The 57110-nt window shown below is 72.0% G+C and carries 48 protein-coding genes and 1 pseudogene (1 of these 49 running past the window's edge); 18 read left to right on the forward strand and 31 right to left on the reverse strand.

The features are described 5' to 3' along the window. The 8 genes and pseudogenes from ACFTXQ_RS19615 to rimP all read right to left on the reverse strand — a co-directional run. Positions 1–1168, reverse strand: a pseudogene (locus ACFTXQ_RS19615) (serine protease); the annotation flags it as partial. A 229-nt stretch (positions 1169–1397) separates the two neighbouring features. Beyond that, complete coding sequence (truB, locus tag ACFTXQ_RS19620; protein ID WP_382642357.1) at positions 1398–2306, reverse strand: tRNA pseudouridine(55) synthase TruB; 909 nt, start codon at positions 2304–2306, stop codon at positions 1398–1400. Further along, positions 2303–2755: a 30S ribosome-binding factor RbfA gene (gene rbfA, locus ACFTXQ_RS19625; protein ID WP_382642359.1), complete on the reverse strand. Its 453-nt coding sequence runs from the start codon at positions 2753–2755 to the stop codon at positions 2303–2305. Before rbfA ends, truB begins: the two co-directional genes overlap by 4 nt. 36 nt (positions 2756–2791) lie before the next feature. Next, the gene (locus ACFTXQ_RS19630; RefSeq protein WP_030030358.1) at positions 2792–3085 is read right to left on the reverse strand and encodes a DUF503 domain-containing protein; all 294 of its coding nucleotides are present in this window, start codon (positions 3083–3085) and stop codon (positions 2792–2794) included. A gap of 153 nt (positions 3086–3238) precedes the next feature. Then, positions 3239–6349, reverse strand: a complete 3111-nt coding sequence (infB, locus tag ACFTXQ_RS19635) for a translation initiation factor IF-2 (protein WP_382642361.1) — start codon at positions 6347–6349, stop codon at positions 3239–3241. A 147-nt stretch (positions 6350–6496) separates the two neighbouring features. Then, positions 6497–6784, reverse strand: a complete 288-nt coding sequence (locus ACFTXQ_RS19640) for a YlxR family protein (RefSeq protein WP_382642363.1) — start codon at positions 6782–6784, stop codon at positions 6497–6499. A 134-nt stretch (positions 6785–6918) separates the two neighbouring features. Then, entirely contained in the window at positions 6919–7917 is a 999-nt protein-coding gene (nusA, locus tag ACFTXQ_RS19645) for a transcription termination factor NusA (RefSeq protein ID WP_382642365.1), read from the reverse strand. A gap of 2 nt (positions 7918–7919) precedes the next feature. After that, positions 7920–8417: a ribosome maturation factor RimP gene (rimP, locus tag ACFTXQ_RS19650; protein WP_382642367.1), complete on the reverse strand. Its 498-nt coding sequence runs from the start codon at positions 8415–8417 to the stop codon at positions 7920–7922. A gap of 113 nt (positions 8418–8530) precedes the next feature. Between rimP and ACFTXQ_RS19655 the strand changes: the two genes are divergently transcribed. Genes ACFTXQ_RS19655 through ACFTXQ_RS19670 form a run of 4 tightly spaced genes read left to right on the forward strand, consistent with a single transcriptional unit; the run spans position 8531 to position 11468 of the window. Beyond that, the gene (locus ACFTXQ_RS19655) at positions 8531–9127 is read left to right on the forward strand and encodes a hypothetical protein (RefSeq protein ID WP_382642369.1); all 597 of its coding nucleotides are present in this window, start codon (positions 8531–8533) and stop codon (positions 9125–9127) included. Continuing rightward, the gene (locus ACFTXQ_RS19660) at positions 9124–9564 is read left to right on the forward strand and encodes a ferritin-like domain-containing protein (RefSeq protein WP_382642371.1); all 441 of its coding nucleotides are present in this window, start codon (positions 9124–9126) and stop codon (positions 9562–9564) included. The genes ACFTXQ_RS19655 and ACFTXQ_RS19660 overlap by 4 nt, the downstream gene beginning before the upstream one ends. Positions 9565–9596: 32 nt before the next feature. Further along, a complete protein-coding gene (locus ACFTXQ_RS19665) occupies positions 9597–10499 on the forward strand; it encodes an aminoglycoside phosphotransferase family protein (protein WP_382642373.1) in 903 nt (300 codons plus the stop codon). Positions 10500–10541: 42 nt separating this feature from the next. Continuing rightward, complete coding sequence (locus ACFTXQ_RS19670; RefSeq protein ID WP_382642375.1) at positions 10542–11468, forward strand: slipin family protein; 927 nt, start codon at positions 10542–10544, stop codon at positions 11466–11468. A 119-nt stretch (positions 11469–11587) separates the two neighbouring features. Here ACFTXQ_RS19670 and ACFTXQ_RS19675 read toward each other — a convergent pair whose 3' ends face one another. From ACFTXQ_RS19675 to ACFTXQ_RS19725, 11 genes are all read right to left on the reverse strand, one after another. After that, positions 11588–13288: a proline--tRNA ligase gene (locus ACFTXQ_RS19675; RefSeq protein ID WP_382642377.1), complete on the reverse strand. Its 1701-nt coding sequence runs from the start codon at positions 13286–13288 to the stop codon at positions 11588–11590. A gap of 42 nt (positions 13289–13330) precedes the next feature. Beyond that, positions 13331–13873 (reverse strand): GNAT family N-acetyltransferase, encoded by a 543-nt coding sequence (locus ACFTXQ_RS19680; RefSeq protein ID WP_382642379.1) that lies wholly within the window; start codon positions 13871–13873, stop codon positions 13331–13333. A 50-nt stretch (positions 13874–13923) separates the two neighbouring features. Then, positions 13924–14769 carry a GNAT family N-acetyltransferase gene (locus tag ACFTXQ_RS19685; RefSeq protein WP_382642381.1) on the reverse strand — a complete coding sequence of 282 codons (846 nt, stop codon included), beginning with the start codon at positions 14767–14769 and terminating at the stop codon, positions 13924–13926. Positions 14770–14907: 138 nt separating this feature from the next. Next, positions 14908–16065: a flavodoxin-dependent (E)-4-hydroxy-3-methylbut-2-enyl-diphosphate synthase gene (gene ispG / locus ACFTXQ_RS19690; RefSeq protein WP_382642383.1), complete on the reverse strand. Its 1158-nt coding sequence runs from the start codon at positions 16063–16065 to the stop codon at positions 14908–14910. Positions 16066–16240: 175 nt separating this feature from the next. Then, a complete protein-coding gene (locus ACFTXQ_RS19695; protein ID WP_382642385.1) occupies positions 16241–17542 on the reverse strand; it encodes a M50 family metallopeptidase in 1302 nt (433 codons plus the stop codon). Then, a complete protein-coding gene (dxr, locus tag ACFTXQ_RS19700) occupies positions 17539–18792 on the reverse strand; it encodes a 1-deoxy-D-xylulose-5-phosphate reductoisomerase (RefSeq protein ID WP_382642387.1) in 1254 nt (417 codons plus the stop codon). The genes ACFTXQ_RS19695 and dxr overlap by 4 nt, the downstream gene beginning before the upstream one ends. 21 nt (positions 18793–18813) lie before the next feature. After that, positions 18814–20187 (reverse strand): hypothetical protein, encoded by a 1374-nt coding sequence (locus ACFTXQ_RS19705; RefSeq protein ID WP_382642389.1) that lies wholly within the window; start codon positions 20185–20187, stop codon positions 18814–18816. A 38-nt stretch (positions 20188–20225) separates the two neighbouring features. Next, positions 20226–22169: an acyl-CoA dehydrogenase family protein gene (locus ACFTXQ_RS19710; protein ID WP_382642391.1), complete on the reverse strand. Its 1944-nt coding sequence runs from the start codon at positions 22167–22169 to the stop codon at positions 20226–20228. Positions 22170–22322: 153 nt separating this feature from the next. Next, a complete protein-coding gene (locus ACFTXQ_RS19715; protein ID WP_382642393.1) occupies positions 22323–23768 on the reverse strand; it encodes an aldehyde dehydrogenase family protein in 1446 nt (481 codons plus the stop codon). Positions 23769–24415: 647 nt separating this feature from the next. After that, positions 24416–25996, reverse strand: coding sequence for a PucR family transcriptional regulator (locus ACFTXQ_RS19720; RefSeq protein WP_382642395.1), 1581 nt, complete (start codon positions 25994–25996; stop codon positions 24416–24418). A gap of 160 nt (positions 25997–26156) precedes the next feature. After that, positions 26157–28493 (reverse strand): ATP/GTP-binding protein, encoded by a 2337-nt coding sequence (locus ACFTXQ_RS19725; protein WP_382642397.1) that lies wholly within the window; start codon positions 28491–28493, stop codon positions 26157–26159. Between the two features lie 237 nt (positions 28494–28730). On the opposite strand from ACFTXQ_RS19725, the gene gabT reads away from it, so the two are divergent. After that, on the forward strand, positions 28731–30077 hold the full coding sequence (gene gabT, locus ACFTXQ_RS19730) for a 4-aminobutyrate--2-oxoglutarate transaminase (protein WP_382642399.1): 1347 nt from the start codon (positions 28731–28733) through the stop codon (positions 30075–30077). A 142-nt stretch (positions 30078–30219) separates the two neighbouring features. After that, on the forward strand, positions 30220–31032 hold the full coding sequence (locus ACFTXQ_RS19735; RefSeq protein WP_382642401.1) for a phosphatase PAP2 family protein: 813 nt from the start codon (positions 30220–30222) through the stop codon (positions 31030–31032). Here the strand turns inward: ACFTXQ_RS19735 and ACFTXQ_RS19740 are convergent. The 8 genes from ACFTXQ_RS19740 to ACFTXQ_RS19775 all read right to left on the reverse strand — a co-directional run bounded on the left by ACFTXQ_RS19740 (position 30998) and on the right by ACFTXQ_RS19775 (position 40747). Continuing rightward, entirely contained in the window at positions 30998–32803 is a 1806-nt protein-coding gene (locus ACFTXQ_RS19740) for a chitinase (RefSeq protein ID WP_382642403.1), read from the reverse strand. The two genes, ACFTXQ_RS19735 and ACFTXQ_RS19740, sit on opposite strands and share 35 nt — an antisense overlap. A 70-nt stretch (positions 32804–32873) precedes the next feature. Then, entirely contained in the window at positions 32874–33338 is a 465-nt protein-coding gene (locus ACFTXQ_RS19745) for a hypothetical protein (RefSeq protein ID WP_382642405.1), read from the reverse strand. A 152-nt stretch (positions 33339–33490) separates the two neighbouring features. Further along, positions 33491–34909, reverse strand: a complete 1419-nt coding sequence (locus ACFTXQ_RS19750) for an NAD(P)/FAD-dependent oxidoreductase (RefSeq protein ID WP_382642407.1) — start codon at positions 34907–34909, stop codon at positions 33491–33493. Between the two features lie 23 nt (positions 34910–34932). Beyond that, positions 34933–35739, reverse strand: coding sequence for an ABC transporter permease (locus ACFTXQ_RS19755; RefSeq protein WP_382642409.1), 807 nt, complete (start codon positions 35737–35739; stop codon positions 34933–34935). Then, positions 35739–36668 (reverse strand): ABC transporter permease, encoded by a 930-nt coding sequence (locus tag ACFTXQ_RS19760; protein ID WP_382642411.1) that lies wholly within the window; start codon positions 36666–36668, stop codon positions 35739–35741. Before ACFTXQ_RS19760 ends, ACFTXQ_RS19755 begins: the two co-directional genes overlap by 1 nt. Continuing rightward, entirely contained in the window at positions 36665–37813 is a 1149-nt protein-coding gene (locus tag ACFTXQ_RS19765) for an ABC transporter ATP-binding protein (protein WP_382642413.1), read from the reverse strand. The genes ACFTXQ_RS19760 and ACFTXQ_RS19765 overlap by 4 nt, the downstream gene beginning before the upstream one ends. 121 nt (positions 37814–37934) lie before the next feature. After that, complete coding sequence (locus ACFTXQ_RS19770; protein ID WP_382642415.1) at positions 37935–39185, reverse strand: PotD/PotF family extracellular solute-binding protein; 1251 nt, start codon at positions 39183–39185, stop codon at positions 37935–37937. 47 nt (positions 39186–39232) lie between these two features. Further along, a complete protein-coding gene (locus ACFTXQ_RS19775; RefSeq protein WP_382642504.1) occupies positions 39233–40747 on the reverse strand; it encodes a gamma-aminobutyraldehyde dehydrogenase in 1515 nt (504 codons plus the stop codon). Positions 40748–40941: 194 nt separating this feature from the next. Here ACFTXQ_RS19775 and ACFTXQ_RS19780 point away from each other — a divergent pair, with 194 nt between their 5' ends. Both ACFTXQ_RS19780 and ACFTXQ_RS19785 read left to right on the forward strand, forming a co-directional pair. After that, a complete protein-coding gene (locus tag ACFTXQ_RS19780) occupies positions 40942–41505 on the forward strand; it encodes an NADAR family protein (RefSeq protein WP_382642416.1) in 564 nt (187 codons plus the stop codon). Positions 41506–42066: 561 nt separating this feature from the next. Continuing rightward, positions 42067–43671 carry a TROVE domain-containing protein gene (locus ACFTXQ_RS19785; RefSeq protein WP_382642418.1) on the forward strand — a complete coding sequence of 535 codons (1605 nt, stop codon included), beginning with the start codon at positions 42067–42069 and terminating at the stop codon, positions 43669–43671. Positions 43672–43674: 3 nt separating this feature from the next. Here the strand turns inward: ACFTXQ_RS19785 and ACFTXQ_RS19790 are convergent, their stop codons facing one another. After that, positions 43675–44370, reverse strand: coding sequence for a DUF4190 domain-containing protein (locus tag ACFTXQ_RS19790; RefSeq protein ID WP_382642420.1), 696 nt, complete (start codon positions 44368–44370; stop codon positions 43675–43677). A 110-nt stretch (positions 44371–44480) separates the two neighbouring features. On the opposite strand from ACFTXQ_RS19790, the gene ACFTXQ_RS19795 reads away from it, so the two are divergent. The 5 genes from ACFTXQ_RS19795 (at position 44481) to ACFTXQ_RS19815 (ending at position 49400) form a co-directional block, all read left to right on the forward strand. Beyond that, entirely contained in the window at positions 44481–45506 is a 1026-nt protein-coding gene (locus tag ACFTXQ_RS19795) for an adenosine deaminase (RefSeq protein WP_382642422.1), read from the forward strand. Between the two features lie 36 nt (positions 45507–45542). Next, positions 45543–46232: a glycerophosphodiester phosphodiesterase gene (locus ACFTXQ_RS19800; RefSeq protein WP_382642424.1), complete on the forward strand. Its 690-nt coding sequence runs from the start codon at positions 45543–45545 to the stop codon at positions 46230–46232. 86 nt (positions 46233–46318) lie between these two features. Further along, positions 46319–47395, forward strand: a complete 1077-nt coding sequence (locus ACFTXQ_RS19805) for a sensor histidine kinase (RefSeq protein ID WP_382642506.1) — start codon at positions 46319–46321, stop codon at positions 47393–47395. Continuing rightward, positions 47392–48066, forward strand: a complete 675-nt coding sequence (locus ACFTXQ_RS19810; protein WP_382642426.1) for a response regulator — start codon at positions 47392–47394, stop codon at positions 48064–48066. Before ACFTXQ_RS19805 ends, ACFTXQ_RS19810 begins: the two co-directional genes overlap by 4 nt. 146 nt (positions 48067–48212) lie before the next feature. Beyond that, positions 48213–49400, forward strand: coding sequence for a serine hydrolase domain-containing protein (locus ACFTXQ_RS19815; protein ID WP_382642428.1), 1188 nt, complete (start codon positions 48213–48215; stop codon positions 49398–49400). Between the two features lie 6 nt (positions 49401–49406). Here ACFTXQ_RS19815 and ACFTXQ_RS19820 read toward each other — a convergent pair whose 3' ends face one another. The 3 genes from ACFTXQ_RS19820 to ACFTXQ_RS19830 form a co-directional block, all read right to left on the reverse strand. After that, complete coding sequence (locus ACFTXQ_RS19820) at positions 49407–49871, reverse strand: hypothetical protein (protein ID WP_382642430.1); 465 nt, start codon at positions 49869–49871, stop codon at positions 49407–49409. Between the two features lie 77 nt (positions 49872–49948). Further along, entirely contained in the window at positions 49949–51127 is a 1179-nt protein-coding gene (locus tag ACFTXQ_RS19825; protein ID WP_382642432.1) for a PotD/PotF family extracellular solute-binding protein, read from the reverse strand. Positions 51128–51219: 92 nt separating this feature from the next. Beyond that, on the reverse strand, positions 51220–52659 hold the full coding sequence (locus ACFTXQ_RS19830) for a gamma-aminobutyraldehyde dehydrogenase (protein WP_382642434.1): 1440 nt from the start codon (positions 52657–52659) through the stop codon (positions 51220–51222). A 170-nt stretch (positions 52660–52829) separates the two neighbouring features. Between ACFTXQ_RS19830 and ACFTXQ_RS19835 the strand changes: the two genes are divergently transcribed. The 5 genes from ACFTXQ_RS19835 to ACFTXQ_RS19855 form a co-directional block, all read left to right on the forward strand. Then, positions 52830–53333, forward strand: coding sequence for an Lrp/AsnC family transcriptional regulator (locus ACFTXQ_RS19835; RefSeq protein WP_382642435.1), 504 nt, complete (start codon positions 52830–52832; stop codon positions 53331–53333). 3 nt (positions 53334–53336) lie between these two features. Beyond that, positions 53337–54698 carry an aspartate aminotransferase family protein gene (locus tag ACFTXQ_RS19840; protein ID WP_382642436.1) on the forward strand — a complete coding sequence of 454 codons (1362 nt, stop codon included), beginning with the start codon at positions 53337–53339 and terminating at the stop codon, positions 54696–54698. A gap of 198 nt (positions 54699–54896) precedes the next feature. Beyond that, complete coding sequence (locus ACFTXQ_RS19845) at positions 54897–55673, forward strand: ABC transporter ATP-binding protein (RefSeq protein ID WP_382642438.1); 777 nt, start codon at positions 54897–54899, stop codon at positions 55671–55673. After that, positions 55655–56725 carry a hypothetical protein gene (locus ACFTXQ_RS19850; RefSeq protein ID WP_382642440.1) on the forward strand — a complete coding sequence of 357 codons (1071 nt, stop codon included), beginning with the start codon at positions 55655–55657 and terminating at the stop codon, positions 56723–56725. Before ACFTXQ_RS19845 ends, ACFTXQ_RS19850 begins: the two co-directional genes overlap by 19 nt. 26 nt (positions 56726–56751) lie before the next feature. Next, on the forward strand, positions 56752–57110 hold the beginning of the coding sequence (locus ACFTXQ_RS19855) for an LOG family protein (protein WP_382642442.1). 739 nt of this gene lie beyond the right edge of the window; the window shows 359 of its 1098 coding nt (coding positions 1–359); its start codon is at positions 56752–56754; its stop codon lies beyond the right edge, outside the window.

Here is a 57110-nt window from a genome sequence, read left to right on the forward strand (position 1 = left end):
CCGCCGGGGGCTGGGGGTCGCCATCCTGGGTCGGCGGCCAGGCCGGGCCGGCTCCGCCGGGGGCGGGGGTGTGCCGGGGCACCTCCTCGGGCGCCGAACGTGGCGAGGGGTCGGAGGGCGGGACGGGGGTTGCGTTCGGCGCCCTGCGGGGGCGCCCCGGCACACCCCCGCCCCCGTCGAAGCCTGCGGGCGTGGCCGCGGCCGACGGGTCCGGGGTCGCCAGGATCCGGGCCGCAGACGTCAGCGTGCGTGATACCGCGGCGGCCAGGGAGGTGTCCTCGGCCCGGAGGTCCGCGCCGCGCAGCCAGAGGGTGGGGGCCGGGAGGGGGCCGCGGGAGCGGCGGGCCGTCAGGGCGGCGAGGGCCGTGGTGCGGCCGGTGCCCGGGTTTCCTGCCACGCCGAGGACGAGGCGGTCCCCCGCCGTGAAGGCATCCAGTTCGGCGGCGACGGCCGGGCGGTCCACGGGGTCGGGCCCTGCCGGGGCGAAGGCCGCGCCGATGGTGGTCCCCGTCAGCTCCAGGGCGCCCGCGAGGTTGAGGTCCGCGCCGTAGGCCGGCACGGTCGCGGCGTTGCGCTCCAGCAGCGCGGAGAGGGGGCCGCCCGGGTCGGCCACGGCCGCCGCCCGCAGGGCCACGGCGAAGCCTCCGGAGCGGTGTCCCGCCTGCAGAGCGGTGCCCAGGACCGCGAGCACCGCTCCGGTCTCGGCGTCGAGGACCGGGCCCCCGCAGGCCTCACCGCCCAGCCGCAGCGCGTCGCGCCCGTCCGTCCCGATCGCCAGCTCCAGCGCCGTGCCCGCGGGCACCACGTGGACGCGGCCCGACGCCGGGTAGCCGACCTCCGCGCAGCCGAGCACCCGCGCCTGCCGCCACCCCCGGGCGGGCAGCCGTACGTACGTCCCCGGAGCGATCGCCTCGCGCGCCGCCACCGGGAGCGGCCGCGCCCCGAGCCCGTCGGTCCGTACGAGCGCCAGCGCCAGCCCGGGCAGCGCGGTCACGTCCCGCGCCTCCGCCAGCCAGGTCCGCGCGTCCGGCCCGGGCCCGTGCAGCACCACCCGGGTCAGCCCGTCCACGGCCTCGTGACCGGTGACCACCGTGCCGCGGTCGTCCGCGACGAAGCCGCTGCCGCGCGGCCGCCCGGCAAGATCGCAGATCCTGACCAGCTCCGACATGGCCGCACCACTCCCCCGCAACGCCCCGTGCTCACGACGGTAGGCAGGTGAAGATCAGCACGAAAAGCACGCAGGACGAACGCGCCCCCTTGCGCTCCCTCCATTCACTCCGAGCGCCTGCTCGGACGGGTGAATATCGGGGTCCGGGTGGATAGAGACCTACCCGAGGGGGGTCGTGGAGCGGTGAGCAGCAATCGATGTGCGCTCACCGCTCCACGTCAACGGGGCACTACGCGAAGACCGCCAGGGACTTCGCCTTGCCGCCCTTGTTCTCCACGAGCCCGAGCAGCGTTCCGTCCGGCCCGAACACCGCGACGGTCCGCCCGGCCTCGTACTCCTCCGGCATGGCGATCCGCACGCCGTTGGCGAGCAGCGAGGCCCGCCGGGCGTCCAGGTCCCAGCGCGGGAAGGCCGCGGCCGCCGCCTCGCCGATCGGCATGACGGTCAGCTCCTCCTGGAGCTGGTCCAGCGTGCGGGCCCGGTCGAGCTTGTACGGGCCCACCCGCGTGCGCCGCAGCGCGGTGAGGTGCCCGCCGACGCCGAGGTCGGCGCCCAGGTCGCGGGCGAGGGCGCGGATGTACGTACCGCTGGAGCAGACGACGGAGACGACGAGGTCGACGACCTTGGTGCCGTCCTCGGCCTCCGCCTCCCGCATGTCGTACACCTGGAAGGAGGAGACGGTCACCGGCCGGGCCGGGATCTCGAAGTCCTCGCCGTCCCGCGCGCGCTTGTAGGAGCGCACGCCCTTGATCTTGATGGCGCTGACCTTGGACGGGACCTGCATGATCTCGCCGCTCAGCTTGGCGATGCCCGCGTCCACGGCCTCCCGGGTGACCCCGGTGGCGTCCGTGGAGGAGGTGATCTCGCCTTCGGCGTCGTCCGTCAGGCTGTTCTGGCCCAGGCGGATGGTGCCGAGGTACTCCTTCTCCGTGAGCGCGAGGTGGCCGAGGAGCTTGGTGGCCTTCTCGACGCCCAGGACCAGCACGCCCGTCGCCATCGGGTCGAGCGTGCCGGCGTGGCCGACGCGCCGGGTCTTGGCGATCCCGCGCATCTTGGCGACCACGTCGTGCGAAGTGAAACCGGACGGCTTGTCGACGATGACCAGGCCGTCCGGAGTCTTCCCTGCGTTGCTGCTCATTCCGCGGCTGCGTCCTCGTCGTCCTCGTCGCCCGGCTTCTTGTACGGGTCGGCGTCGCCGGCGTAGGTGGCGCCGGAGGAGACCTCGCGCACCTGGGCGTCGGAGGCGCGCGCCTTGTCGAGGAGGTCCTCGATGGTCTTGGCGTTCTCCGGGAGGGCGTCCGCGACGAAGGTCAGGGTGGGCGTGAACTTGGTGCCCGCCGCCCGGCCGACCGCGGAGCGCAGGACGCCCTTGGCGCTCTCCAGGCCCGCCGCCGCGCTGGCCCGGTCCTCGTCGTCGCCGTAGACCGTGTAGAAGACCGTGGCCTCCCGCAGGTCGCCGGTGACCCGGGTGTCCGTGATGGTCACGTGCGTACCGAGGCGGGGGTCCTTGACACCACGCTGCAGCTTCTCGGCCACCACCTCCCGGATGAGGTCCGCCAGCTTCTTCGCCCGCGCATTGTCGGCCACTGGTCCGTCTCCTTCTTTTTTCTTGCAGACAAGCAATCAGTCTTCATCACCGTGGAAGCGCCGTCGTACGGACAGCAGCTCCACTTCCGGACGCGCCGCGACCAGCCGCTCGCAGCGGTCCAGTACGTCCGAGAGGAACCCCGCGTCCCCGCTCACCAGGGCGACCCCTATACGGGCCCTGCGGTGCAGGTCCTGGTCGCCCACTTCGGCCGCGCTCACGGAGAACTTGCGTTGGAGCTCGGCGACGATGGGCCGGACGACGGAGCGTTTCTCCTTCAGCGAGTGGACGTCGCCGAGGAGCAGGTCGAAGGACAGAGTCCCCACGTACATGCAGTTCCGGATATCCCGCCGGTGCGGGTTAGGTGGCCTGCCGGCCGTCGCTCGGCAGGGTCACCAGAACCGTACACGCAACGGCCGGGGCCGATCGACGGATATTCCGCCGACCGGCCCCGGGGTTACGACACGGTGCGAACCGCCCCGCGCTTACGCGCGCGGCTTCTCGCGCATCTCGTACGTCGCGATGACGTCGTCGATCTTGATGTCGTTGAAGGAACCGAGGTTGATACCACCCTCGAAGCCCTCGCGGATCTCGGTGACGTCGTCCTTGAAGCGGCGCAGACCGGAGATGGTGAGGTTCTCCGCGATGACCTTGCCATCGCGCAGCAGGCGCGCCTTGGTGTTGCGCTTGACCTCGCCGGAGCGGATGAGGACACCCGCGATGTTGCCCAGCTTGGACGAGCGGAAGATCTCGCGGACCTCCGCCGTACCGAGCTCGACCTCTTCGTACTCCGGCTTGAGGAGACCCTTCAGGGCCGCCTCGATCTCCTCGATGGCCTGGTAGATCACCGAGTAGTAGCGGACGTCGACGCCCTCGCGGTCCGCCATCTGCGCGGCACGGCCGGCCGCACGGACGTTGTAACCGATGACGATGGCGTCGGAGCCCATCGCCAGGGCGATGTCGGACTCGGTGACCGCACCCACACCGCGGTGCAGGACGCGGATGTCGACCTCTTCACCGACGTCGAGCTGGAGCAGCGAGGACTCGAGGGCCTCGACCGCACCGGACGCGTCGCCCTTGATGATGAGGTTGAGTTCCTGGACCAGACCGGCCTTGAGGACCGAGTCCAGGTCTTCCAGGGACACCCGGCGGACGCGCTTGGCGAAGTTGGCGTTGCGCTCGCGCGCAGCACGCTTCTCGGCGATCTGACGGGCCGTACGGTCCTCGTCGACGACGAGGAAGTTGTCGCCGGCGCCGGGGACGTTGGTGAGACCCAGGACCAGGACGGGGGTCGACGGACCCGCTTCCTCGACGTTGTTGCCCTTGTCGTCGAGCATGGCGCGCACGCGGCCGTAGGCGTCGCCCACGACCATGGTGTCGCCGACGCGGAGGGTACCGCGCTGGACGAGGACGGTGGCGACGGCACCGCGGCCGCGGTCGAGGTGGGACTCGATCGCAATACCCTGAGCGTCCTGCTCCGGGTTGGCGCGGAGGTCGAGCGAGGCGTCGGCGGTGAGGACGACGGCCTCCAGCAGGGAGTCGATGTGCAGACCCTGCTTGGCGGAGATGTCGACGAACATCGTGTCGCCGCCGTACTCCTCGGCGACCAGACCGAACTCGGTGAGCTGACCGCGCACCTTCGTCGGGTCGGCACCCTCGACGTCGATCTTGTTGACCGCGACGACGATCGGGACGCCGGCGGCCTTGGCGTGGTTGAGCGCCTCGATCGTCTGCGGCATGACGCCGTCGTTGGCCGCGACCACGAGGATCGCGATGTCGGTCGACTTGGCACCACGGGCACGCATGGCGGTGAACGCCTCGTGACCCGGGGTGTCGATGAAGGTGATGCGACGGTCTTCGTCGTTGACCTGGGTGGAGACCTGGTAGGCACCGATGTGCTGGGTGATGCCACCGGCCTCGCCCGCGACGACGTTCGTCTTGCGGATCGCGTCGAGCAGTCGGGTCTTACCGTGGTCGACGTGACCCATGACGGTCACGACCGGCGGACGCGGCATGAGGAATTCCTCGCCGCCCTCGTCCTCGCCGAACTCGATGTCGAAGCCCTCGAGGAGCTCGCGGTCCTCCTCCTCCGGGCTGACGATCTGAACTTCGTAGTTCATCTCGCCCGCGAGGAGCTGGAGGGTCTCGTCGGAGACGGACTGCGTGGCAGTGACCATCTCGCCGAGGTTCATCATCACGGCGACGAGCGACGCCGGGTTGGCGTTGATCTTCTCCGCGAAGTCGGTGAGGGAGGCACCGCGCGACAGGCGAACGGTCTCGCCGTTGCCGCGGGGCAGCATCACGCCGCCGACGGACGGGGCCTGCATGGCCTCGTACTCCTGGCGCCGCTGACGCTTGGACTTGCGACCGCGACGGGCCGGACCGCCGGGACGGCCGAAGGCACCCTGCGTGCCACCACGGGCACCGGGACCACCGGGACGCCCGCCGAAGCCGGGACGACCGCCGCCACCGGCGCCGGCCGGGCCGCCGCCGAAGCCGCCGCCACCCGGACGCGGGCCGCCGAAGCCGCCGCCGCCCGCGGGACGCGAGCCCGGACCGGCCGGACGGCCGGCGAAGCCGCCGCCGCCGGGACGACCGGCGCCACCGGGACGCGGGCCACCGGCACCGGGACCACGGCCACCGGGGCCGCCACCGGGACGGGGACCGGGACCACCGGCAGCGGGACGCTGCGGCATCATGCCCGGGTTCGGACGGTTACCACCGGGAGCACCGCCCGGACGCGGGGCGCCGCCCTGCGGACGGGGCATGCCGCCCGGGGTCGGACGGGCGCCGCCGGGACCCTGCGGACGCGGAGCGCCACCGGGACCACCCTGCGGGCGGGGAGCACCCTGGCCGCCGCCGGCGCCGGGGGCACCGGGACGCGGGGCGCCGGCCGGACGGGGCGCCTGCGGGCGCGCCATGCCGGTGGAGCCACCAGAGGTGAACGGGTTGTTGCCCGGACGGGGACCCGCCGGACGGGCGCCCTGCGGGCGCGGCGCCGAGGCACCGGGACGCGGGGCGGAGGCACCGGGGGTGCCGGCCGGGCGCGGGGCGCCGGGACGGGCGCCGGCCTGCGGCTGACCACCCTGGGCGGCCGGACGCTGCTGCGCCGGACGCGGACCGGGGGCCGCGGGACGCTCGGTGCGCGCCGGGGCGGCCGGGGCCGCCGGAGGCGCGGAGAACTCGGTCGCCACGGGCGCCGCCGGAGCGGGCTTCGGGGCGGCCGGAGCCTTCGGGCCGGGACGCGGGCCGGGGGCGGCCGGGGTCACCGGGGCAGCTGCGGCCGGGGCCTCGGCAGCGGCCGGCTTGGGGGCCGGGGCGCCGGGCTTCGGGGCAGCGGGACGTGCCGCAGCGGCCGGGGAGGGCGCCGCGGGCTTGGCGGGCGCGGCCTTGCGGGGCGCGCCGGGCTTTGCAGCGGTCTTGCCGGCGTTGCCGCCGGGCCCCTGCAGTGCGTCAGTCAACTTGCGTACAACCGGCGCCTCGATCGTCGAGGACGCCGAACGGACGAACTCACCGAGTTCCTGGAGCTTGGCCATGACGACCTTGCTCTCAACTCCGAACTCCTTGGCGAGTTCGTATACCCGGACCTTAGCCACTTCGCTCCTTTTAGGTCCGGGTTACGCCGGACCGTCGCTACTTCATGGGCGTACTCATCGCGTACTCATCGAGTGCTCATCGCAATCTCGACCTACTTCCAACTCGCGAGGTACCTGACCGCACGGGGATCCGTGCCGTACTTCTTCTTACGGTGTCGCCCCGGCCTCACCGGCCAGGGCTTTGCGCAGTTCCGTCGTGTCGAGCGCTCCGGCGGACCGAAGGGCCCGGGGGAACGCCCGGCGGCGGACCGCCTGGTCGAGGCAGACCACGGCAGGGTGCACGTAGGCACCCCGGCCGGGCAGCGTACCGCGATGATCGGGGACGCATTCGTCCTCGATCGCCACGATGCGCAGCAGATCGCTCTTGGCCGCTCGCTCCCGACAGCCCACACAGGTGCGTTCGGGGCATGCGCGGGCTTGCGTCCGGCCAGACACGCCTAAGTCTACCTCCCCGTACCGACCTCACCCCTTCAGGTGATAAATCGAACGGATGTTGTCGATCGCGTACCCCCAGCGGGGGTACGCGGTGATCCCTGTCTACCGCTGGGGTAGCCCCCCGCGGTACCGGTTTATTCCCCGCCCTGCTCCGCCGGCTGCTCGGTGTCGGGGCGGATGTCGATGCGCCAGCCGGTGAGCCGCGCGGCGAGGCGGGCGTTCTGGCCCTCCTTGCCGATGGCCAGCGACAGCTGGTAGTCGGGCACGGTGACCCGGGCGGAACGGGTGTCCCAGTCGACGACCTCGACCTTGCTCACCCGGGCGGGTGACAGCGCGTTCGCGACCATCTCCGCCGGGTCGTCCGACCAGTCGACGATGTCGATCTTCTCGCCGTGCAGCTCGGCCATCACGTTGCGCACGCGGCTGCCCATCGGGCCGATGCAGGCGCCCTTCGGGTTCAGGCCGGAGCGGGTGGACCGTACGGCGATCTTGGTGCGGTGACCGGCCTCGCGGGCGATCGCCGAGATCTCGACGCTGCCGTCGGCGATCTCCGGGACCTCCAGCGAGAAGAGCTTCTTCACCAGGTTGGGGTGGGTGCGCGAGAGGGTCACGGACGGACCGCGGACGCCCTTCGCCACGCGCACGACGTACGCCTTCAGGCGCAGCCCGTGCGCGTACTCCTCGCCGGGGACCTGCTCCTGCACCGGCAGGATGGCCTCCAGCTTGCCGATGTCGACGAGGACGTTCTTGGGGTCCTTGCCCTGCTGCACGACGCCGGTGATGACGTCGCCCTCACGGCCGGCGAACTCGCCGAAGGTCAGGTCGTCCTCGGCGTCGCGCAGACGCTGGAGGATCACCTGCTTGGCGGTCGTCGCGGCGATCCGGCCGAAGTCCGACGGGGTGTCGTCGAACTCCTTGGGTTCCTGGCCCTCTTCGAGGTCCCTCGGGTCTTCCGTCGCCCACACGACCACGTGACCGTTGGTGCGGTCCAGCACGACGCGGGCGCGGCGGAAGCTCCCCTCGGTCCGGTGGTACGCGATGAGGAGGGCCGACTCGATCGCCTCGACGAGCAGGTCGAAGGAGATCTCCTTCTCCCGGACCAGACCCCGCAGGGCACTCATGTCGATGTCCACGACTACGCCTCCTCTTCCTTCTTGTCCTTGCGGCTGAACTCGATCTCGACACGCGCCTTGGCGATGTCGGTGAAAGCAATGCGGCGGGCGGTCGCCTTGCGGCCCTTCACGCCCGGAACTTCGAGGTCCAGTCCCTCGTCGTCCACGTCGAGGATGCGGGCGATGAGTTCCCCGCCCTCCGCGAGCTGGAACTTCACGAGACGACCGGTCGCCCGTACGTAGTGACGGTGCTCGGTCAGCGGGCGGTCGGCGCCCGGCGAGCTCACCTCGAGGACGTACTCGTCCTCGCCCATCACGTCGGACTCGTCGAGCCGGTCGGAGACCTCGCGACTCAGCTCGGCACACGCGTCCAGCTCCACGCCTTCGTCGGAGTCCACGATGATGCGCAGCATCCGGCGCTTGCCCGCGCGGGACATCTCGATCTCTTCGAGGTCCAGGCCCTTGGCGGCGACGAGCGGCTCCAGCAGTCCGCGCAGCCTGTCGCTCTGGGTGGTGCTCATCCGGGTGACTCCTCGGCCGCGTGTGCTGTTGTGGTTTCGTCGTGTGTCAGGTCAAAGGGTATCCGGTCGCGGAGGGTGTTGCCGTCAAGCCTGTGGACAGGGCCCCGGGTACCGTGATCACACCCTGCCCCGCCATCACCCCCGAGGACGTCGCCGTGCCCTGGACCCTGCCACCCCGGCCGTCGAGAAGGAGCCTGCTCGCCGGTGCCGCCGGCGCGGCCGGTGCCGCGCTGCTCGCCGGGTGCTCCGATGGCCCCTCGCCCGACGGTGACGCCGGGATTCCACTCGAACGGCGGATGCGGGAGGCGGCCGTTCGTGACACCGGGCGACTGCTGGAACGTTACGACGCCACGGCCGCCGCCCACCCGGCGCTGGCGGCGCGCCTGGCCCCGCTGCGCGCCGCCGTCGCCGCGCACGCGGCGGCCCTGTCCCCCGCCCCCGCGGGCTCGCGGTCCGCCTCCCGGTCCGCGCCCCCGTCGCCGTCCGCGGCGGCCGGCGCGGCCGCTCCCGCGCCGAGCGGGGAGCCGGTGCCGGCCAAGGCGGAGGAGGCCCTGACCGCCCTGGCCGACGCCGAACGCAGCCTGTCGGAGGCCCGGACCATCGACCTGGCCGGGGCTCCGGGGGAGCTGGCCCGGATGCTGGCCTCCGTGGCCGCCTGCGGCGCCGTACACGCCTACCTGCTGACCTCGAACACGGGAGCCAAGCCGTGACCCCCGAACCCTCCCCCGCCGGCCGGCCCCTGGAGGCCGCGCAGGCCGCCCTGGCCGCCGAGCACGCGGCCGCGTACGGCTACGGGGTGATCGGCGCCCGGACCGCCGGGGCCCGTGCGACGGAGGCCCGCGAGGCCTACGCCGGCCACCTCGCGCGGCGTGACGCCCTCGCCCGCACCGTGCGGGAGCTGGGCGGCGCGCCCCGGCCCGCGGAGGCGGCCTACGCCCTGCCGTTCCAGGTGCGCACCCCCGCCGACGCGGAGCGGCTGGCCGCCGAGATCGAGGACCGGGTGGCCGGCGCGTACTCCGATCTGGTGCGGGCGGCGGAGGGGCCGCTGCGCCGCATGGCGGCCGACGCGCTGAGCGCCGCGGCCGTGCGCGCGGCACGCTGGCGTGGTGTCGGCGTAGCCTTCCCTGGGCTCACGGAACGCGCATAACGAGCCGCACCACTGAAAGGGACCACGCACGCATGGCTTTCGAACCGCCGCAGCGGCTTGTACGGGCGCTCGGCGAGATGCCGGAATCGGACCGGGAGGCGGACTGGCTGCGGCAGCTGCCGAAGCTCGCCGAAGCGGCGCTGGCCCGGCGCGGGGTGGAGGCCCAGCGGGTGCAGGCCCCGGGCGGGCGCAGCAGTCTGGTCGTGCTCGTCCGGTACGCCGACGGGACCCCGGCGGCCCTGAAGCTGGCACCCCCGCAGGCCCGGCCCGACCGGGAGCTGGCCGCGCTGGCGCACTGGGGCGGATTCGGAGCCGTACGGGTCCTCGACACCCGGCACCACGAGGAGGACGGGGCGCTGCTGCTGGAGCGGCTGCACCCCGAGGTCTCGCTGCGGTCGCTGCCGGAGGCGAAGGCGCTGCTGGAGGCGAGCGGCACGCTGCGCAGGCTGTGGGTGGCGCCGCCGGCCGGGCACGACTGGGAGACGGTGGCCGAGCGCACGGGCCGGCAGTCGGCGGGGCTGCGGGCCGCCCCGGCGGAGGTGCGGGCCCTGGCCGACACGGCGCTGGCGCTGCGCGAGGAGCTGCTCGCGGCCCCGCCGGAGGAGGTCCTGCTGCACGGGAACTTCCGGCAGGGCAAGGTCCTCGCCGGTGAGCGGGCGCCGTGGCTGACGGTGGGGCCCGAGCCGCTGACGGGCGAGCGGGCGTACGACCTGGCGCGGCTGGTCCGGGACCGGCTGGAGGACCAGGTGGCCTCCTCGGCGGGGGCGGCGGGCGCCCGGCGCCGGGTCAACAAGCTGGCCGACGCCCTGGACGTGGACCGGGAGCGGCTGCGGGGCTGGACGGTGTTCCGGGCGGTGGAGTCGGGCAACCGTGCGCTGGCGGCCGGACGGCTGCGGGACGCGGAGCAGCTGCTGGAGTTCGCGGCCTGGCTGTAGGGCATACCGTAGGTAGGAAGGTATGTCCGGCAGGGGGCCGTCATGGTCGAAGAACTGCTGACCGCGGGAATCGCCGCCGGTGTGGGAATCCTGGCCTACGTGGGCGCCGCCGCACGGGTGGTGAAGCAGTACGAGCGGGGCCTGGTCTTCCGCTTCGGTCGGCTGCGCGATGACATCCGGGCCCCCGGCTTCACCGTGATCGTCCCGGGCGTGGACCGCCTGCGGAAGGTCAACATGCAGATCGTGACGCTGCCGGTGCCGGCCCAGGAGGGCATCACCCGGGACAACGTCACGGTGCGGGTGGACGCGGTCGTGTACTTCAAGGTGGTCGACCCGGCGAACGCGATCGTGGCAGTGGAGGACTACCGCTTCGCCGTCTCGCAGATGGCGCAGACCTCGCTGCGGTCGATCATCGGCAAGTCGGACCTGGACGACCTGCTGTCCAACCGGGAGATGCTCAACCAGGGCCTGGAGCTGATGATCGACAGCCCGGCGGTGGGGTGGGGCGTGCAGATCGACCGGGTGGAGATCAAGGACGTGTCGCTGCCGGAGACGATGAAGCGGTCGATGGCGCGGCAGGCGGAGGCCGATCGCGAGCGGCGGGCGCGGGTGATCAACGCGGATGCGGAGCTGCAGGCCTCGCACAAGCTCGCCGAGGCGGCGGCGGTGATGTCGGACCAGCCGGCGGCGCTTCAGCTGCGCCTGCTGCAGACGGTGGTGGCGGTGGCGGCCGAGAAGAACTCGACGCTGGTCCTGCCCTTCCCGGTGGAGCTGCTCCGCTTCCTGGAACGCGCCGCGCCGCCTCCGGCGGGCGAGCCCGGCGCCGATGCGGCGCCGCCGCGGCCCGTCCCACCGGGGGACGCCCCGCCGCCCGGCATCACCGGCGCAGCCGCCGACGGCTCGGGGCCGGCCCCGGGTGTGACGCTGGATGGTTCGCCGCCGCCGTCGCCGGACGAGCGGGCGGGGTAGCCGCTGCGCGGAGCAGTCCCCTACCCGCCCTTCCACCGTTCCCCGGGCTCTGCCCGGACCCGCGCCTCAAACGCCGGCGAGGGGCGCGGGCGCGCAGCGCCCGTAGAAGCCCCGCAGGGTTACGAGGCCAGGCGGGACAGGGCCTCCTGGAGGGGGAGTTCCTCGCGGGTGCCCGTGCGGCGGTTCTGGAGTTCGACCACGCCATCGGCGGAGCGGCGGCCCGCGACCAGGATCCACGGCACACCGATCAGCTCCGCGTCCGTGAGCTTCACGCCCGGGGAGAGGCCGGGCCGGTCGTCCAGCAGGACCCGGAGACCCGAGCCGGCGAGCGCAGCGGCCGCCTCCTCCGCCAGCGCGAGCGGCACGGCCTTGCCCGCCGCCACCACGTGGACGTCGGCCGGGGCAACCTCCGCCGGCCAGCACAGCCCCCGCCCGTCCGCCGTCTGCTCGGCCAGCGCGGCCACCGCCCGCGACACCCCGATGCCGTACGAGCCCATCGTGACCCGTACCGGCTTGCCCTGCGGGCCCAGCACGTCCAGCCCGAACGCGTCCGCGTACTTGCGACCCAGCTGGAAGATGTGGCCGATCTCGATGGCCCGGCCCAGCTTGAGGCCGGTACCGCAGCGCGGGCAGGGGTCGCCCGGCTCGACGACGACCACGTCCAGGTACCGGTCCACCTCGAAGTCCCGCCCGCAGACCACGTTCCGCGCATGCGTGTCGGCCTTGTTGGCCCCCGTCACCCACGCCGTGCCGGGCGCGACCCGCGGGTCGGCCAGGTAGCGGACCTTCTCCAGGCCCTGCGGGCCCACGTAACCCCGTACGAGGTCGGGCCGGTCCACGAAGTCCTCGGCCGTCACGAGTTCCACCACCGCCGGGGCCAGGTGCTCGCCGAGCTTGCCGAGGTCCACCTCCCGGTCCCCCGGCACGCCGACGGCCACGATCTCGCCGTCGACCTTCACCAGGAGGTTCTTCAGGGTCGCCGAGGCGGGGACCCCCAGGTGCGCGGCGAGGGTCTCGATCGTCGGGGTGTCGGGGGTGTCCACCTCCTCCAGTGCCGGGTGCGCGCCGCCGTCCACCGGCGTCAGGGCGAAGGTGACGGCCTCCGTGTTCGCCGCGTAGTCGCAGGACGGGCAGTCCACGAAGGTGTCCTCGCCCGCCTCCGCCGGCGCCAGGAACTCCTCGGACGCCGAGCCGCCCATCGCCCCCGACACCGCCGACACGATCCGGTGGTCCAGGCCGAGGCGCTCGAAGATGCGGATGTAGGCCTCGCGGTGGAGCCGGTACGACTCGGCCAGGCCCTCGTCGGACACGTCGAAGGAGTAGGAGTCCTTCATCTGGAACTCGCGCCCGCGCAGCACCCCGGAGCGGGGCCGCGCCTCGTCGCGGTACTTGGTCTGGATCTGGTAGAGCATGACCGGCAGGTCCTTGTACGAGGTGCACTGGTCCTTCACCACCAGGGTGAAGATCTCCTCGTGGGTGGGGCCGAGCAGGTAGTCCGCGCCCTTGCGGTCCCTGAGCCGGAACAGCAGGTCCCCGTACTCCGACCACCGCCCGCTGACCTCGTACGGCTCCTTGGGCAGCAGCGCGGGCAGCAGCACCTCCTGGGCGCCGATCGCGTCCATCTCCTCGCGGACGATGCGCGAGACGTTGTCCAGGACCCGCTTGCCGAGCGGCAGCCACGTCCACACACCGGCGGAGCTGCGCCGGACGTAGCCGGCGCGGACCAGGAGCCGGTGGCTGAGGGTTTCGGCGTCGGCCGGGTCCTCGCGGAGGGTCTTGGCCATGAGGCGGGACATGCGCTGCACGTGTTGCGTAGACATGCAGCGAGGCTACCGGGGGCCGTACGGGGGCCGGAAACGGTTTCAGGGCCGCAGGAGCGGCAGCGGGGCGCCCATGACGGCGTACGGGAGGCTCGCGCTCGGGAAGTGGACCTGGCGGGCGAGGTCCGTGTAGCCGAGGGCGCGGTAGAGGCCGCGTGCGGGGCTCTCGGTGTCGATGGCGGAGAGGATGGAGCGCGGCTCGGCGGCGCTGTCGGTGATGCCGGTGATCAGCGCGCGGCCGACGCCGTGGCCCTGGAAGCCGGGGTGGACGTGCAGCTCGGTGATGACGAAGGAGCCGTCGAGCCAGTGCTCGTGCCCGGTGGCCCGCAGGTAGGGCTCGACGATCGTGGACCACCAGTGGGTCCGGTCGTTGGGCATCCCGTAGACGAAGCCGGTGAGGGCGCCGTCCTCGGCGAAGGCCCCGAGGGCGCGGGCGCCGCGGCAGGTCATGTGGCGCTGGACGATGTAGCGCCGGATGCCGACCTCCTCCTCGCTGAGGCCGAAGGCGACGGCCTGCACGCGCAGGGCCTCGTCCACGCGGGCGGCGAGGTCGAGGGGGCCGATGCGGAGTCCGGTAGGCAGCATGCGGCGACCTTACTGCGGGGTACGGGTCCGCCGGTATGGCATCGGCCGGTTCAGAACAGGACGCTCATGAACGCGCCGACCTCGCGGAAGCCCACCCGCTTGTAGGAGGCCCGGGCGGCGGTGTTGAAGTCGTTCACGTAGAGGCTGACGACGGGGGCGACGTCCCGCAGGGCGTATGCGACGACGGCGGCCATCCCGGTCTCGGAGTGTCCGCGGCCGCGGAACTCGGGGGCCACCCACACGCCCTGGATCTGGCAGGCGCGGGCGGTGGCGGCGCCGATCTCCGCCTTGAAGACGACGTGGCCGTCCTCGACGCGGGCGAAGGAGCGGCCGCTGCCGACGAGCTCGGCGACGCGGGCCTGGTAGAGGAGTCCGCCGTCGCCGGCCATCGGCGAGATGCCGACCTCCTCGGTGAACATGGCCACGCAGGCGGGCATGATCAGGTCCATCTCGTCCTTGCGGATCCGGCGGACCAGGGGGTCGGGCTCGACCGTGGTGGAGGGGCTCTCGATGACCATGAGCGGCTGGTGGGAGCGGACCTCGCGGGCCGGGCCCCAGCTGGGCTCCAGGAGCTGCCACAGCAGCCGGGTGGCCTCGGCGGGGCCGACGATGGAGGAGCAGCGGCGGCCGGTGCGGCGGGCCCGGTCGGCGAAGGCGCGGACGGCGTCGGGGCCGGCGCAGACGGGCACCAGGTTGGCGCCGGCGTAGCAGAGGGAGCGGAGCTCGCCGTCGGCGTACCAGCCCCACATTTCGCCGCCCAGGCGCCAGGGATCGAGTCCGGCGACCTGGACCCGGGAGGTGACGAAGGCGTTCTCGACCGGCTCGCGTCCGAGGACTTCGAGCGCGGCGTCGAGATCACTGGGCTCAAGGACCCGGGTGGTGGTCTGCGTCAACACTGGGGCCTCACCATGCAAGTCTGCTGATCTCCGCACTGTACCCGGCGCGGCTCGCGGATGCCGCGTCGCAGAGGTCACGAAAAAGCCCCGGCCCCGCCCCCGAACTGCGGGAACGGGGCCGGGGCGGGCCTCGGTGGGTCAGACGCCGATGGCCACGCTGGGCTCGCCGGAGGGGACGCCGTCCTTCTCCATCTGTTCGGCGATCTTCAGGGCCTCTTCGATGAGGGTCTCCACGATCTTGGACTCGGGGACGGTCTTGATGACCTCGCCCTTGACGAAGATCTGGCCCTTGCCGTTGCCGGAGGCGACGCCGAGGTCGGCCTCGCGGGCCTCGCCGGGGCCGTTGACGACGCAGCCCATGACCGCGACGCGCAGCGGCACCTCCATGCCCTCCAGGCCCGCCGTGACCTCCTCGGCCAGCTTGTACACGTCGACCTGCGCGCGTCCGCAGGACGGGCAGGAGACGATCTCCAGGCGGCGCGGCTTGAGGTTCAGCGACTCCAGGATCTGGTTGCCGACCTTGACCTCCTCGACCGGCGGGGCCGAGAGGGAGACGCGGATGGTGTCGCCGATGCCCTCGGAGAGCAGCGCGCCGAAGGCCACGGCGGACTTGATGGTGCCCTGGAAGGCGGGGCCGGCCTCGGTGACGCCCAGGTGGAGCGGGTAGTCGCAGGCGGCGGCCAGCTGGCGGTAGGCGTTGACCATGACGACCGGGTCGTTGTGCTTGACCGAGATCTTGATGTCGCCGAAGCCGTGCTCCTCGAAGAGGGAGGCCTCCCACAGCGCGGACTCGACCAGCGCCTCGGGGGTGGCCTTGCCGTACTTCTTCAGCAGCCGGGCGTCGAGGGAGCCGGCGTTGACGCCGATGCGGATCGGGGTGCCCGTGTCGCCCGCGGCCTTCGCGATCTCCTTGACCTTGTCGTCGAACTGCTTGATGTTGCCCGGGTTCACGCGGACGGCGGCGCAGCCGGCGTCGATCGCGGCGAACACGTACTTGGGCTGGAAGTGGATGTCGGCGATGACCGGGATCTGCGACTTCTTCGCGATGACGGCGAGGGCGTCGGCATCGTCCTGCGTCGGGCAGGCCACGCGGACGATGTTGCAGCCGGAGGCGGTCAGCTCGGCGATCTGCTGGAGGGTGGCGCCGATGTCGGAGGTGCGGGTCGTGGTCATCGACTGCACCGAGATGGGTGCGTCGCCGCCGACGGCGACCGATCCGACGTGGATCTTGCGGCTGACCCTGCGGTCGGCAAGCTTCGTCGGCACGGCCGGCATTCCGAGAGAGATGGCAGTCATCTGCTGTGCAACCCCAAGGTGTGGATCGAGGTCCCGAGATCGGCGGGCTCCGGCCTTCGAGGTTACGCCAATCACCGAGCGCTCCACGCATCCGAGGGGGGTGCGCCACCCGAACGTAGGGAGCCGGGCACGATGCGTGCCCGGCTCCGGTGTTCGTGGACGGCCCCGCGGGGCGCTAGGTGATCTTGATGGGGTTCACCACGTCGGCCACCATCACCAGCAGGGTGAAGCAGATGAAGATGCCGGCCACGACGTAGGCGACGGGCATCAGCTTCGCGACGTCGAAGGGGCCGGGGTCGGGGCGCCGGAAGATCTTCGCCACGGTGCGCCTGACCGACTCCCACAGGGCGCCGGCGATGTGCCCGCCGTCGAGCGGGAGCAGCGGCAGCATGTTGAAGAGGAACAGCGAGAGGTTGAAGCCGGCCAGCAGGTTGAGGAAGACGACCAGCTGGTACTGGGCGGGGATGTCGAGGTTGAAGATCTCGCTGCTGACGCGGGCGGCGCCGACGACGCCCATCGGGCTGTCCTGCTTGCGCTCGGCGCCGTTGAAGGCCGCGTTCCACAGGTCGGGGACCTTGGACGGCAGGTCGACGAGCGACTGGACTCCGGCCTGCATCATCTCGCCCATGCGGTCGACGGACTGGCCGAAGGACTGCGGGACGTAGCCGGAGGCGGGGGCGAAGCCGAGGAAGCCGGCGGTGACGTACTGGTCCTTGACGTACCTGCCACTGCCGTCGGTCTTGGCGACCTTGTTCTCGATGAGGTCGGCGTGCAGGTCGAGCCGCCGTCCGGCCCGCTCGACGGTGATCGTGGCGGGGCCGACGGTGGCCCGGATGTCCTTCTGGAGCGCCGACCAGTCCTTCACGGGGCGCCCGTTGAAGGCGACGATCCTGTCCTTCTGCTCCAGGCCGGCCGCCTTGGCGGGGGCGGCCGGGTCGCCGGGGGTGCACTTGTCGCGCTTCTCGCTCTGCTGGATCACGCAGTCCGAGACCGAGCCGACGACGGTCGTCTGGGTGTTGAGCCCGAAGGTCATCAGGGTGGTGAGGAAGATCGCCACCGCCAGGACCAGGTTCATGAACGGGCCTGCGAACATCACGATGACGCGCTTCCACGGCTTGCGCGTGTAGAAGAGCCGGCTCTCGTCGCCGGGCTGGAGCTCCTCGTACGCCGCCGAGCGGGCGTCCTCGATCATCGACCGGAACGGGGAGGTCGAGCGGGCGGTGACCTTGCCGTCCTCGCCGGGCGGGAACATCCCGATCATGCGGATGTAGCCGCCCATCGGGATGGCCTTGATCCCGTACTCGGTCTCGCCCTTGTTCCGCGACCAGATGGTCGGGCCGAAGCCGACCATGTACTGCGGCACCCGGATGCCGAAGAGCTTGGCCGTGGAGAGGTGTCCGAGCTCGTGCCAGGCGATGGAGACCAGCAGGCCGACCGCGAAGAGCACGACCCCGAGCACCGTCATCAGAACCGTCATGCGCCCGCCTCCACGGCGGCCTTCGCCGCCATCTCCCGCGCCCGGGCCCTGGCCCAGGCCTCCGCTTCGAGGACGTCCCGGAGGGTCAGGGAAGTTCCCGACGCCGGCGTCCCGTGCTCATCGACCACGGCAGAGACCGTATCCATGATTGCTGTGAACGGCAGCCGACCGGCCAGGAAAGCCTCCACGCACTCCTCGTTGGCCGCGTTGAACACGGCCGGTGCGGTGCCGCCGAGGGTGCCCACGCGCCGGGCCAGGCCCACCGCCGGGAAGGCCTCGGTGTCCAGCGGGAAGAACTCCCACGTGGACGCCTTGGTCCAGTCGAAGGCGGGGGCCGCGTCCGGGACCCGCTGGGGCCAGCCGAGGCCGATCGCGATGGGGCCGCGCATGTCCGGCGGAGTGGCCTGGGCGAGGGTGGAGCCGTCCGTGAACTCCACCATCGAGTGCACGTAGGACTGCGGGTGGACGACGACCTCGATCTGCTCGAAGGGGATGTCGTAGAGCAGGTGCGCCTCGATGACCTCCAGCCCCTTGTTGACCAGGGTGGCGCTGTTGACCGTGATCACCGGGCCCATGGCCCAGGTGGGGTGGGCGAGGGCGTCCTCGACGGTGACGCCGGCCAGCTCAGCGCGGGTGCGGCCGCGGAAGGGGCCGCCGGACGCGGTGACGACGAGCTTGCGGACGTCGGCGCGGGTGCCGGCGGCGAGCGCCTGGAACAGCGCGGCGTGCTCGGAGTCGACCGGGATGATCTGGCCGGGCTGTGCGAGGGCCTTGACCAGGGGGCCGCCGACGATCAGCGACTCCTTGTTGGCCAGGGCCAGGGTCCGGCCCGCCCGCAGTGCGGCGAGGGTGGGCGCGAGGCCGATGGAACCGGTGATGCCGTTGAGGACGGTGTGGCACTCGGAGGCGGCGAGCTCGGCCGCCGCGTCGGGCCCGGCCAGGATCTCGGGCAGCGGCTCTCCGGGCCCGTACCGGTCGCTCAGCGCGTCCTTCAGGGCCGGTACGGCGTCCTCGCGGGCGACGGCCACCCGCCCGACCCGCAGCAGCCGGGCCTGCTCGGCCAGCAGGTCGACCCGGCCGCCGGCGGCCGACAGCGCGGTCACCTGGAACCGGTCGGGGTTGCGCAGGGCGAGGTCGATGGCCTGGGTGCCGATGGACCCGGTGGAGCCGAGGATGACGATGTCCCGGGGGCCGGCCGCGGCGTCGAAGAGGAGGTGCGGATCGGCGAGGGGGGCTGGGCGGTCGCTCATGCACCCCATTGTTGCCGCAAGTCAGGAGCGGCCGGACACGGAGCCCCCTTCCGTGACCCGCAGGAGGAGGTGCGGGAGCGTTCCGGCGAAGTCCGGGAGCGTGCGGGCCACCTGCCACCAGGCGTCCGGGTCGGATCCGAGGGCCAGGGCGAACAGCCGGTCCGCCTCGGCCCGCGCGGCGAGGACGGGCTCGGTCCAGTCGTGGCGGTCGGGGTGGTTCACGTCGCCGAGCCAGTGGTCCTCGTCCAGGGCCCAGCAGGCGGGCGCCTTGTGCCGGATCACGTCCTCGCCGGTGAGCAGCCCGCGGGCCAGGCAGTCCCGCACCCACCGGATGTCCTCCTGGACGGACGGCATGGGCACCGCGAGGCTGGCCAGGGCCAGTTCGCGGTCCACGCCGGGGACGGGCTCGGCGGCCTTCGGGGCCAGGGAGCGCAGTACGCCGTCGAGCCCGGGAACCTGTGGCGCCGGCGCGTCGGCGGGCTCCTCCTCCGGGAGGGTGCCGCGCACGATCCGGGCCACGAGGACGGGCAGGGTGCCGCGGAAGGCGGGGGCGCGGCGGTGCAGCTCGGCCCAGAGCCGCGGGTCGTCCCGCAGGGGGCGCAGCGCCCGGGCGACGGAGGTCCGCATCCCGGTCCGTTCCGGCAGGGACCAGCGCAGGCCCCTGGCGTCGGGGATGTCCGCGAGCAGCAGGGTGCGGTGGGCGGGGGCGACGTGGGCGACGAGCTCGTCGCAGGTGAGGAGCCCCATCCGGACGGCCCGGACGGCGGGCCGGTACCAGCGGTGGCCCTGCGTGTCCTGCGTGCCGGCGTCGAGCAGGGCCCGGCAGACCTCGCGGGGCAGGCCGCCGGCCAGCAGTAGGGCCTCGACCGCGGTGGGCGGCAGGGGGTCCCGGGCGTGCTCGTGCAGCAGCGTCCCGTGGTCGAGCGGGTCGTGGGGCATCCGCAGCAGGGTGATCGGGGTCCGGGGCCGGCGGCCGTGCCGGCGCAGCAGCGCGATCAGCTCGCCGGTGGTGAACGGCCCGGGGCCGGTCTGCCGCAGCAGCTCGGGCGACGGCCCGGGGCGGGCCGCGTACCGCGCGGCGCCGGGCAGCCCGGGCAGGGGCCGGCCGACGACGTGCGGGTTGCGGGCGACGTACTGCCGGTCCTCCTCGCTGCCGTGGCGCAGCAGCAGGGTGACGGTGGAGGCCGCCAGCCACTCGTCGCGGCACAGGTACTTGCGGGTCGGCGCGTCGAGCCGGCCGATCAGGTCGGTGACGACATGGTCCGGTGCGTGGCGCAGCAGGTGTGCCACGCACCAGGCCGTCCGTCGGCTGGCGCGGTCTTCCTCGGCCGTCGGCATCGCTCTCTCCGCCTTGCCCGTGCTCGTACGCGTACGGGTGTCCGTACGCGTACTCATCCTCGTACGTCTGTCCGACGTCCGGCGATGATCGCAGGTCAGCGGAGCGGGCGGTGCACGTTTTTCCGGCTGGAGGGGCCGGGTGCGGCCTCCGCGATCCACGGGCCGTCGCCGGAGGGGTCGATGACGCCCTCCTCCAGCCAGGTGTAGGTGCCGCTCAGTACGCCCGCGACGACCTTGCGGTCGAGGTCGTCGGTGTTGGTCCAGAGCCGTCCGAAGAGTTCCTCGACGCGGATCCGGGACTGCCGGCAGAAGGCGTCGGCCAGCTGGTACGCCTCGCGGCCGTGCTCGCCGGAGGCGCGCAGGTGCTCGGCGCGGACGCAGGCCGCGCTCATCGCGAAGAGCTCGGCGCCGATGTCGACGATCCGGCCCAGGAAGCCCTGCTTGGTCTCCATGCGGCCCTGCCAGCGGGACATGGCGTAGAAGGTGGAGCGGGCCAGTTTGCGGGCGCAGCGTTCGACGTAGCGCAGGTGGGTGGCCAGGTCGGGGTGGCCGCCGGGGTGGAAGGCCCGGTAGGTGCCGGGGAGCTGGCCGGCGCCGGTGGCGAGCTGGGGCAGCCAGCGGGCGTAGAACCCGGCTGCGCGGGCGCCCGCCCTGGCCTTGTCGCCGAGGGCCTTGTCCGGGTCGATGAGGTCGCCCGCGACCGACAGGTGGGCGTCGACGGCCTCGCGGGCGATCAGCAGGTGCATGATCTCCGTCGAGCCCTCGAAGATCCGGTTGATGCGCAGGTCGCGGAGCATCTGCTCGGCGGGCACGGCGCGCTCGCCGCGGGCGGCGAGGGACTCGGCGGTCTCGAAGCCCCGGCCGCCGCGGATCTGGACGAGCTCGTCGGCCATCAGGCAGGCCATCTCCGAGCCGTACAGCTTGGCGAGGGCCGCCTCGATGCGGATGTCGTTGCGGTCCTCGTCGGCCATCTGGGAGGCGAGGTCCACGACCGCCTCCAGGGCGAAGGTGGTGGCGGCGATGAAGGAGATCTTGGCGCCGACGGCCTCGTGCCTGGCGACCGGGCGGCCCCACTGCTCGCGTACGCCGGACCACTCGCGGGCGATCTTCAGGCACCATTTGCCGGCCCCGACGCACATCGCGGGCAGCGAGAGCCTGCCGGTGTTGAGGGTGGTCAGGGCGATCTTGAGCCCGGCTCCCTCGGCGCCGATGCGCTGGGCGGCGGGGACCCGTACCTGGTGGAAACGGGTGACGCCGTTCTCCAGGCCGCGCAGGCCCATGAAGGCGTTGCGGTTCTCGACGGTGATGCCGGGCGAGTCGGCCTCGACGACGAAGGCGGTGATGCCGCCGCGGTGGCCCTCGCTCTTCGGTACGCGCGCCATCACCACGAGCAGGTCCGCGACCACCCCGTTGGTGGTCCACAGCTTCACGCCGTCGAGGACGTAGCCGTCCGTGCCGTCCGGGACCGCCGTGGTGGCCAGGCGCGCCGGGTCGGAGCCCACGTCGGGCTCGGTGAGCAGGAAGGCGCTGATGGCGGTGGTGGCGCAGCGCGGCAGGTAGGTGTCCTTCTGCTCCTGCGTGCCGAAGATCTTCAGCGGCTGGGGGACGCCGATCGACTGGTGGGCGGAGAGCAGGGCGCCGATGGCCGGACTGACGGAGCCGACGAGCGCGAGGGCCTTGTTGTAGTAGACCTGGGTGAGGCCGAGGCCGCCGTACTTGGGGTCGATCTTCATCCCGAGGGCGCCGAGCTCTTTCAGCCCGCGCACGGTCTCGTCGGGGATCCGCGCCTCGCGTTCGATGCGGGCCCCGTCGATCTCGGTCTCGCAGAAGGTCCGCAGCCGGGCGAGGAAGGCCTCGCCGCGCCGGACGTCCTCGTCCGCGGGCAGCGGATGGGGATGGATCAGGTCGAGCCGCAGCCTGCCGAGGAAGAGCTCCTTGGCGAAGCTGGGCTTGCGCCAGTCCTGCTCCCGGGCCGCTTCCGCGACCTGCCGTGCCTCGCGCTCGGTCACCTTGGGCTGTGCGGGCTGTGTTGCGGACATGAGGGGACTCACCTCGCCGCCGAGTCGGTGGTTCACCGGATTACCAGCCGGTGCTACCTGTGAGTCGTACCCAATGTGGGCGGAATGGAAAAGGGGGACGGCCGGAGCCCCCGCACAGTAGGCTCCGGCCGTCGGCTTTTTGGCCGTACGAGATCAGATGTCGAGGCCGGTCAGGACCAGGACTCGCTCGTACGTGTAGTCGTCCATCGCGTAGCGGACGCCCTCGCGGCCCACACCGGACTGCTTGACGCCGCCGTACGGCATCTGGTCGGCGCGGTAGGACGGCGCGTCGCCGACGATCACACCGCCGACCTCGAGCTCGCGGTGCGCGCGGAACGCGGTCTGGATGTCGCGGGTGAAGACGCCGGTCTGCAGGCCGAACTTCGAGTCGTTGACGGCGGCGAAGGCCTCGTCGGTGTTCTCGACCTTCGTGAGGGTGAGGACCGGCCCGAAGACCTCCTCGGTGGCGAGCTTGACGCCCGCCGGGACCTCCGCGAGCACGGTGGGCTCGAAGGAGGCACCCTCGCGCTTGCCGCCGGTGAGCAGCTTGGCTCCGGCGGACACGGCCTCGTCGACCCAGGACTCGACACGCTTGGCGGCGTCCTCGGAGACGAGGGGGCCGACGTCGGTGGCGGAGTCGGACGGGTCACCGGTGACCTGCGCCTGGACCTTGGCGACGACCTTCTCGACGAGGGCGTCGTAGACGGACGCGTCGGCGATCACGCGCTGCACCGAGATGCAGGACTGGCCGGCCTGGTAGTTCGAGAAGGTCGCGATACGGGTCGCGGCCCAGTCGAGGTCGGCCTCGGAGGCCCAGTCGGCGAGGACCACGGCCGCGGCGTTGCCGCCGAGCTCCAGGGTGCAGTGCTTGTGGGGCACCGACTGCTGGATGGCGTAGCCGACGGTGTCGGAGCCGGTGAAGGAGATGACGGGGAGGCGCTCGTCCTTGACCAGGGCCGGCATCTTGTCGTTGGCGACGGGCAGCACGGACCACGAACCGGCCGGGAGGTCGGTCTCGGCGAGCAGCTCGCCCAGGATCAGACCGGACAGCGGGGTGGCCGGGGCCGGCTTCAGGATGATCGGCGCGCCGACGGCGATGGCCGGGGCCACCTTGTGGGCGCACAGGTTCAGCGGGAAGTTGAACGGCGCGATACCGAGGACCGGGCCCTTGACGAAGCGGCGGGTCAGCGCGAGACGGCCGACGCCGCCGGCGTCGGTGTCGAGGCGCTGGGCCTCTCCGCCGTTGAAGCGGCGGGCCTCTTCCGCGGCGAAGCGGAACACGGACACCGCACGGCCGACCTCACCGCGGGCCCACTTGATGGGCTTGCCGTTCTCGGCGGAGATCAGCTGGGCGATCTCCTCGGTGCGCTCGACGAGCCGCTTGGACACGTGGTCCAGGGCGGCGGCCCGCACGTGGGCAGGGGTCGCGGAAAACTCCGCCGTCACGGCGTACGCCGCGGCCACGGCCTCTTCGACCTGGGCGTCGGTGGGCACGCTGACGGTGCCGACCAGCCGGCCGTCCCACGGGGAGTGGACGTCGAAGCTGTCATCGCCGGTGGCCTGGCGGCCGGCGAGCCAGAAGGCGTGGGTGGAAGTCATGCGAATCCCGGCCCTTCGAGTGTGTGCGGTGGGTCGTTGTCTCCTCCACGGTAGGACTCCGGCGGGGATTCGGTGTTTATCCGGCGTGTAGTACCTGCCGATGGGGCTGCGCCGCTTTGTCAGTGTCCGTGCGGGCCCCGCCCATGCCGGGCCCCTGCGGGGGGCTGTGCGGGCGTGCCCTTGCCCGGCTCCACCGCTGGGGCTCCACCGCTGGGGCTCCGCCCCAGTCCCCGCTCCTCAAACGCCGGAGTGGCTGGTTTTCCCCCGGCGGGGCCGGATGTGCCCGCGGCCCCGCCGGGACGCAACGTTGCGCTACCCGCACGTGCAGGCTGACGCCGGCCAAATCCAGCCTCGCCGGCGATTGAGGCGCCGCCGGAGGCACATCCAGCACCTCCAGCCCGCCTGGACTCGCGGTTGCGCTACGCGCACGTGCAGGCCGAGGCCGGCCAAATCCAGCCTCGCCGGCGATTGAGGCGCCGCCGGAGGCAAGTCCGGCCCCGCCGCCGCTTCCAGCCGTGTCACCCGCACGCACAGGCTGACGCCAGCCAAAATCAGCCCCGCCGGCGTTTGAGGCGCCGCCGGAGGCGCATCCAGCCTCGCCGGCGATTGAGGCGCGGGGGGCACACCCAGCCCGGAGGGGCCGGGGGTTACGACGGAGGGGGGGAGGCCTTGAGGGCGAGCCACAGTTCCATGCGGACGTCCGGGTCGTCCAGGGAGCGGCCGAGGATCTCCTCGACCCGCTTCATGCGGTAGCGGAGGGTGTGCCGGTGCACGCCGAGGTCGGCCGCCGCCGCGTCCCACTGGCCGTGCCGGGAGAGCCACGCCTGGAGCGAGGCCACCAGATCCCCCCGCCCGGTCGCATCGTGCTCCCGCAGCGCGCGAAGGGTCCCGTCCGCGAAGGCCCGTACGGCGTCATCGGCCAGCAGCGGCAGCACCGACCCCGCCGCCATGTCCTCGTGCTCCACGAGCGAGCGCCCCCGCCGCCGGGCCACGGCCAGCGCCTGGTCGGCCTGTTTGAGGGCCGCCGCCACCGTGCCCGGACCCGCCGGGGCGGACAGGCCGACCACCAGTTCGTCCGGCTCCGGACCGGCCGCGTCCCGCCCCCGCCGCGCCTCGATCGCCTCCGCATGGTCCACGCACGCCTGTACGGCCGCCCCCGCATCGGCGGCCAGCACCACCAGCCGCCCCGGCTCGGGCACGACCAGCAGCGTCTCGCCCGTACGGGCCGCCGCCGACTCCACCGCGTCGGCCAGCAGCGCCAGCCCCTCCGGCTGGGCCGTCCCCGGCAGCGCCGGCTCGGCCACGATCAGCCGGAAGGGGGCCTCCAGCAGCGCCCCGTACAGGTCTCCGGCCACGGACCGCGCATGCTCCGCCTCCCCCGCCAGCAGCATCCGCAGCACGGCCGCCCCCAGCCGGGACTCCGCGTCGTGCAGCGAGCGCGACCGCTCGGTGGTCAGCGTCAGGAGGGCGACCGCGGAGTGGACGGCGTACCGCTCGGCCGTCCCCAGCGGAGCCCCGGTGCCCACCGCGAGCGCGCCCCGCGCCCGCCGCCCCGTGCCCAGGGACTGCAACTCGACCCGGTCCTCCGAGCCGCCGACCACGGCACTCGCCGGCGCGGGCCGCTCCCGCAGCCGCTCCACGTCGGGGGTGAGCCGGGCGGCCCGCCGTGCGGCCCAGTCGGGGGCGGCCGCGACGACCGCGCCCGAGGTGTCGTACAGCGCGGCCCAGCCGTGCACGTGCGCCGCCAGCTTCGCGAGCAGCTCGGCGGGCCCGTCGGCGGAGAGCGCGGCACGCGTCAGCTCGCGCTGCGCCTCGAACCCGGCGGTCACGGCCCGGTACTGGTCGGCCGCCAGCGCGGCGGAGACCGCCTTGCTGATCGCGAGGAACGGGGTCCGCCGCGGAACCTCCAGCAGCGGCATGTCCTCGGTCCGCGCCGCCTCGACGAGGGCTTCGGGGACCGCGTCGTAGTTGACGCCGACCGCGAAGCCGATGCCGACGACCCCGGCCGCCGCGAGCCGCCGTACGTAGCGGCCCATCTCCTGCGGATCCTCCGCGTCCAGCTTCATCGCGGTGATCAGGAGGAGCTCCCCGCCCTCCATGTAGGGGACGGGGTCGGCGAGCTCGCTGACGTGGGCCCAGCGCACGGGGGTGTCGAGGCGGCTCTCCCCCGCCCGGACGCTGAGCTTGAGCGCCGAGTGCTGGACGAGCGAGGCGAGGGTGAGCGGCATCGGTTACCAGGGGCCTTAGCGGAGGGGGCGGGGAGAGGAGGGGCGCGGCGGAAAAGCGCCGCGAGAGAAGAGCAGCAGAGGAGCCGCCGACGCTTTTCGCCGTGTCGTATGAACGGCTCCCCTCGATTCTGCCACCCCGTACGGGTCCGCTCAGCCCGAGTCAGGCCGTCGCCGACCCGGCCAGCCGGACCAGCAGCGGAGCCGCCCGCTCCCCGCGGACCGAGGTCAGCGAGAGCACCGCGTGCCCCGGAGGTACGGCGTGCGCCAGGTCGGAGGCGGACCAGCGCTCGCGCTCCACCTGGCGCACGGTGACCGCGTCCGTGGTGACGGCCTTGCCGGTGACGAGCTTGCGGAAGGCGTGGATGGCCCGGGTCAGCGGCTGGTCGGCGAAGACGGTGCGGTGGGTGACGTCGCGGGTCTCCACCCACTCGGTGCCCCAGGTCTCGGCGAACCGCTTGCCGTCCCAGGTGGTGACCCCGGAGAAGGCCATCCGGCAGCCGACCGCGCCGAGCAGCGGGGTGCGCAGCGGCTCCGGTACGTCGTCCAGGGTGCGCAGCGCGAGCAGGACCCCGGCGTTGGCGGAGCGCAGCCGCTGGACGCCGCGGACGGTCTCCGGGGTGAGGGTGTGGGACGCGTCGTCGAAGGCGAGGAATGCGAAGAGGGAGCGGTCGGTGCGGGCGGCCGCGGCGGCGTTGAACTGGGCGAGCAGCAGCCGGGCCAGCATGCGGGAGGCGTCGGCGTGACCGCGCTCGGGCAGGTCGATGCGGACGCGGAGCGGGTGCTCCAGGGCGCGCAGCGAGAAGGGCCGGCCCTGGCCGGTGGTGTCGAAGAACCCGGCGAAGGCGGGCCGGTCCAGCAGCGCCACCCGGTCGGCGAGGGCGGGTCCGGGGTCGCCGTGGGCCCCGTACTGCCGTTCCCGGGCGTCCAGCTCGCGGAGCATGGCGTGCTGGCCGGCGTCGGCCAGGGCCCGGCGCAGGTCGCCGAGCACCTCCGGGACCTGGTCGAGCAGTTCGCGGAGCTCGGGTACGGCGGGGAAGCGGTCGTACGCCGTGCGGAACGGCCCGAGCAGCTGGGCGAGCGCGGTCGCGGCCCGCCGCACCTCGATGCCGGGCACGTCCCCGACGAAGGCCTCGGCGAGGAGGGTGGCGGCCTCGTCGGGGTCGGTGGCGCCGCCGTAGAGGTCGAGGTCGTACACGGAGGCGGGGTCGCCGACCCGGACCACGACGTCGAACGCGGCGTCGGGCCCGAGCTGCGCCCCGGCCGCGCCGACGGCGACGACGGCGGCCTGCCCGGCGAGCGCCTGCAGTGCGAGCGACTCGACGACGGGCCGCACGAGGCGGCCGGTCTTCCCGCTGCCGGAGGGCCCGACGGCGAGCAGGGAGGTCCCGAGCACGTCGGGGTCGAGCGCGAGGGAGGTGCCGCGGCGGGCGTACGGGTTGCGCGGGCCGTCCTCGACGGTGCCGAGCAGCACCTGCCGGGCGAGCAGATCGTGCCGGGCGGCCCGCACGGGCAGATCCCGCGCCCCGGAGGGGTGCACGCAGGCCCCGCCCCCCTTCTCCCGCACGGCCTCGGCAAAGGCCCGCATCCGCGAGGGATCCACGGTCACGGACTCCCAGGCCCGCCGAATCCGCGCATAGTCCACATCGTTCATCCGCCCTGCCCCGGCTTCCCCCTCCAGCCGGTCGGCCACCTCCCCGAGCCCGGCCCCTCGCACCTGCGGCCACCGGACCGGGTCGGCGTTGGCAGTCGCCTCCACTGGTACCCGGGCGGCCTCGGAGAGCCCGCCGGGAACGGGCCTACGACCCAGCCTGGTGAAGAACACAAGGACCGGCACCAGAACCACCGCGTACACGAGGAGGGTGACCAGCAGTTGCGCTCCCGCGCCCATCTCCCCGAGGGGCAGATGGCCGCCGACGAGGTTCAGGACCGGTACGGTCCTGGTCCAGATCAGCATCACCACGAACAGCGCCCCGGCCGTCGCGCCAAGCACCCGGGCCCGCGAGCCGCGCGCCGCGACAAGCCGTTCGAAGGCCAGACCCCAGGAGCCGAGGCGGCTGAACCAGACCACAAGCGCCCCGGTGACGAGCAGCATGTACGCCTGCAGGGCGGCGGTGCCCGGACCGCCCTCGGGCGTGCCGTCCAACTTCCACCAGTCGCGGGGAGTGAGGAGCTTCACCGGAAGGTCGGTGTACGGGACGTAGTTGTCGGTGATCAGCGACCACACCAGCACGCACGCGAGGAAGGAGATGACCGCGCCACTGAGCAGCGACCGGTCGGTGGTGGGGTCCGCCTCGCTTCCCTTGCGAGGCACATGGCCGAAGCGCCAGACACCGGGTTCCGCCTGCGGCCGCGGCATCCGGAGCCAATCGGCGAGCACAGGTCCGACGGCCGGCGCGTGCTGCGGTTTCGGCGGGGTTCCGAAGGGCGGTGGGCCCGCCGGTCGGGGGACGTGGCCCGCGCGCATCGTCTGTCCGTCGTACGTGTCCTCGGTGTCCATGAACCCCTGCCCCCTGCCCGTGCCCTGCGCTGCGGCGCTAAATCTAGTGCCCGGACCGCCGCTCCGGGCCGTACCGCGAACCTGTCCAGGAGACGCACCTCCGGCCACTCCTATGGCCGCTGCGGACAAGGACACGCGGAGATCACTCCCGGATGGAGCATGCCGTACCCCCTCTCCCGGGCCTAGCCTGCGGACAAAGACACAAGTGCGTCCGAAAACACCCCCCAGGAGCCCTCTATGACCGCTGTCCCGCAGGAGCGCCGCATCGTCACCGCGATCCCCGGCCCCAAGTCGCAGGAGCTGCAGGCCCGCCGCCTCGAGACGGTGGCCGGCGGCGTGGGCTCCGTGCTCCCCGTCTTCACGGCCCGCGCGGGCGGCGGCATCATCGAGGACGTCGACGGCAACCGCCTCATCGACTTCGGCTCCGGCATCGCCGTGACCTCCGTCGGCGCCTCCGCCGAGGCCGTCGTGCGCCGCGCCTCCGCGCAGCTCGCCGACTTCACCCACACCTGTTTCATGGTCACCCCCTACGAGGGCTACGTCGAGGTCTGCGAGGCCCTCGCCGAGCTGACGCCGGGTAACCACGCCAAGAAGTCGGCCCTGTTCAACTCCGGCGCCGAGGCCGTCGAGAACGCCGTCAAGATCGCCCGTGCGTACACCAAGCGCCAGGCCGTCGTCGTCTTCGACCACGGCTACCACGGCCGTACGAACCTCACGATGGCGCTGACCTCGAAGAACATGCCGTACAAGCAGGGCTTCGGCCCGTTCGCCCCCGAGGTCTACCGCGTCCCGGTCGCCTACGGCTACCGCTGGCCCACCGGCGCCGAGAACTGCGGCCCCGAGGCCGCCGCCCAGGCGATCGACAACATCACCAAGCAGATCGGCGCCGAGAACGTCGCCGCGATCATCATCGAGCCGGTCCTCGGCGAGGGCGGCTTCATCGAGCCGGCCAAGGGCTTCCTCCCGGCGATCGTGAAGTTCGCCAACGACAACGGCATCGTCTTCGTCGCCGACGAGATCCAGTCCGGCTTCTGCCGCACCGGCCAGTGGTTCGCGTGCGAGGACGAGGGCATCGTCCCCGACCTCATCACCACCGCCAAGGGCATCGCGGGCGGCCTGCCGCTCGCCGCCGTGACCGGCCGCGCCGAGATCATGGACTCCGCCCACGCGGGCGGCCTGGGCGGCACCTACGGCGGCAACCCGGTGGCGTGCGCCGGTGCGCTCGGTTCCATCGAGACCATGAAGGAGCTCGACCTCAACGCCGCGGCGAAGAAGATCGAGTCCATCATGAAGACCCGCCTCGCGGCCATGCAGGAGAAGTACGAGATCATCGGCGACATCCGCGGCCGCGGCGCCATGATCGCGATCGAGCTCGTCAAGGACCCGGTCTCCAAGACCCCGTTCCCGGAGGCGGCCGGCGCGCTCGCCAAGGCGTGCCACGCCGAGGGCCTGCTCGTCCTCACCTGCGGTACGTACGGCAACGTGCTCCGCTTCCTCCCGCCGATCGTCATCGGCGAGGACCTGCTGAACGAGGGTCTGGACCTCATCGAGGCCGCGTTCGCGGCCATCGGCACGGAGATCTGATCGAACGTCTAGAACGCCAGATCGCAGCGCTCACCCGGTACCGACGGTAACGGGCGGGCGCTGTGAAGAAGGTGTGGGGGGCCGATGGCGGGAACGCGTTCCTGCTGTCGGTCCCCTTTCCTCTGCCGTACGGTTTCTGCAGATGAGTGAGACACCCCGCTCCCGGGAAACCGGGGGCGACACCAGTACCGGGCTTCCCCAGCGCCGTACTGGGCATGCGTTCGCGCACACTCCTCACCGATCGGACGGCCGTCCGCCCCAAACCCCCCGGGGCGCACGGCAACCCGATCCGGGCGGCCGTCCCGGAACCATCCCCCCTGTTCCGGGACGGCCGGCCATCATCCGGGCCGCGCTCGCTCCGACCGCCCTGAGCCTGACCGCCCTCTGTCTGGCCGCCTTCGCCCTGATCACCTGGCAGGTCCTGGTCGCGGGCCCCCTGTTGGCCCCGGACGAGCGCCTCAGCCGCGCCGTCGTCCGCACCGTCCCGGACGCCGTCACCGAGCGCCTGGCGGACCTCGGCAACGTCCCCGTCGCGGTTCCGGTGCTGCTCCTCGCGATCGCGTACGCCGCCCGGCGCGGCAACCGCCTCGGCGCGGCGGCCGCGGCACTGGCCATGGCCCTGGTGCCGGCGCTGATCGTCCCGCTCAAGGAGTGGACCGCCCGGCCCGGCCCCCTGGAGCCCTGGGCCGCCGGGTACTACCCCTCGGGCCACACCGCCACCTCGGCCGTCGCGTACATCGGCGCGGCCCTGCTCATCGCCCCGTACACGCGCCGGGCATGGCCGGCGGCCACCGCCCTCGTGCTCACGGGGGCGACGGCCGTCGGGCTGGTCCTGCGGGGCTGGCACTGGCCGCTCGACGTGCTGGCCAGCCTGTTCCTGTGCGCTCCGCTGCTCCTCGGGGTGCGGTGGTCCGGCCGGCTCAGCCTCCGAAGTACGCGTCGAAGTTCCGGCTGAACTCCCAGCCCCCGAAGCGGTCCCAGTTGATCGACCAGGTCATCAGGCCGCGCAGGGCGGGCCAGGTGCCGTGGGTCTGGTAGGCGCCGCAGTTCGTCTTCTTCGTCAGGCAGTCGAGGGCCTTGTTCACCTCGGCGGGCGGGGTGTGGCCGTTGCCCGCGTTCGTGGTGGCCGGGAGGCCGATGGCCACCTGGTCCGGGCGCAGCGGCGGGAAGACGCGGGCCGTGTTGCCCGCGACCGGGAAGCCGGTGAGCAGCATGTCGGTCATGGCGATGTGGAAGTCCGCGCCGCCCATGGAGTGGTACTGGTTGTCCAGGCCCATGATGGAGCCCGAGTTGTAGTCCTGGACGTGCAGCAGGGTGAGGTCGTCGCGCAGGGCGTGGATGACGGGGAGGTACGCGCCGGCGCGCGGGTCCTGGCCGCCCCAGGGGCCGGATCCGTAGTACTGGTAGCCCAGTTGGACGAAGAAGGTCTCGGGGGCCATGGTCAGGACGAAGGCCGGGCCGTACGTGGCCTTGAGGGTCTTCACGGCGGAGATCAGGTTGACGATTCCCCCGGTGGTGGGGGCGCGGAAGTCGGTGTCGCCGGTGGCCAGGGAGAGGGAGTGGCCCTCGAAGTCGATGTCGAGGCCATCGAGCCCGTATTCGTCGATGATGCTGCCGACGGAGGAGACGAAGGCGTCGCGGGCGGCCGTGGTGGCGAGCTGGACCTGGCCGTTCTGGCCGCCGATGGAGATCAGGACCTTCTTGCCGGCGGCCTGCTTGGCCTTGATGGCCGCCTTGAACTCGGCCGGGGTTTCGACGCCCGGGCACTCGGCGACCGGGCAGAGCCGGAAGCGGATGTCCCCGGAGGTCACGGAAGTCGGTTCGCCGAAGGCGAGGTTGATGACGTCCCAGGAGGCGGGGACGTCGGCCATCCGGGTGTAGCCGGAGCCGTTGGCGAAGCTCGCGTGCAGGTAGCCGACCAGCGCGTGCGCGGGGAGGCCGCCACCGCCGCCACCGCCGCCGCTCGTCGTGGTCCCGGAGGCGGGGGCGCTCCTGGCGGATTCGCCCGCCGCGTTCACCGCGCCGACCCGGAAGGTGTACGTCGTGGAGGCGGTGAGCCCGGTGACGGTGGCCGAGGTTCCGGTGACGCTCAGGGGCGCGGCCCCGTCGCGGTGGACGGTGTAGCCGGTGGCTCCGGAGGCGGCGGACCAGGACAGGTTCAGGCTGCTCGGCGTGGCGCCGGATACGGTCAGGCCGGTGGGGGCGGCCGGGGGCTGGGGGCCGGCGGGGCCGCCGGGGTCGGGGCCGACCAGGGTGAGGTCGTCGGTGAAGTGCGCCGGCTGGCCGTACCAGCCGTGGGTGTAGACGGTCACCGAGGTGGTCGACGGGCCGGTGCGGAAGCCGGTGGTGAGCTGCTTCCACGCGCCGGGGGTCTGCGTCCAGGTCGACACGTCGGTGGTGCCGGTCCCGCTCGCGCCGAGGTAGACGTACGCACCCTGCACCCAGGCGGAGAGCGTGTACGTCGAGTCGGGCTTGACGGTGACGGTCTGGGAGCAGCGGGCGTTGTCCTGTCCGGCCGGGGTGGCCTTGAGGGCGGAGCCGCCGCCGTGGACGGGGGTGGTGACGGTGGCTCCGCTGCCGCCGGAGCAGCTCCAGCCGGTGAGGCCGGCTTCGAAGCCGCCGTTGCGTATGAGGTCGGCGTCCGCCGCCGCGGCCGGCGGGCCCGCGGCGAGGAAGCCGGCCGCCGCGAGTGCGGCGGCCGTGAGGAGGGACCGGGCTCTGCGCACAACTGCCTCCGGTGCATGGGGGGGATGGAGGGGTCAGCGGCGCCCAAGATGGTCCAGACCAATGCCGTTGTCAAGGTTTCCGGCCCTCCTCCGCCACCACGCGCGCGGCCGCCTCGTGCATCGCGAGCTCCAGCACCACCGGGTCGGTGAGCGTCCCCTGCCCGTCCGGGAGGACCAGCCAGCGCACTCCGCCCGTGGACCGGCCGGGATACGGCACCACGATCCAGGTGCCGCGCCCCGCACCCCGTACGCCCGTCCCGATCCAGCGGGACGCCGTGCCCGGAGGCACGAAGAAGCCCAGCCGCGAGTCGCCGAAATCGGCGAGCACCGGGCCGGGCCGGGCGAGGAGCAGGTTCAGTACGTCGAGGGTGGCCTGCCCCAGCTCCCCGGGCAGGATCAGCACGTCCCAGTTCCGGCCGGCGGGCAGGAGGGTCACCCCGAGGGGGCTGCGCTCCCACTCCCAGCGGCAGGCTTCGGGGTCCGGCGCCGCCGATACCAGCCATTCCACTGCCGTCTTGGTCTCCGGGATCGCCATCGCCCGGCCTCCGTTCGTCTCCGCGGTGAAGGGTTCTCACCGGGAGAGAGCGCGGCCGGGCGCGGCTATGACGCGGGTTGCGTTACTCCGAGGTGGTGAAGCGGGTCACACGATGACGGGCGGTGTGCGCCGGGGGCGTGCGCCTCGCCGGATCAGCTGTCGAAGCCGAGCCCGAAGCGGTCCAGCGTCCTGAGCCAGATGTTCCGGTGGCCGCCGCGGGCGTCGGCGCGGGCCAGCGACCACTTGGTGAGCGTGATCCCGGTCCACGCGAAGGGCTCGGGCGGGAAGGGCATCGGCTTGGACCTGACCATCTCCAGCCGGGTGCGCTCGGTGGACAGGCCGTCGAGCAGGTCCAGCATCACGTCGGCGCCGAAGCGCGTGGCGCCCACGCCGAGCCCGGTGTAGCCGGCCGCGTAGGCGACCCTGCCCGAGTGCGCGGTGCCGAAGAAGGCGGAGAAGCGCGAGCAGGTGTCGATCGCACCGCCCCAGGCGTGGCTGAACTTCAGGCCCTCCAGCTGCGGGAAGCAGGTGAAGAAGTGCTCGGCGAGCTTGAGGTAGGTCTCGGGGCGGTGGTCGTACTCGGAGTCGAGCTTCCCCCGGTAGGGGTAGATCGCGTCGTAGCCGCCCCACAGGATCCGGTTGTCCTTGGTGATCCGGAAGTAGTGGAACTGGTTGGCGCTGTCGCCGAGCCCCTGCCGGTTCTTCCAGCCGATGGCGGCCAGCTGCTCCTCGCTCAGCGGCTCGGTCATCAGCGCGTAGTCGTAGACCGGGACGGTGAACGGGCGGATCCGCCGGACCAGGGACGGGAAGATGTTCGTGCCCAGGGCGACCCGGCGCGCGAGGATCGTGCCGTACGGGGTCTGCACGGTCATCCCGGGCCCGGCCGGGGCCATCTTCAGGCCGCGGGTGTTCTCGTAGATCCGCACGCCCAGCTCCAGACAGGCGCGCTTGAGCCCCCAGGCCAGCTTCGCCGGGTGGAGCATGGCCACCCCGTCGCGGTCCCACATGCCGGCGAGGAAGGTCGGCGAGTTCACCTCGGCGCGCACCGCGTCGCCTTCGAGGAACTCGGCGCCGCCGCCCAGGCCGAGGCGCTCGGCCTCCTGGTGCAGTTCCCTGAGCTCCTCCACCTGGTGCGGTTCGGTGGCCACGTCGATCTCGCCGGTGCGCTCGAAGTCGCAGTCGATGCCGTAGCGGGCGACCGCCTCCTCGATGGCGTCGAGGTTGCGCGCGCCCAGCTCCTCCAGCGTGGCGAGCTCGTCGGGCCAGCGGGCCAGGCCGTTGGCGAGGCCGTGGGTGAGGGAGGCGGCGCAGAAGCCGCCGTTGCGGCCGGAGGCGGCCCAGCCCGCCTCCTTGCTCTCGATCAGGACGACGTCCCGCTCGGGATCGCGCTCCTTGGCGAGCAGCGCGGTCCACAGCCCGCTGTAACCGCCGCCGATGACCAGCAGGTCGCAGCGCTCGTCGGAGGTGAGCGCCGGCTGGGGGGCGGGCTTGCCGGGGTCGTCCAGCCAGTACGAGACCGGCTTCGCTTCGGAAAGGGATTTCGCAACACTACGCATGGCGACTGGGGCCATGGCTTCCAACTCCCTACAGGGGTCTACTTCGGTTGTGCCTTCTTGCGGCGGTTGCCGACCATCTGGCCGGCGAGGACCACCAGCACCGCGATGACGAACATCGCCGTGCCGATGACGTTGATCTGCACGGGCGTACCGCGCTGGGCCGATCCCCACACGAACATGGGGAAGGTGACGGTGTTGCCCGAGTTGAAGTTGGTGATGATGAAGTCGTCGAACGAGAGTGCGAAGGAGAGCAGCGCGCCCGCCGCGATACCGGGGGCGGCGATCGGCAGCGTGACCCGCAGGAAGGTCTGCACCGGGCCCGCGTAGAGGTCGCGGGCGGCCTCCTCCAGCCGCGGGTCCATGGACAGGACGCGCGCCTTGACGGCGGCGACGACGAAGCTGAGGCAGAACATGACGTGGGCGATCAGGATCGTCCAGAAGCCCAGCTGGATGCCCATGTTGAGGAAGAGCGCGAGCAGCGAGGCCGCCATCACGATCTCGGGCATGGCCATGGGCAGGAAGATCAGCGAGTTGACCGCGCCGCGCGCCCGGAAGCGGTAGCGGACCAGTGCGAAGGCGATCGCGGTGCCCAGGGCGGTGGCGGCGATCGTGGCCCACAGGGCGATCTGGAGCGAGAGCGAGAGGGAACCGCACAGGTCGGCGACCCCGCAGGGGTCCTTCCAGGCGTCGAGCGAGAACTCCTGCCAGGCGTAGTTGAACCGCCCGGAGGGGTTGTTGAAGGAGAAGACGGTCACGACCACGTTCGGCAGGATCATGTACGCGAGCGTGCCGAGGCCGAAGATGACGACGAGATGGCGCCGCAGCCAGCCGGTGAGAGTGCTCATCAGACCAGGTCCTCCGTCCCCGCTCGGCGGATGTAGATGGTGACCATGATCAGCACGATGGCCATGAGGATGAAGGACAGCGCGGCCGCCGTCGGGTAGTCGAGGATGCGCAGGTACTGCGACTGGATGACGTTGCCGATCATCCGGGTGTCCGTGGAGCCGAGCAGCTCGGCGTTGACGTAGTCGCCGCTCGCCGGGATGAAGGTCAGCAGCGTCCCGGAGACCACGCCCGGCATGGAGAGCGGGAAGGTCACCTTCCGGAAGACCGTGGCGGGCTTCGCGTACAGGTCCCCGGCCGCCTCGTGGAGGCGGGTGTCGATGCGCTCCAGCGAGGTGTAGAGCGGCAGGATCATGAAGGGCAGGAAGTTGTACGTCAGACCGCAGACGACCGCGAGCGGCGTGGCCAGCACCCGGTCGCCCTGGGTGATGCCGAGCCAGCCGGTGACGTCGAGGAAGCCGATCTTGTTGAGGACGGCGACCACGGGGCCGCCGTCGGCCAGGATCGTCTTCCACGCCAGCGTGCGGATCAGGAAGCTGGTGAAGAACGGGGCGATGACCAGCACCAGCAGGAGGTTGCGCCAGCGGCCGGCCTTGAAGGCGATCAGGTAGGCCAGCGGGTAGCCGAGCAGCAGGCAGAGCACGGTGGCGGTGCCCGCGTAGAGCAGGGAGCGCAGGAACTGCGGCAGGTACTCGGTGAAGGCGTCCCAGTACGTCTGGAAGTGCCAGGTCACCTTGAAGCCCTCTTCGAGGGAGCCGGTCTGCACCGAGGTGGAGGCCTGGTAGACCATCGGCAGCACGAAGAAGACCAGCAGCCACAGGATGCCCGGGAGCAGCAGCCAGTACGGGATCAGCCGCTTGCGCACGGACGCCTTGTGCACCGGGGGTTCGGCGGGGGCGGCGACCTCCGGCAGCGCGGCGGGGGCGGTCATGCGCTCTCCTCGACCGTCTCGATGCCCGCGTCGATGTCCTGGGCCGCGTCGAGGCCGAACGTGTGCTCCGGGTTCCAGTGCAGGACCACCTCGGCGCCCGGGACGAGGCGGGCGTCGCGCTCGATGTTCTGGGCGTACACCTCCAGCTCCGGACAGACCGGGCTGTCGATGACGTACTGGGTGGAGACGCCGATGAAGGAGGAGTCGGCGATGCGGCCGCGGACCGTGTTGCGGCCGGAGGCGATGGTGTGCGCCTCGTCGGCGTGGACCAGGGAGATCTTCTCCGGGCGCACCCCGACCAGCAGCTTCCCGCCGGCGCGGGGGGTGGTCGAACATCGGGCCGCGGGCAGGTGCAGCTTCGTACCGGAGGCGGAGACCACCACCTCGGCGCCCGCGGACTCCACGGACGCCTCGATGAGGTTGGAGGTGCCGAGGAAGTTGGCGACGAAGGTGGTGCCCGGGTTCTCGTAGAGCTCGGCGGGGGCGCCCAGCTGCTCGACGCGGCCCCCGTTCATCACGGCGACCGTGTCGGCCATCGTCATGGCCTCCTCCTGGTCGTGCGTGACGTGCACGAAGGTGATGCCGACCTCGGTCTGGATCCGCTTGAGCTCCAGCTGCATCTGGCGGCGCAGCTTGAGGTCGAGGGCGCCGAGGGGCTCGTCGAGGAGGAGCACCTGGGGGTGGTTGATCAGCGCGCGGGCGACGGCGACTCGCTGCTGCTGGCCGCCGGAGAGCTGGTGGGGCTTCTTGCCGGCCTGCTCGCCGAGCTGCACCAGCTCCAGCATGTCGTCGACCTGCTTCTTGACCGACTTGATGCCGCGGCGGCGCAGGCCGAAGGCGACGTTCTCGTAGATGTTCAGGTGCGGGAAGAGCGCGTAGCTCTGGAAGACCGTGTTCACCGGGCGCTTGTACGGCGGCAGGTGGGTCACCTCCGTGTCGCCGAGGTGGACCGTGCCGGTGGAGGGCTCCTCCAGGCCGGCGATCATGCGCAGGGTGGTGGTCTTTCCGCAGCCCGAGGCGCCGAGCAGGGCGAAGAAGGAGCCCTGGGGGATGGTGAGATCCAGCGGGTGCACGGCGGTGAAGGTGCCGTAGTGCTTGCTGATCCCGGCGAGGCGGACGTCGCCGCCCGCGGTCTTGTCAGTCATGGGTGGGTCCCGGGGTTGGGTGGGGAAGGGGTCAAGGGGGCCGGCGGAGTCGGCCGGGGTGCGCCGCCGCCGGGTTCGTCCGGTGGGCGGCGCCCGGTCCTCCACGGCTCGCCGTGCGGCGTCAGGCTCCGATGAGCTTGGCGAACTTCTCTTCGTACGCCGTCTCTTCCTCGCTGGTGAGCGAGCGGAAGGCGTGTGCCTTGGCGGCCATCGCCTTGTCCGGGACGATCAGCGGGTTGTCCGCGAGCGCGGGATCGATCTTGGCCAGCTCGTCCTTGACGCCGTCCACCGGGCAGACGTAGCTGATGAAGGCGGCCAGCTGGGCGGCGATCTCGGGCTCGTAGTAGAAGTCGATGAGCTTCTCGGCGTTGGCCTTGTGCCGGGCGTGGGCGGGGACCAGCAGGTTGTCGCTGGAGGTGATGTATCCGGGGGCCGGGATCGCGTACTGGATGTCCGGGTTGCCGGCCTGCAGCTGGATGACGTCGCCGGCCCAGGCGAGGCAGGCGGCGAGGTCCCCCTTGTCGAGGTCGGCGGTGTAGTCGTTGCCGGTGAACCGGCGGATCTGCTTGGTGTCCACGCCCTTCTGCAGGCGGCCGATCGCCCCGTCGAAGTCCGCGGTGGTGAAGTTCGAGGGGTCCTTGCCCTGGTCGAGCAGGGTCATTCCGACGCTGTCGCGCATCTCGGTGAGGAAGCCGACGCGGCCCTTGAGGCTCGGGTCGTCGAGGAGCTGGGTGACGGAGTCGACCTTCTTCCCGCCGGTGGCCTTGGTGTTGTAGGCGATGACGGTGTCGATGCCGGTCCACGGGTAGCTGTACGAGCGGCCCGGGTCCCAGTCGGGGGTGCGGAACTGCGGGATCAGGTTGGCGTAGGCGTGCGGCAGGTGCGACGGGTCCAGCTTCTGCGCCCAGCCGAGGCGGATGATGCGGGCGGCGAGCCAGTCGGTGACGACGATCAGGTCGCGGCCGGTGTCCTGGCCGGCGGCGAGCTGCGGCCGGATCTTCCCGAAGAACTCGACGTTGTCGTTGATGTCCTCGGTGTACTTGACCTTGATCCCGGTCCGTTTGGTGAACTCCTCCAGGGTGGGACGGGTCTTCTCGTCGTCGCTGGTGTCCATGTACTCGGTCCAGTTGGAGAAGTTGATCTCCTTCTCCTGCGCCGAGTGGTCGTCGGAGGCCGCCGCCGAGTCGCCCTCGCGCTTGGCGGGCGGAATACCGCACCCGGCGAGGGTGAACAGGCCGCCGAGGGTGAGCGCCCCGACTCCGGAGGCGCGCAGCAGCGAGCGGCGGGTGAGGGCGCCGCGCCCGCTGGTGAGGCTGCGCCGCATCGCGGCGAGTTGCGCCGCCGAGAGGCGGTCGGGCTCGAACTGCTCCATGCGCTGTGCCCTTTCGGGAGGTGTACCGCTGGTCGGGCGGTGGATACTTATCGGTCCCCGAAGATCGTGCGGTGCCAGTCCTTGGCCGCCACCGCCGTGTTGTCGTACATCACGTGCTTGACCTGCGTGTACTCCTCGAAGGAGTAGGCGGACATGTCCTTGCCGAAGCCGCTGGCCTTGTAGCCGCCGTGGGGCATCTCGCTGATGATCGGGATGTGGTCGTTGACCCAGACGCAGCCCGCCTTGATCTCGCGGGTGGCCCGGCCCGCGCGGTAGACGTCGCGGCTCCAGGCGGAGGCGGCGAGCCCGTACGGGGTGTCGTTGGCCAGCGCGATGCCCTCGTCGTCGGTGTCGAAGGGCAGCACGACGAGGACCGGCCCGAAGATCTCGGACTGGACGACCTCGCTGTCCTGGGCGGCGCCGGCGATGAGGGTGGGCCGGTAGTACGCGCCCTCGGCCATCTCTCCGCCGGGGATCTCGCCGCCGGTGACGACGGTGGCGTACGTCCGGGCACGCTCGACGAAACCGGCGACCCGGTCGCGCTGGGCGTGCGAGACCAGCGGGCCGAGGTCGGTGGTGGCGGCGAAGGGATCGCCGAGGCGGACGGTCTCCATCAGCTCCGCGACGCGGGTGACGAACGCGTCGTGGAGGGGCCGCTGGACGTAGGCGCGGGTGGCGGCGGTGCAGTCCTGGCCGGTGTTGATGAGGGAGGCGGCGACGGCGCCGTGCGCGGCGGCCTCCAGGTCGGCGTCGTCGAAGACGAGGAAGGGGGCCTTGCCGCCGAGCTCCAGGTGGAGCCGCTTGACGGTGGCGGTGGCGATCTCGGCGACCCGCTTGCCGACGGCGGTGGAGCCGGTGAAGGAGGTCATGACCACGTCGGGGTGGCCGACCAGGTGCTCGCCGGCGTCGCGCCCGGCCCCGGTGACGATGTTGATCACGCCGTCGGGGATGCCCGCCTCCTTGGCCGCCTGCGCGAACATCAGCGAGGTCAGCGGGGTGAGCTCGGCCGGCTTCAGGACGATGGTGTTGCCCGCGGCGATCGCCGGGAGGATCTTCCAGGCAGCCATCTGGAGCGGGTAGTTCCAGGGCGCGATGGAGCCGACGACGCCGATGGGCTCGCGGCGTACGTAGGAGGTGTGGTCGCCGGAGTACTCGGCCGCGGCCTGCCCCTGGAGGTGCCGTGCGGCGCCGGCGAAGAAGGCGGTGTTGTCGATCGTCCCCGGCACGTCGAACTCGGTGGACAGCTTGATCGGCTTGCCGCACTGGAGGGACTCGGCGTACGCGAAGTCCTCGGCCTGCTCGGCCAGTACGGCCGCCAGCCGGTGCAGGGCGTCCGACCGCTCCCCGGGGGTGGCGGCGGACCAGCCCGCGAAGGCCCGCCCTGCGGCGGCGACGGCCTCGTCGACGTCCGCGGTGCTCGCGAGTTCGTAGGTGAGGACCTCGTCGCCGGTCGCGGGATCGACCACCGTGTGTGACCGGCCGGAGGTGCCGGCCCTCAGCTTTCCGTCGATGTACTGCGCGCCGTCTGCGAAGCGGTCTTTGACCTGGAAGCGGTTGCCCATCACGCTCTCACGCTCTCCGTAGCTACAGTTCGAGCTACAGCTCGAATTGAGTGCCGATCCTGACAGAGGAGATTCCCTCGGCCAAGTGATTCCGTTGTTGCCTTTTGATTACGCGACGGAATCGGTCGACCATGTGTCGAGGCACACCCGAAATCCCGTACGAAGTGTCCGTGGCGACTGTCAGACTCGCGTGCATGGAGATGATCGACGACCTGATCAAGCAGGTCAGCCGCGGTGAGCGGGTGAAGTTCCTGCCGTTCTGGGGACACCGTCCGAGGCCTGACGGGACGCTCGGACCGAGCTGTCTCAGCCAGTGGTGGCCCTCTGCTTTCACTGTCGGTGACGTCCGGTACGCGACGGCCGAGCACTGGATGATGGCCGGGAAGGCGCGCCTGTTCGGGGACGCGGAGGCGGAACGGGCGGCCCTCTCGGCCCGCACCCCGGCCGAGGCGAAGAAGGCCGGTCGCCTGGTGCGGGGCTTCGACGAAGCGGTGTGGCAGCGCGAGCGCTACGGAATCGTGGTGGAGGGCAGCGTGCACAAGTTCGCCTCCGACCCGGCGCTGCGCTCGTACCTCCTGACCACCGGCGACCGTGTCCTGGTGGAGGCCAGCCCGGTGGACCGCATCTGGGGCATAGGCCTGGCCCCCGACGACGAACGCGCCCTGGACCCGGCGAGCTGGCGCGGCCTGAACCTGCTGGGCTTCGCCCTGATGGAGGCACGCGACTGCCTGCGCAAGGACAGCCCCGCCGGCGTTTGAGGCGCGGGGTCTGGGGCGGAGCCCCCGGTTTCGGGAAGGGGCGGGGTGGGGAAGCCGCCCGCAGGGCCCGACCGCACGCCGCGCAGGTTAAATACCTCGCGCGCACCCTGGCCCGGCACCTACCGTGATCCTCGTCCAGGTGCGGAGGCGAGACCTACTTCCACTGTTAATGGGGAGGCCGCGGGTTCGAGTCCCGTCACCGGCTTCGGGCCGGTGTAGCTCAGTCGGCAGAGCACCACGTGGTTTCGCCGAACTCGATCTCTGGACACCTACGTCACGCACCTCCCGGTGCGCGGGCAGCGGCTCCTTCTTTCGCAAAGACACCAGGCCGCCGCCACCTTGATCTCGGGAGGACGTGCGTGGGGGATGCCCGGTGCGCAGGCAGCGGTTACTTCCCGGACCCGGAGGTCGTGGGTTCGAATCCCACCCGGCCCCGCCCGCGAGGGCGACGGCCGGTGGAGCAGCCAGGTAGCTCGCCGGGCTATAGTCCGCCGCCGAGTCCGATCTCGGGCATCCCTCACGGCACGCCTCCCCCGCTCGCTTCATCTCGGGGGATCCACCATGGCTCGTTTCAACCTGCGCGCGCTCAAGTCGACGCCCGCCACACCCATCACACCCACCTCGCCCGTCCGCTCGACCCGCCGCGCCCGCACCCACGAGGGCGGACCGGGCCACGAACGCGACCCCCGCTCGGAGCTGTTCCTGCTGGCCGTCGCCAACTTCGTGACGCAGCAGACCTTCTACGAGAGCGGCACCTCGCGCGACGACCGCTTCGGCGCCCTCGTGCGCCGGCTCGCGGTCGAGGACCCGGCGTGGACGGCCGGCCTGCTGCGCTGGCTCCGCGGCGACGCGAACATGCGGACCGCCTCGCTCGTCGGCGCCGCCGAGTACGTCAAGGCGCGGCTCGACGCGGGCGCAACCGACGGGCCGTCGAACCGCCAGGTCGTGGACTGCGTGCTGCAGCGGGCGGACGAGCCCGGCGAACTGCTGGCCTACTGGACGGCGACGTACGGGCGGAACGTGCCCAAGCCCGTCAAGCGCGGCATCGCCGACGCCGTACGCCGCCTCTACTCCGGCACCTCGCTGCTGAAGTACGACACCGCCTCTGCTCGACGACGGGGTTACCGCTTCGGCGACGTCCTCAACCTCGTGCACGCCTCCCCCGACCCGGCCAAGCCCTGGCAGGGCGAGCTGTTCCGCTACGCCCTCGACCGCAGGCACCACCCGGACGACGCGCAGGTCCCGGCGGGCAACCGCACCCTGGCCGCGCACCGGGCGCTGATGGAGCTCCCCGTGCCGGAGCGGCGTGCGGTCGTCACCGCGCCGGGCGGCGCCGAGCGCCTCGCCGAGGCGGGGATGACCTGGGAGGCGCTGGCCGGATGGCTCCAGGGTCCGATGGACGCGGCCGCCTGGGAGGCGGTCATCCCGTCCATGGGGCCGATGGCGCTGCTGCGCAACCTGCGCAACTTCGACCACGCCGGGGTCTCGGACGAGGTGGCTGCGCGGGTCGCGGCGAAGGTCTCCGACCCGGAGGTCGTGGCCCGGTCCCGGCAGTTCCCCTTCCGGTACCTGGCCGCCTACCAGCACGCTCCCTCGCTGCGCTGGGCGTACCCGCTGGAGCGGGCGCTCGGCCACTCGCTGGCCAACGTGCCGGCGCTGCCCGGCCGGACGCTGGTCCTGGTCGACCGTTCCGGTTCCATGTGGTCCCCGCTCTCGGAGCGCTCGCAGCTCAACCGGGCCGACGCGGCCGCCGTCTTCGGGGCCGCGCTGGCGCTGCGCGCCGAGCACGCCGACCTCGTGCAGTTCGGCTCGGACAGCCACGCGGTCCCGTACACCCGGGGCGAATCCGTACTGAAGGTGCTGGAGCGGTTCGGGGACCTCGGTGGCACCTACACGGCCAAGGCCGTGAGGGAGCACTACCGGGGCCACGACCGCGTGCTGATCGTCACCGACGAGCAGGCCGCCGTCTCGTTCGGAGGCGAACCGACGGCCGCGGTCCCGGACACCGTCCCGGTCTACACCTGGAACCTGGCCGGCTACCGCGTCGGGCACGGGCCGTCGGGCTCGGCGCACCGGCACACCTTCGGCGGGCTCACCGACGCGGCCTTCCGCATGGTGTCCCTGATCGAGGGCGGCCGGAACGCCGACTGGCCCTGGACGCCGTAGGGGTCAGACCCTCTCGCTGACGCGCGTACGCGAGGGCGGGGGGTCGAAGTCCGAACCGTCCCGCGAGTCGCTGAGCAGGACACCGGCCACCACGAGCGCGATCATCAGGATGCTGATCACGATGCCTATCGCGCCCAGGATGATGCCGGCCAGCGCCATCGAGCCGTTGTCGGCCTCGCCGCGCTGGGCCTTGCCGCGGCCCAGGACGCCGAAGATGACCGCCGGGACTCCGAACAGGAGGCCCAGGTAGCAGGTGATCACACCGATGATGCCGAGCACGAGGGCGGTGATGCCGAACCCGTTGCTCGGCTGGGCTCCGTACGGCGGGTATCCGGCGTATCCCGGGTAGCCCTGGTAGGCGGGCTGACCCGGGTATCCCGGCTGGCCGGGATACCCGGGATAGCCCGCGTCACCGGGGTACCCGTATCCCGGCAGGGGCGCCGGCGGCGGGCCCGGGTAGCCGTAGGCGGCCGGCACGGGCCCGGTGACCGGCGCTTCGGCCGGCGCCGGGGAGGCCAGGGGGACGGACGGGGTCGGCGTGGTGTCCCCCGGTATCCCCGCGAGCGTCGGCTGGTCGTGCACGGACGGCGGGCCGGACGCGCCCGCCGCCTCGGGGGCGCCCTGCTGCTTGCCCAGGTCGACCACCGGCCGCTCCGGCGGCGCCCACGGGTCTCGCTGCTCGGGACTGTTCTCGGTCATGCGGCGCCCCCCTCTCTCCCGGCCATGCTAAGCGGTGCCACCGACAGTCACCGGCCTGCCTACGATGAAGCCCGACCTGCCCGCACGCGCGTCCTCCCGGAGGCATCCTCATGACCGACCTGCACCCCTTCATCGCGGGGCTGCCCAAGGCGGAACTCCACGTCCACCACGTCGGCTCGGCATCGCCTCGCATCGTCGCCGAGCTCGCCTCCCGGCACCCCGACTCGAAGGTCCCCACCGACCCCGAGGCCCTCGCCGACTACTTCACCTTCACCGACTTCGCGCACTTCATCGAGGTCTACCTGTCGGTCGTCGACCTGGTCCGCACCCCCGACGACGTACGCACCCTGACCTTCGAGGTCGCCCGTGACATGGAGCGGCAGAACATCCGCTACGCCGAGCTGACCATCACCCCGTACTCCTCCACCCGCCGCGGCATCGACGAGAAGGCCTTCATGGAGGCCATCGAGGACGCCCGCAAGGCGGCCGAGGCCGAACTCGGCGTCATCCTGCGCTGGTGCTTCGACATTCCCGGCGAGGCCGGCCTGGAGGCCGCGGCCGAGACCGCCCGCCTCGCCGTCGACCTGCGCCCCGAGGGCCTGGTCTCCTTCGGCCTCGGCGGCCCCGAGATCGGCGTGCCGCGCCCGCAGTTCAAGCCGTACTTCGACCGGGCCCGGGCCGCCGGCCTGCACAGCGTGCCGCACGCCGGCGAGACCACCGGCCCCGAGACGGTCTGGGACGCCATCCGCGAGCTCGGCGCCGAGCGCATCGGCCACGGCACCAGCGCCGCCCAGGACCCGGAGCTCCTCGCCTACCTCGCCGAGCACCGCATCGCCCTGGAGGTCTGCCCGACCTCCAACATCGCCACGCGCGCGGTGACGGACCTCGACCGCCACCCGGTCAAGGAGATGGTGGCCGCGGGTGTGCTCGTCACCATCAACAGCGACGACCCGCCGATGTTCGGCTCCGACCTCAACAACGAGTACGCGGTGGCCGCCCGCCTCCTGGACCTCGACGAGCGCGGTCTCGCGCAGCTCGCCAAGAACGCGGTCGAGGCCTCCTTCCTGGACCCGGCGGGCAAGGCGAAGCTCACCGGGGAGATCGACGCGTACACGGAGCAGTGGCTCGCGCGCTGACGTCCCCTTGATCCGGGCAGCCCCGAGAATGGGGCCATGAGCACCCTGACTGCCGTCGCCCACCGCGGCGATCCCTACCGCGTCCGTGAGAACACCCTCTTCTCGATCCGCTCCGCCTTCGCACTCGGGGCGGACGCGGTGGAGATCGACGTACGGCTGACCCGCGACGGGGTGCCGGTCCTCCTCCACGACGAGACGCTCGAACGGCTGTGGGGCCATGACGTGCGGCTCGACGCCGTCACGGCCCCACAGCTCAGGGAGTTGACGGAGGGTGGGATCCCGACGCTGCGCGACGCCCTGATGGCGGCCGGGGCGGGCCGGGTGATGATCGACCTGCCGGGCGCGAGCGCCGAGTCGGTCCGGACGGTCGTCGACCTGGTCCGCGAGTGCGGGGCGCGCGAGCGCACGTACTACTGCGCGGGCCCGGACACCATGCTGGCGGTCCGCGCCGCCGATCCGGGCGCGGAGATCGCGCTGACCTGGACCACGCTGTCGCCGCCGCGCCGGGTGCTGATCGACGCCGTGACCCCGCGCTGGCTCAACTACCGCTTCGGTCTGGTCAGCCGGGAGCTGACGGACGCCCTGCACCGGGACGGCCTGCTGGTCTCGGCGTGGACCGCGGACACGAAGCGGACGATGCGCGGGCTCGTCAGGGCGGGGGTCGACTCGATCACGACGAACCGCGTGGACGCGCTGACCGCCGTACGGGCCGAGCTCGGCCGGTGATACGCACGTTCAGGGACGGGATCCGCGCCGCCGGCCCCCGGTGGCAGGACCTGGCCCTGACCCTGCTGGTGCAGCTGGCCGTCACCATGCCGTTCGTCGTGCCCCGGTCGCCCGACCTGCCGGCCGCGACCTGGGCCTCGTACGGCATCACCACGCTCGCCGTGCTGCCGCTGATCTGGCGGCGCCGGGCACCGGTGCCCGTGCTCGCGGCGATCCTGGTCGCCGGGGGGATCTACAAGGTCGCCGTCGACGGGCCGGGCCAGCCGCTGCCGTACGCGGGCCTCATCGCCTTCTATACGGTCGCCCTGCAGTGCGCCCCCCGGGTCCGGGCGGCCGTGGGCCTCGTCAGCGTGCTGGTGGTCGCCCTGTCGGTGGGCTGGGAGACGGGGACGGCGCGGGAGCTCCTGTTCACCCTCTTCGTCTCGGGGGCGGCCTACGCCCTGGGACGGCTCCAGCACACGCGGCAGGCCTATACCGAGGCCGTCGAAGCGCGGGCCGCCGAGCTGGAGCGGGCCAACCGGATCGAGGCGGAGCAGGCCGCGGCACGCGAACGGGCCCGGATCGCCCGGGAGATGCACGACATCCTCTCGCACGCCGTCAGCATCATGATCGTGCAGGCGGAGGCCGGACCGGTCGCCGTGCGCAGGGCCCCCGAGCGGGCCGAGGCCGCCTTCGACGCGATCGCGGACACGGGGCGCGACGCGATGGCGCAGCTGCGCGCGATGCTGGGCGTGCTGCGCACCGACGAGGCCGCCCCGAGGCGCCCGCAGCCGGGGATCGCCGAATTGCCGGAGCTCGTGGACCGGGTACGGACCAGCGGGCTGCGGGTGTCCTACGAGCCGACGGGCACGGTCCGCGAGCTGCCGGCCGCGCTGGGGGCGACGGTGCACCGGGTGGTGCAGGAGGCGCTGACCAACGTGGTGAAGCACGCCGCGGCTTCGGCGGTGGTCGTGCGCCTGGAGTACGGGGCCCAGGCCCTGACGGTGACGGTGACGGACGACGGGCGGGGGCCGGGCGGTGCTTCGGGCGGCCACGGGCTGATCGGCATCCGCGAGCGGGCGGCGGCGCACGGCGGAACGGCGCAGGCGGGTCCGGGGCCGGACGGCCGGGGGTTCTCGGTACGGGTCGTGCTTGTAACCTCACCGCTGGAGGTGGGCAGTTGACGATCCGTGTGGTGGTGGCCGACGACCAGGAGCTGGTGCGCAGCGGGTTCGCGATGATCCTCGACGTCCAGGAGGACATCGAGGTCGTGGCGGAGGCCGGGGACGGCGCGGCGGCGGTGGAGGCGGTGCGCCGGCTCTCGCCCGACGTGGCGCTGCTGGACATCCGGATGCCGGTGCTGGACGGGATCGAGGCGTGCCGGACGATCTCCGCCGAGAGCGGGTGCCGCACGGTGATGCTGACGACCTTCGATTCGGACGAGTACGTGTACGAGGCGCTGCACGCGGGGGCGAGCGGCTTCCTGCTGAAGGACGTGCGGCGGGACGACCTGGTGCACGCGGTGCGGGTGGTGGCGGCGGGCGAGTCGCTGCTGGCGCCGTCGGTGGCGCGGCGGCTGATCGAGGAGTACACGGCGGTGACGGGGGCGGCGCGGCCCGCGCTCCCGGCGGACCGGCTGGAGGTGCTGACGGCGCGGGAGCGGGAGACGCTGCTGCACCTGGGGCGGGGGCTGTCGAACGCGGAGATCGCGGCGGCGCTGGTGGTGAGCGAGCACACGGTGAAGTCGCACGTGGGGAACGTGCTGGCGAAGCTGGGGCTGCGGGACCGGATCCAGGCGGTCATCTGCGCGTACGAGACGGGCCTGATCGCTGCGGGTACTCCCTCTGCGGAGTGAGGGACGGCGTGTCGCCTCCCTCTGGCCGGTGAGTTGTCGTACCGGTGAAGACCCCTCTCAGTGGTGATCCGCAACTACCCCTCGCACCGGCAGCATTGAGTCATCGGGGCCGCAGTGGCCCGGTGGATTCAGAGGGGGATCCCATCATGAAGGCTCGCACGCGCACGCTGATCGCCGCCGCCCTGGTTCTGGGCATCGCGTCCGGACCCGTCGCCGCACAGGCCGCTCCGGTTCCCGCGGCGGCGGCGGTCACCGCGCCGATCGTCTCGACCCCGCCCAACGCCGCGGCACTGGAGCGGGCGATCGCCGGCCTCGGGGCGGGGCACAAGGACGCGACGGCCGCGCTGGTCCGGGTGGGCGGTACGAGCGGCAGCTGGCGCGGGAGTTCCGGCGTCGCCGACATCACCACCGGGCGGGAGGCCGTCGAGCAGGGGCGGTTCCGGGCCGGGTCGGTGACCAAGACCTTCACCGCGGCTGTGGTGCTCCAGCTGGCGGCCGAGGGCCGGGTGGATCTGGACAGGCCGGCCCAGTGGTACCTGCCCGGGACGGTCCCCGACGCCTACGGCACGGTCACCGTCCGGCAGTTGCTCAACCACACCAGCGGCATACCTGCGGCGGACGGCCCGGGCGAGTCGTTCGAGGCGCAGTGGGAGCACCGTTTCGATGTGACCGACCCGCACGATCAGCTGGCCGATGCCTTCGCGAAGAAGCCGGAGTTCACCCCGGGCTCGGCCCAGCACTACCTGAACATCAACTACATGGTGCTGGGCGTGCTCATCGAGAAGGTGACGGGCACCTCGTACGAGGAGGCGGTCGGCCGGCGGGTTCTGCGGCCGCTGGGTCTGCGTCAGACCTCGTTCCCGGCCCGGACGCAGACGAAGATCCACGGTCCGCACAACCGGGGCTACCAGGCGATAGCGCAGGCGGACGGCTCCCGGGAGCTGCGGGACGTGACCGAGTGGAACTCCTCCGGCCGGTGGGCGGCGGGGGACATCATCTCGACCACGGCCGATCTGGAGCGGTTCACCACGGCCTTGTTCAGCGGGCGGATCGTGCCGAAGGCCCAGCTGGAGGAGATGTTCACGGTGCCCGCGGTGAAGAACTTCCTCAACGGGAAGGACGCGACGATGACGGCGGGCCTGTCCCGGCTGGTCCTGCCGGACGGCACGGAGGCCTGGGGCAAGACGGGCGGCCGGTACGGCTACAACACCGCGATAGGCGCGACCCGCGACCTCTCCCGCAGCCTGGTCTACTCGGTCAACTCCACGAACGCCAAGGGCGAGGACATGAATCCGGTGGCCCTCGGCATCGTGCTGGCCGCCTTCGCCAAGTAGGCGGTGTCAGGCCGGCAGGGCCTCAAGCCGCTTGATCATGCGGCGGAGCACCAGCAGGGGGATCACCCCGAAGACTCCGAAGGACATGTCGATGACCGACCACCAGAAGGGGATGCCCCGGATCGGGCCGCAGATCAGGGCCAGGGGGATCACGCCGGCGCAGGCGATCATGCCGGCCTCGACGATCCATATGTTGCGGACCGGATCGCGGTGGACCCCGTAGAAGAAGACGGCGATGACGAGGTGGGCGAAGGCGAGCCAGTCGGTGCCGTAGAGGAGGAAGGGGTAGTCCGCGTCGGCCTGGTCCAGGCCGTCGCCGACCCGCCGCAGCCAGACGTTGTCCATCAGGGCGTTGGCCCAGTGGAGTTCGCTGACCAGGGGGAAGGCGGTGAGGCCGCTGAGGACCAGGCAGACGATGAACAGGACCAGCCAGGCACGGATCCGCCGCTGAAGGGCGCTTCTCTCGCTCATGGGAGGGAGCCTACGCAGCTTTCTGAACACGTTCAGCCAAATTGCTGAACATGTTCAATTCCGTTGCCGGACCGTGATCACAGTCCGACGATCGCGTTCCAGCGCTGGGCGAGGGACCGGCGTTCGGCGGAGGAGATGTCCCGGGCCACGACGAGCCGCTTGCGCATCGCGTCGTCGGGGAAGATCAGCGGATTCTCGGCGAGTTCGGCGGTCCCCTTGTCATCGGAGGCGGCCAGGACCTCGCGGGCGGCCGGGACCGGGCACACGTAGTTGACGGAGGCGGCGAGCTCCGCGGCCACCTCGGGGGCGTAGTAGTGGTCGATCAGGGCCTCGGCATTGGCCTTGTGGCGGGCGAGGTTGGGGACGAGCAGGCTCTCCGCCCAGAGCTCGGCCCCCTCCTCCGGGACGACGAACTCGATGTCCGGGTTGTCGGCCCGCAGTTGGATGGCGTCCCCGGAGTAGGCCTGGCAGGCCAGGACGTCGCCCTTGCTCAGATCGGAGGTGTAGTCGTTGCCGGTGAAGCGGCGGATGTGCTTCCTGCGCACCAGTTCCTCGACCTGGTCGCACGTCCGGTGGAAGTCGGATTCGGTCCAGCGGGTGACGTCCACGCCGTTGCCCTGCATCAGCAGGGCGAAGGACTCGTCGAGGCCGGAGAAGAGGGTGACCTTGCCCGCCAGGTCCGGCCGCCACAGGTCCGCGACCGACTTGATCTCCCGGCCCAGCGCCTTGCGGTTGTAGGCGATGCCGGTGATCCCCGACTGCCAGGGGACGGTGTGCAGCCGGCCCTCGTCGAAGGCGGGGGACCGCAGCTGCGGGTCCAGGTACTCGGCCACGTTGGACTGCGCCGAGCGGTCCATCTTCTGGGCCCAGCCCAGGTGGACGAAGCGGGCGGCCATCCAGTCGCTGACGACGACCAGGTCGTGGCCGGTCTCCTGGTGGTTCATCAGGGCCGGGCTGACCTTGCCGAAGAACTCGTCGTTGTCGTTGATCTCCTCGGTGTAGCGGACCTCGATCCCGGTGCGCTTCGAGAAGGCGTCGAGGGTGGGGCGGCGCTCCTCGTCCTCCTCGTCGGTGTCGATGTACAGCGGCCAGTTGGAGAAGGCGACGCTCCGGTCACGCTCGGAGCGGTCCGCGGCCTGCCGCCGTTCCTCGGGCACGTAGGCGGCGGGCACCCCGCAGCCGGCGAGGGTGGCCAGCAGGCCCGCGGCACCGAGGCCGCGCAGCGCGGCGCGGCGGGAAAAGGCGAGTTCAGGCATGGCCTCAGCCTCGGGGAACGCGGAGGGGCGGGCAATAGACATGTTGTCTACTGCCCGCCCCTTCAGGGCCCTGCTGTGATCGATGCGGCCGATCAGCCGTCGAGCGAGGTCATCACATGCTTGATGCGCGTGTAGTCCTCGAAGCCGTAGGCGGAGAGGTCCTTGCCGTAGCCGGACTTCTTGAAGCCGCCGTGCGGCATCTCGGCGACGAGCGGGATGTGGGTGTTGATCCACACGCAGCCGAAGTCGAGGTTCTTGGACATCCGCATCGCGCGGCCGTGGTCCTTGGTCCACACGGAGGAGGCGAGGGCGAACTCGACGCCGTTCGCGTACTCCACGGCCTGGGACTCGGTGGAGAAGGACTGGACGGTGATGACGGGGCCGAAGACCTCGTTCTGGATGATCTCGTCGTCCTGCTTGAGGCCGGAGACGACGGTCGGGGCGTAGAAGTAGCCCTTGTCGCCGACCTGGTGGCCGCCCGCCTCGACCTTGGCGTGGGCGGGGAGGCGCTCGATGAAGCCCGCGACCTGCTTGAGCTGGTTCGGGTTGTTCAGCGGGCCGTACAGCACGTCCTCGTCGTCGGGCTGGCCGGTCTTGGTGTCGGCGGCGGCCTTGGCGAGCGCGGTCACGAACTCGTCGTGGATCGACTCGTGCACGAGCACGCGGGTGGCGGCCGTACAGTCCTGGCCGGCGTTGAAGTAGCCCGCGACCGCGATGTCCTCGACGGCCTTGGCGATGTCGGCGTCCTCGAAGACCACGACCGGGGCCTTGCCGCCGAGCTCCAGGTGGACGCGCTTGACGTCCTTCGAGGCGCTCTCGGCGACCTGCATGCCCGCGCGCACCGAGCCGGTGATGGAGGCCATCGCCGGGGTGGAGTGCTCGACCATCGCCTTGCCGGTCTCGCGGTCGCCGCACACGACGTTGAAGACGCCCTTGGGCAGGATCGAGTCGATGATCTCCGCCATCAGGACGGTGGAGGCCGGGGTGGTGTCCGAGGGCTTGAGGACCACGGTGTTGCCCGCGGCGATCGCCGGGGCGAACTTCCACACGGCCATCATCATCGGGTAGTTCCAGGGCGCGACCTGGGCGCATACGCCGACCGGCTCACGGCGGATGATCGAGGTCATCCCCTCCATGTACTCGCCGGCCGAGCGGCCTTCGAGCAGACGGGCGGCACCCGCGAAGAAGCGGATCTGGTCCACCATCGGCGGCAGCTCCTCGCTGGCCGTCAGGGCCAGCGGCTTGCCGGTGTTCTCGGACTCGGCGGCGACGAGCTCGTCCGCGCGCGCCTCGAAGGCGTCCGCGATCTTGAGCAGGGCCTTCTGGCGGTCCGAGGGCGTGGTGTCGCGCCAGCCCGGGAACGCGGCCGCGGCGGCGGCCATGGCGGCGTCGACATCGGCCTGCCCCGAGAGCGGGGCGGTGGCGTACACCTCGCCGGTGGCGGGGTTGACCACCTCGGTGGTCCGCCCGTCAGCGGCGTCCTTGAACTCCCCGCCGATGTAGTTGCGCAGACGACGCAGTTCCGTGGTCACTCCAGCCACACTCCTGATCACATGTCCATCGATTGAGACTGCCACCCAAGCGTAGCCCCTCGGCGGACGCTTTCGACAGAGCCGGACACCATGAACTACGAAATCAGTGAGATCCACGACGTCAAACAACGGATTTCATTGATTCCGTCTTGCGGAACAGACGACTCCTCGTGCACAGTGTGGTCGTGGTCAGTCGAAGCGCAGATTCCAGGAACAGACAACCGTCCCCTTCGGTCGATGCTGTGTCCCTGGCGATCATCGAGCAACTGCAGGAGGACGGGCGCCGTCCCTACGCAGCGATCGGCAAGGCCGTCGGCCTGTCCGAAGCGGCCGTACGCCAGCGCGTGCAGAAGCTGCTCGACCAGGGCGTCATGCAGATCGTCGCCGTCACCGACCCGCTCACCGTGGGCCTGCGACGCCAGGCAATGGTCGGCATCAACGTCGAGGGAGACCTCGACCCGGTCGCCGACGCACTCACCGCAATGGCGGAGTGCGAATACGTGGTGATGACCGCAGGATCGTTCGACCTGATGGTGGAGATCGTCTGTGAGGACGACGACCACCTGCTCGAGACGATCAACAAGAAGATCCGCACGCTCCCCGGCGTGCGATCAACCGAAAGCTTCGTTTACCTGAAGCTGAAGAAGCAGACCTACATGTGGGGAACTCGATAGCCCGTGAGCCAAGACCTCTCCAAGACCGCGTACGACCACCTGTGGATGCACTTCACCCGCATGTCGTCGTACGAGAACGCCCCCGTCCCCACCATCGTGCGGGGTGAGGGCACCTACATCTTCGACGACAAGGGCAAGCGCTACCTGGACGGTCTCGCCGGACTGTTCGTGGTCAACGCCGGTCACGGCCGCAAGGAGCTGGCCGAGGTCGCCTACAAGCAGGCCCAGGAACTCGCGTTCTTCCCCGTCTGGTCGTACGCGCACCCCAAGGCCGTCGAGCTCGCCGAGCGCCTCGCCGACTACGCCCCCGGCGACCTGAACAAGGTCTTCTTCACCACTGGTGGCGGCGAGGCCGTCGAGACCGCGTGGAAGCTCGCCAAGCAGTACTTCAAGCTGCAGGGCAAGCACACCAAGTACAAGGTCATCTCGCGTGCGGTCGCCTACCACGGCACCCCGCAGGGCGCCCTGTCCATCACCGGTCTGCCGGCCCTGAAGGCCCCCTTCGAGCCGCTGGTCCCCGGTACGCACAAGGTGCCGAACACCAACATCTACCGCGCCCCGATCTACGGCGACGACCCCGAGGCCTTCGGCCGCTGGTGCGCCGACCAGATCGAGCAGGAGATCCTGTTCGAGGGCGCCGACACCGTCGCCGCCGTCTTCCTGGAGCCGGTGCAGAACGCCGGTGGCTGCTTCCCGCCGCCGCCCGGCTACTTCCAGCGCGTCCGCGAGATCTGCGACGAGTACGACGTCCTGCTCGTCTCCGACGAGACGATCTGCGCCTTCGGCCGCCTCGGCACGATGTTCGCCTGTGACAAGTTCGGCTACGTCCCGGACATGATCACCTGCGCCAAGGGCATGACCTCGGGCTACTCCCCGATCGGTGCCTGCATCGTCTCGGACCGCATCGCCGAGCCGTTCTACAAGGGTGACAACACCTTCCTGCACGGCTACACCTTCGGCGGGCACCCGGTGTCCTCGGCGGTGGCGATCGCCAACCTCGACATCTTCGACAAGGAAGGCCTCAACCAGCACGTGCTGGACAACGAGGACGCCTTCCGCGCGACGCTGGAGAAGCTGCTCGACCTGCCGATCGTCGGCGACGTCCGCGGCAACGGCTACTTCTACGGCATCGAGCTCGTCAAGGACAAGGTCACCAAGGAGTCCTTCACGGACGAGGAGACGGAGCGCGTGCTCTACGGCTTCCTCTCCAAGGCGCTCTTCGACAGCGGCCTGTACTGCCGGGCCGACGACCGAGGCGACCCGGTCATCCAGCTGGCCCCGCCGCTGATCGCGGACCAGGGCACCTTCGACGAGATCGAGGGGATCCTGCGCTCGGTGCTCACCGAGGCGTGGACCAAGCTCTAAACAGCCGCCGGACCAGGCTTTAAATCGTCCCGGGCCGCAATGGTCCAACCACATGGCCCGGAGCCTCCGTTCGAGTGAGAACGCGGGGGTCCGGGCCGTGTGCTGTCACCATCCAAGACGTTCATCTCTTTACATCTCAGTGCGGCGCCAGTGACTTCAGCGGGCTCTGCTTCGTTCCCCCGGACGGAGGTGTACGCCATGGTGGCTCCACCGGACAAGGCCCATCCAGACACTCCCCCGCCTCAGGAAGATCTGCTCTGGGCACGGTCCCTTCACTACTCCCACAGCGGATCGCCCGGCCTGATCGGTGTCTCCGCAGGAGTCCGCCAGGGCGAGATCCTGGCCCTGACCGGCCCGCGCGGCAGCGGCAAGACCACCCTGCTGCACTGCCTGTCCGGACGGCTGCGGCCCGACCAGGGCGAGGTCTGGTTCAACAGCGTCCCCGTGCACACCATGGGGTCCCTCTCCCGCGAACGGCTGCGCCGCGACCGGTTCGGCTGGATCGGCCCCGAGCCGCAGCTCCTGCCCGAGCTGAAGGTCTGGGAGAACGCGGCCCTGCCGCTGCTGATGGCCGGCGCCTCGCACCGCAACGCCAAGCACGCCGCCTGCGAATGGCTGGACCGCCTCGACATCGGCGGCTTCGCCCGCAAGCGGCCCGGCTCCCTCAACCGCGCCGAGTCCCAGCGCGTGGCCCTGGCCCGGGCCCTGGTCAGCCTGCCCGCGGTGATCTTCGCCGACGAGCCCACGGCCCCGCTGCACCGGACCGAGCGCGCCCTGCTGCTCCGTACGCTGACCACTGCGGCCCGCTCCCACGGGATCACCGTGCTGCTGGCCACCCACGACGAGGAGACCGCGGCCACCGCCGACCGCAGGCTGGCCCTGCTCGACGGCCGGACCGCCGCTGCCGCCGGAGCCCTCGCCTCCCCCGGGCCCGACACCACGGAGGGCCAGGCCGCGTGCTCGCTCTCCGCCTAACCCGGGGCTCCCGGCCGCTGGTCCAGCTGCGCCGGCTGCTCGTCGCCGCCGCCTCGGCCGCCACCGGGTTCCTGCTGCTGTACGTGCTCGCGGAGGCGGTGGCGCGACCCGCCGGATCGTTCCCCCGCCTGCTGTGGGCCCTGGTCCCGCTCGCCTTCACCGCGCGGTTCGCCGCCGCCGTGGCCCGGACCGACCCGGCGACCCGGCCCCGGGACGGGCTGGACGTCGCCGGGCTGGGGCCCGTACGGCTCACCCTGGTCGCGGCGATCTCCACCGCCGTCGCGTGCACCCTGGGCGCCGCCCTCGCCCTGGCCGCCTTCCTCCACCTGCGGGGCGACCTGAGCGGGCTGCCCTTCGACGGCGCCCGGGCCCGACTGCTCCACGCCGGCCGGCCGCTGCCCGTGGCCGCCGCCCTCACCTTGCTGGCCCTGATCCCGCTGACGGCCTCGGCCGCCACCGCCTGCGCCCTGCGCCGGCGCACGCCCGCCCCGCAGACCGGGCTGCCCTGGGGCATCGCCCTGACCGCGTGCGGGCTCGCGGTGGAGGCCTACGCGGGGCACGAAGGTCCCGGCATGCTCGCCGGCTGGTCGCTCACCGCCGTCGGCCTCGCCCTCGCCGGGCCGGGCGTGGCGTACGCCTGCGGGGCGCTGGTGCAGGCGGTCCGGCCGGGCGCGCTCCGGCTGCTGGCCGGCCGGGCCCTGCAGCAGGAGGCGCCCCGACTCGGCCCGTCCCTCGGGGTGCTGTGCGCGGTCGCCGCGGGCGCCCTGACCGCGCTGACCCTGCCCGGCCGGGGCGGGGCGCTCGTCCCGCTGGGCGCGCTGACCGGACCGGCCGCGGCCCTGGTCGCCGCGTGCGCCGGCGCGACCCTTCTCACATCCGCGGTGGAGATCCGCCAGAGCCGCGCCGCCGACCGCGATGCGCTGCTCGGCATGGGCGCTCCGGCCGGGATCCTGCGTACGGCCGTGGGTGTGCAGGCCGTCGCTCTGGTGGCCGTGTGCGTGCCGCTCAGCTGGGGTGTGGCACAGCTGACGTCCCTGGCGCTGACCCGCTGACGCGGGCAGCGCTTAGGGTGAGGCGAATGGTCAACGGATACATCGACACCGAGATCGAGACGCTCGCCGAATTCGACCGGGTCGCAGCCCGCGGCTCGCTCAGCGGCTACCGGATCCAGTCGGTCAACCTGCTGGAACGGACGTTCGCCCTGCTGTCCGCCGACACCTCGGCGACCGTGTTCCTGGGCTGCGCGATGGAGCCCGACGCCGCGGCGAAGGTCCGCGCCGACGGCGCCCTGGTCTTCCCGCCCGTCCCCGACCTGCCGTTCAACCCCTACCGCGGTCTGCTCTACACGCCCGAGGAACTGTTCGCGGGGCTGCCCGGCGGCTACGAGGCCACCCCGGACGCCCAGGCCTACGCCTGGTTCCAGGAGACCAAGTCCGA

The organism is Streptomyces sp. NPDC057010 (assembly GCF_042673805.1).
Lineage (GTDB): Bacteria > Actinomycetota > Actinomycetes > Streptomycetales > Streptomycetaceae > Streptomyces.

Excerpts from the sequence above, each read along its gene's own strand:
- ACFTXQ_RS19720 (WP_382642395.1), bottom strand. The coding sequence starts at position 25,996 with ATGCCGCTCACCCTCGCCTCGCTCGTCCAGCACTCGGCGCTCAAGCTC.
- ACFTXQ_RS19765 (WP_382642413.1), bottom strand. The coding sequence starts at position 37,813 with ATGACTGACAAGACCGCGGGCGGCGACGTCCGCCTCGCCGGGATCAGC.
- ACFTXQ_RS19775 (WP_382642504.1), bottom strand. The coding sequence starts at position 40,747 with ATGGGCAACCGCTTCCAGGTCAAAGACCGCTTCGCAGACGGCGCGCAG.
- dxr (WP_382642387.1), bottom strand. The coding sequence starts at position 18,792 with ATGAGCGACCGCCCAGCCCCCCTCGCCGATCCGCACCTCCTCTTCGAC.
- ACFTXQ_RS19815 (WP_382642428.1), top strand. The coding sequence starts at position 48,213 with ATGAAGGCTCGCACGCGCACGCTGATCGCCGCCGCCCTGGTTCTGGGC.
- ACFTXQ_RS19790 (WP_382642420.1), bottom strand. The coding sequence starts at position 44,370 with ATGACCGAGAACAGTCCCGAGCAGCGAGACCCGTGGGCGCCGCCGGAG.
- ACFTXQ_RS19750 (WP_382642407.1), bottom strand. The coding sequence starts at position 34,909 with ATGGCCCCAGTCGCCATGCGTAGTGTTGCGAAATCCCTTTCCGAAGCG.
- ACFTXQ_RS19825 (WP_382642432.1), bottom strand. The coding sequence starts at position 51,127 with ATGCCTGAACTCGCCTTTTCCCGCCGCGCCGCGCTGCGCGGCCTCGGT.
- ACFTXQ_RS19735 (WP_382642401.1), top strand. The coding sequence starts at position 30,220 with ATGAGTGAGACACCCCGCTCCCGGGAAACCGGGGGCGACACCAGTACC.
- ACFTXQ_RS19630 (WP_030030358.1), bottom strand. The coding sequence starts at position 3,085 with ATGTACGTGGGGACTCTGTCCTTCGACCTGCTCCTCGGCGACGTCCAC.
- ACFTXQ_RS19670 (WP_382642375.1), top strand. The coding sequence starts at position 10,542 with ATGGTCGAAGAACTGCTGACCGCGGGAATCGCCGCCGGTGTGGGAATC.
- ACFTXQ_RS19785 (WP_382642418.1), top strand. The coding sequence starts at position 42,067 with ATGGCTCGTTTCAACCTGCGCGCGCTCAAGTCGACGCCCGCCACACCC.
- ACFTXQ_RS19705 (WP_382642389.1), bottom strand. The coding sequence starts at position 20,187 with ATGAGTACGCGTACGGACACCCGTACGCGTACGAGCACGGGCAAGGCG.
- ACFTXQ_RS19760 (WP_382642411.1), bottom strand. The coding sequence starts at position 36,668 with ATGACCGCCCCCGCCGCGCTGCCGGAGGTCGCCGCCCCCGCCGAACCC.
- ACFTXQ_RS19755 (WP_382642409.1), bottom strand. The coding sequence starts at position 35,739 with ATGAGCACTCTCACCGGCTGGCTGCGGCGCCATCTCGTCGTCATCTTC.
- rimP (WP_382642367.1), bottom strand. The coding sequence starts at position 8,417 with ATGAGCACCACCCAGAGCGACAGGCTGCGCGGACTGCTGGAGCCGCTC.
- ACFTXQ_RS19675 (WP_382642377.1), bottom strand. The coding sequence starts at position 13,288 with ATGTCTACGCAACACGTGCAGCGCATGTCCCGCCTCATGGCCAAGACC.
- ACFTXQ_RS19770 (WP_382642415.1), bottom strand. The coding sequence starts at position 39,185 with ATGGAGCAGTTCGAGCCCGACCGCCTCTCGGCGGCGCAACTCGCCGCG.
- ACFTXQ_RS19845 (WP_382642438.1), top strand. The coding sequence starts at position 54,897 with ATGGTGGCTCCACCGGACAAGGCCCATCCAGACACTCCCCCGCCTCAG.
- ACFTXQ_RS19805 (WP_382642506.1), top strand. The coding sequence starts at position 46,319 with ATGCCGTTCGTCGTGCCCCGGTCGCCCGACCTGCCGGCCGCGACCTGG.
- ACFTXQ_RS19795 (WP_382642422.1), top strand. The coding sequence starts at position 44,481 with ATGACCGACCTGCACCCCTTCATCGCGGGGCTGCCCAAGGCGGAACTC.
- ACFTXQ_RS19725 (WP_382642397.1), bottom strand. The coding sequence starts at position 28,493 with ATGGACACCGAGGACACGTACGACGGACAGACGATGCGCGCGGGCCAC.
- ispG (WP_382642383.1), bottom strand. The coding sequence starts at position 16,065 with ATGACTGCCATCTCTCTCGGAATGCCGGCCGTGCCGACGAAGCTTGCC.
- truB (WP_382642357.1), bottom strand. The coding sequence starts at position 2,306 with ATGAGCAGCAACGCAGGGAAGACTCCGGACGGCCTGGTCATCGTCGAC.
- ACFTXQ_RS19695 (WP_382642385.1), bottom strand. The coding sequence starts at position 17,542 with ATGACGGTTCTGATGACGGTGCTCGGGGTCGTGCTCTTCGCGGTCGGC.
- ACFTXQ_RS19820 (WP_382642430.1), bottom strand. The coding sequence starts at position 49,871 with ATGAGCGAGAGAAGCGCCCTTCAGCGGCGGATCCGTGCCTGGCTGGTC.
- ACFTXQ_RS19665 (WP_382642373.1), top strand. The coding sequence starts at position 9,597 with ATGGCTTTCGAACCGCCGCAGCGGCTTGTACGGGCGCTCGGCGAGATG.
- ACFTXQ_RS19745 (WP_382642405.1), bottom strand. The coding sequence starts at position 33,338 with ATGGCGATCCCGGAGACCAAGACGGCAGTGGAATGGCTGGTATCGGCG.
- ACFTXQ_RS19715 (WP_382642393.1), bottom strand. The coding sequence starts at position 23,768 with ATGACTTCCACCCACGCCTTCTGGCTCGCCGGCCGCCAGGCCACCGGC.
- gabT (WP_382642399.1), top strand. The coding sequence starts at position 28,731 with ATGACCGCTGTCCCGCAGGAGCGCCGCATCGTCACCGCGATCCCCGGC.
- ACFTXQ_RS19800 (WP_382642424.1), top strand. The coding sequence starts at position 45,543 with ATGAGCACCCTGACTGCCGTCGCCCACCGCGGCGATCCCTACCGCGTC.
- ACFTXQ_RS19710 (WP_382642391.1), bottom strand. The coding sequence starts at position 22,169 with ATGTCCGCAACACAGCCCGCACAGCCCAAGGTGACCGAGCGCGAGGCA.
- ACFTXQ_RS19680 (WP_382642379.1), bottom strand. The coding sequence starts at position 13,873 with ATGCTGCCTACCGGACTCCGCATCGGCCCCCTCGACCTCGCCGCCCGC.
- ACFTXQ_RS19780 (WP_382642416.1), top strand. The coding sequence starts at position 40,942 with ATGGAGATGATCGACGACCTGATCAAGCAGGTCAGCCGCGGTGAGCGG.